This is a genomic window from Streptomyces sp. CC0208 (assembly GCF_003443735.1).
In the GTDB taxonomy this organism is placed as follows: Bacteria; Actinomycetota; Actinomycetes; order Streptomycetales; family Streptomycetaceae; genus Streptomyces; species Streptomyces sviceus.
On sequence record NZ_CP031969.1, the window covers coordinates 3595597 to 3652661 of the forward strand.

General features: G+C 69.4%; 52 protein-coding genes and 4 tRNA genes (1 of these 56 running past the window's edge). 17 read left to right on the top strand and 39 right to left on the bottom strand.

Annotated features, from left to right (window positions below; genetic code table 11):
* Positions 1–83 precede the first annotated feature (83 nt).
* The 4 genes from fusA to D1369_RS16260 form a co-directional block, all read right to left on the bottom strand.
* Positions 84–2210: an elongation factor G gene (fusA, locus tag D1369_RS16245; RefSeq protein WP_118082506.1), complete on the bottom strand. Its 2127-nt coding sequence runs from the start codon at positions 2208–2210 to the stop codon at positions 84–86.
* 39 nt (positions 2211–2249) lie between these two features.
* Complete coding sequence (gene rpsG, locus D1369_RS16250) at positions 2250–2720, bottom strand: 30S ribosomal protein S7 (RefSeq protein WP_007384059.1); 471 nt, start codon at positions 2718–2720, stop codon at positions 2250–2252.
* Positions 2721–2722: 2 nt separating this feature from the next.
* A complete protein-coding gene (rpsL, locus tag D1369_RS16255) occupies positions 2723–3094 on the bottom strand; it encodes a 30S ribosomal protein S12 (RefSeq protein WP_003948652.1) in 372 nt (123 codons plus the stop codon).
* 330 nt (positions 3095–3424) lie between these two features.
* The gene (locus D1369_RS16260) at positions 3425–3889 is read right to left on the bottom strand and encodes a DUF1707 and DUF4190 domain-containing protein (protein ID WP_037903592.1); all 465 of its coding nucleotides are present in this window, start codon (positions 3887–3889) and stop codon (positions 3425–3427) included.
* Between the two features lie 391 nt (positions 3890–4280).
* Between D1369_RS16260 and D1369_RS16265 the strand changes: the two genes are divergently transcribed.
* From D1369_RS16265 to D1369_RS16290, 6 genes are all read left to right on the top strand, one after another.
* A complete protein-coding gene (locus tag D1369_RS16265) occupies positions 4281–4997 on the top strand; it encodes a Crp/Fnr family transcriptional regulator (RefSeq protein ID WP_037901135.1) in 717 nt (238 codons plus the stop codon).
* 164 nt (positions 4998–5161) lie between these two features.
* Complete coding sequence (locus D1369_RS16270; protein WP_007384056.1) at positions 5162–5911, top strand: hypothetical protein; 750 nt, start codon at positions 5162–5164, stop codon at positions 5909–5911.
* Positions 5908–8064, top strand: coding sequence for a hypothetical protein (locus D1369_RS16275; protein ID WP_037901133.1), 2157 nt, complete (start codon positions 5908–5910; stop codon positions 8062–8064). The genes D1369_RS16270 and D1369_RS16275 overlap by 4 nt, the downstream gene beginning before the upstream one ends.
* A 17-nt stretch (positions 8065–8081) precedes the next feature.
* Positions 8082–9176, top strand: a complete 1095-nt coding sequence (locus D1369_RS16280) for a hypothetical protein (protein WP_007384054.1) — start codon at positions 8082–8084, stop codon at positions 9174–9176.
* Positions 9173–9682: a Pycsar system effector family protein gene (locus D1369_RS16285; protein ID WP_037901131.1), complete on the top strand. Its 510-nt coding sequence runs from the start codon at positions 9173–9175 to the stop codon at positions 9680–9682. Before D1369_RS16280 ends, D1369_RS16285 begins: the two co-directional genes overlap by 4 nt.
* A gap of 28 nt (positions 9683–9710) precedes the next feature.
* Positions 9711–10706 carry a M48 family metalloprotease gene (locus D1369_RS16290; RefSeq protein WP_007384052.1) on the top strand — a complete coding sequence of 332 codons (996 nt, stop codon included), beginning with the start codon at positions 9711–9713 and terminating at the stop codon, positions 10704–10706.
* 53 nt (positions 10707–10759) lie between these two features.
* Here D1369_RS16290 and D1369_RS16295 read toward each other — a convergent pair whose 3' ends face one another.
* From D1369_RS16295 to D1369_RS16350, 11 genes are all read right to left on the bottom strand, one after another.
* Positions 10760–14659 carry a DNA-directed RNA polymerase subunit beta' gene (locus D1369_RS16295; RefSeq protein WP_007384051.1) on the bottom strand — a complete coding sequence of 1300 codons (3900 nt, stop codon included), beginning with the start codon at positions 14657–14659 and terminating at the stop codon, positions 10760–10762.
* Between the two features lie 100 nt (positions 14660–14759).
* Positions 14760–18245 carry a DNA-directed RNA polymerase subunit beta gene (rpoB, locus tag D1369_RS16300; protein ID WP_007384050.1) on the bottom strand — a complete coding sequence of 1162 codons (3486 nt, stop codon included), beginning with the start codon at positions 18243–18245 and terminating at the stop codon, positions 14760–14762.
* Between the two features lie 561 nt (positions 18246–18806).
* The gene (gene rplL / locus D1369_RS16310; RefSeq protein ID WP_007384049.1) at positions 18807–19190 is read right to left on the bottom strand and encodes a 50S ribosomal protein L7/L12; all 384 of its coding nucleotides are present in this window, start codon (positions 19188–19190) and stop codon (positions 18807–18809) included.
* Between the two features lie 126 nt (positions 19191–19316).
* A complete protein-coding gene (gene rplJ, locus D1369_RS16315; RefSeq protein WP_007384048.1) occupies positions 19317–19847 on the bottom strand; it encodes a 50S ribosomal protein L10 in 531 nt (176 codons plus the stop codon).
* A gap of 286 nt (positions 19848–20133) precedes the next feature.
* Positions 20134–20985: an LppX_LprAFG lipoprotein gene (locus D1369_RS16320; protein ID WP_007384047.1), complete on the bottom strand. Its 852-nt coding sequence runs from the start codon at positions 20983–20985 to the stop codon at positions 20134–20136.
* A 90-nt stretch (positions 20986–21075) separates the two neighbouring features.
* Positions 21076–21918, bottom strand: coding sequence for an LppX_LprAFG lipoprotein (locus D1369_RS16325; protein ID WP_007384046.1), 843 nt, complete (start codon positions 21916–21918; stop codon positions 21076–21078).
* A 113-nt stretch (positions 21919–22031) separates the two neighbouring features.
* Entirely contained in the window at positions 22032–22757 is a 726-nt protein-coding gene (gene rplA, locus D1369_RS16330) for a 50S ribosomal protein L1 (RefSeq protein ID WP_007384045.1), read from the bottom strand.
* Between the two features lie 86 nt (positions 22758–22843).
* A complete protein-coding gene (rplK, locus tag D1369_RS16335) occupies positions 22844–23278 on the bottom strand; it encodes a 50S ribosomal protein L11 (protein ID WP_007384044.1) in 435 nt (144 codons plus the stop codon).
* A 166-nt stretch (positions 23279–23444) separates the two neighbouring features.
* The gene (nusG, locus tag D1369_RS16340) at positions 23445–24308 is read right to left on the bottom strand and encodes a transcription termination/antitermination protein NusG (protein WP_007384043.1); all 864 of its coding nucleotides are present in this window, start codon (positions 24306–24308) and stop codon (positions 23445–23447) included.
* A gap of 80 nt (positions 24309–24388) precedes the next feature.
* Complete coding sequence (gene secE / locus D1369_RS16345; protein WP_007384042.1) at positions 24389–24676, bottom strand: preprotein translocase subunit SecE; 288 nt, start codon at positions 24674–24676, stop codon at positions 24389–24391.
* A 108-nt stretch (positions 24677–24784) separates the two neighbouring features.
* Positions 24785–24857, bottom strand: a tRNA-Trp gene (locus D1369_RS16350).
* Between the two features lie 248 nt (positions 24858–25105).
* Between D1369_RS16350 and D1369_RS16355 the strand changes: the two genes are divergently transcribed.
* Together D1369_RS16355 and D1369_RS16360 are read left to right on the top strand one after the other, a co-directional pair.
* The gene (locus D1369_RS16355) at positions 25106–26332 is read left to right on the top strand and encodes a pyridoxal phosphate-dependent aminotransferase (RefSeq protein ID WP_007384041.1); all 1227 of its coding nucleotides are present in this window, start codon (positions 25106–25108) and stop codon (positions 26330–26332) included.
* Between the two features lie 116 nt (positions 26333–26448).
* Entirely contained in the window at positions 26449–27489 is a 1041-nt protein-coding gene (locus tag D1369_RS16360; protein WP_007384040.1) for an adenosine deaminase, read from the top strand.
* Between the two features lie 3 nt (positions 27490–27492).
* Here the strand turns inward: D1369_RS16360 and D1369_RS16365 are convergent, their stop codons facing one another.
* The 8 genes from D1369_RS16365 to D1369_RS16400 all read right to left on the bottom strand — a co-directional run bounded on the left by D1369_RS16365 (position 27493) and on the right by D1369_RS16400 (position 32702).
* Positions 27493–28548, bottom strand: coding sequence for a UDP-N-acetylmuramate dehydrogenase (locus D1369_RS16365; protein WP_007384039.1), 1056 nt, complete (start codon positions 28546–28548; stop codon positions 27493–27495).
* Between the two features lie 488 nt (positions 28549–29036).
* Positions 29037–30494 carry a DHA2 family efflux MFS transporter permease subunit gene (locus tag D1369_RS16370; RefSeq protein ID WP_007384038.1) on the bottom strand — a complete coding sequence of 486 codons (1458 nt, stop codon included), beginning with the start codon at positions 30492–30494 and terminating at the stop codon, positions 29037–29039.
* An 89-nt stretch (positions 30495–30583) separates the two neighbouring features.
* Positions 30584–31153, bottom strand: a complete 570-nt coding sequence (locus D1369_RS16375; protein WP_205574475.1) for a TetR/AcrR family transcriptional regulator — start codon at positions 31151–31153, stop codon at positions 30584–30586.
* A gap of 112 nt (positions 31154–31265) precedes the next feature.
* Positions 31266–31694 carry a MaoC family dehydratase gene (locus D1369_RS16380; RefSeq protein ID WP_007384036.1) on the bottom strand — a complete coding sequence of 143 codons (429 nt, stop codon included), beginning with the start codon at positions 31692–31694 and terminating at the stop codon, positions 31266–31268.
* An 8-nt stretch (positions 31695–31702) separates the two neighbouring features.
* On the bottom strand, positions 31703–32155 hold the full coding sequence (locus D1369_RS16385) for a MaoC family dehydratase N-terminal domain-containing protein (protein ID WP_007384035.1): 453 nt from the start codon (positions 32153–32155) through the stop codon (positions 31703–31705).
* 102 nt (positions 32156–32257) lie between these two features.
* Positions 32258–32422, bottom strand: coding sequence for a 50S ribosomal protein L33 (gene rpmG, locus D1369_RS16390; protein ID WP_003948671.1), 165 nt, complete (start codon positions 32420–32422; stop codon positions 32258–32260).
* Positions 32423–32510: 88 nt separating this feature from the next.
* A tRNA-Met gene (locus tag D1369_RS16395) sits at positions 32511–32583 on the bottom strand.
* Positions 32584–32629: 46 nt separating this feature from the next.
* Positions 32630–32702, bottom strand: a tRNA-Thr gene (locus D1369_RS16400).
* A 258-nt stretch (positions 32703–32960) separates the two neighbouring features.
* On the opposite strand from D1369_RS16400, the gene D1369_RS16405 reads away from it, so the two are divergent.
* From D1369_RS16405 to D1369_RS16415, 3 genes are all read left to right on the top strand, one after another.
* A complete protein-coding gene (locus tag D1369_RS16405; protein WP_118082508.1) occupies positions 32961–34232 on the top strand; it encodes an amidohydrolase family protein in 1272 nt (423 codons plus the stop codon).
* Between the two features lie 164 nt (positions 34233–34396).
* Positions 34397–35053, top strand: a complete 657-nt coding sequence (locus D1369_RS16410; protein WP_007384033.1) for an NAD(P)H-binding protein — start codon at positions 34397–34399, stop codon at positions 35051–35053.
* Positions 35054–35055: 2 nt separating this feature from the next.
* Positions 35056–35433 carry a nuclear transport factor 2 family protein gene (locus D1369_RS16415; RefSeq protein WP_007384032.1) on the top strand — a complete coding sequence of 126 codons (378 nt, stop codon included), beginning with the start codon at positions 35056–35058 and terminating at the stop codon, positions 35431–35433.
* A 77-nt stretch (positions 35434–35510) separates the two neighbouring features.
* On the opposite strand, the gene D1369_RS16420 is transcribed toward D1369_RS16415, so the two are convergent.
* Positions 35511–35723: a hypothetical protein gene (locus D1369_RS16420; protein WP_007384031.1), complete on the bottom strand. Its 213-nt coding sequence runs from the start codon at positions 35721–35723 to the stop codon at positions 35511–35513.
* Positions 35724–35976: 253 nt separating this feature from the next.
* On the opposite strand from D1369_RS16420, the gene D1369_RS16425 reads away from it, so the two are divergent.
* Positions 35977–36516 (top strand): hypothetical protein, encoded by a 540-nt coding sequence (locus tag D1369_RS16425; protein ID WP_007384030.1) that lies wholly within the window; start codon positions 35977–35979, stop codon positions 36514–36516.
* 133 nt (positions 36517–36649) lie between these two features.
* On the opposite strand, the gene D1369_RS16430 is transcribed toward D1369_RS16425, so the two are convergent.
* Positions 36650–36731 (bottom strand) — tRNA-Tyr (locus D1369_RS16430).
* Between the two features lie 235 nt (positions 36732–36966).
* Between D1369_RS16430 and D1369_RS16435 the strand changes: the two genes are divergently transcribed.
* Positions 36967–37455 (top strand): YajQ family cyclic di-GMP-binding protein, encoded by a 489-nt coding sequence (locus D1369_RS16435; protein WP_007384029.1) that lies wholly within the window; start codon positions 36967–36969, stop codon positions 37453–37455.
* Between the two features lie 91 nt (positions 37456–37546).
* On the opposite strand, the gene D1369_RS16440 is transcribed toward D1369_RS16435, so the two are convergent.
* The gene (locus D1369_RS16440; protein WP_007384028.1) at positions 37547–37813 is read right to left on the bottom strand and encodes a GlsB/YeaQ/YmgE family stress response membrane protein; all 267 of its coding nucleotides are present in this window, start codon (positions 37811–37813) and stop codon (positions 37547–37549) included.
* Positions 37814–38024: 211 nt separating this feature from the next.
* On the opposite strand from D1369_RS16440, the gene D1369_RS16445 reads away from it, so the two are divergent.
* Positions 38025–39269: an APC family permease gene (locus D1369_RS16445; RefSeq protein ID WP_037901129.1), complete on the top strand. Its 1245-nt coding sequence runs from the start codon at positions 38025–38027 to the stop codon at positions 39267–39269.
* Positions 39270–39299: 30 nt separating this feature from the next.
* On the opposite strand, the gene D1369_RS16450 is transcribed toward D1369_RS16445, so the two are convergent.
* The 13 genes from D1369_RS16450 to D1369_RS16515 all read right to left on the bottom strand — a co-directional run bounded on the left by D1369_RS16450 (position 39300) and on the right by D1369_RS16515 (position 52743).
* Positions 39300–39869, bottom strand: a complete 570-nt coding sequence (locus D1369_RS16450) for an SMI1/KNR4 family protein (RefSeq protein ID WP_037901127.1) — start codon at positions 39867–39869, stop codon at positions 39300–39302.
* Positions 39870–40431: 562 nt separating this feature from the next.
* A complete protein-coding gene (locus D1369_RS16460) occupies positions 40432–40824 on the bottom strand; it encodes a YccF domain-containing protein (RefSeq protein WP_007384025.1) in 393 nt (130 codons plus the stop codon).
* Positions 40821–41684 (bottom strand): zinc metalloprotease HtpX, encoded by an 864-nt coding sequence (htpX, locus tag D1369_RS16465; RefSeq protein WP_007384024.1) that lies wholly within the window; start codon positions 41682–41684, stop codon positions 40821–40823. The genes D1369_RS16460 and htpX overlap by 4 nt, the downstream gene beginning before the upstream one ends.
* Before the next feature lie 213 nt (positions 41685–41897).
* Positions 41898–43442 (bottom strand): NADH-quinone oxidoreductase subunit N, encoded by a 1545-nt coding sequence (locus tag D1369_RS16470; RefSeq protein ID WP_037903582.1) that lies wholly within the window; start codon positions 43440–43442, stop codon positions 41898–41900.
* Between the two features lie 14 nt (positions 43443–43456).
* On the bottom strand, positions 43457–45031 hold the full coding sequence (locus D1369_RS16475; protein WP_007384022.1) for an NADH-quinone oxidoreductase subunit M: 1575 nt from the start codon (positions 45029–45031) through the stop codon (positions 43457–43459).
* A 6-nt stretch (positions 45032–45037) separates the two neighbouring features.
* Positions 45038–47032, bottom strand: coding sequence for an NADH-quinone oxidoreductase subunit L (locus tag D1369_RS16480; RefSeq protein WP_007384021.1), 1995 nt, complete (start codon positions 47030–47032; stop codon positions 45038–45040).
* On the bottom strand, positions 47029–47445 hold the full coding sequence (gene nuoK, locus D1369_RS16485; RefSeq protein WP_007384020.1) for an NADH-quinone oxidoreductase subunit NuoK: 417 nt from the start codon (positions 47443–47445) through the stop codon (positions 47029–47031). Before nuoK ends, D1369_RS16480 begins: the two co-directional genes overlap by 4 nt.
* Entirely contained in the window at positions 47445–48191 is a 747-nt protein-coding gene (locus D1369_RS16490; protein WP_007384019.1) for an NADH-quinone oxidoreductase subunit J, read from the bottom strand. The genes nuoK and D1369_RS16490 overlap by 1 nt, the downstream gene beginning before the upstream one ends.
* Positions 48188–48757 carry an NADH-quinone oxidoreductase subunit I gene (locus D1369_RS16495; protein WP_007384018.1) on the bottom strand — a complete coding sequence of 190 codons (570 nt, stop codon included), beginning with the start codon at positions 48755–48757 and terminating at the stop codon, positions 48188–48190. The genes D1369_RS16490 and D1369_RS16495 overlap by 4 nt, the downstream gene beginning before the upstream one ends.
* Before the next feature lie 2 nt (positions 48758–48759).
* Positions 48760–49728 (bottom strand): complex I subunit 1 family protein, encoded by a 969-nt coding sequence (locus D1369_RS16500; protein WP_007384017.1) that lies wholly within the window; start codon positions 49726–49728, stop codon positions 48760–48762.
* On the bottom strand, positions 49725–51629 hold the full coding sequence (locus D1369_RS43855; protein WP_007384016.1) for an NADH-quinone oxidoreductase subunit C: 1905 nt from the start codon (positions 51627–51629) through the stop codon (positions 49725–49727). The genes D1369_RS16500 and D1369_RS43855 overlap by 4 nt, the downstream gene beginning before the upstream one ends.
* On the bottom strand, positions 51626–52330 hold the full coding sequence (locus D1369_RS16510; protein WP_007384015.1) for an NADH-quinone oxidoreductase subunit B: 705 nt from the start codon (positions 52328–52330) through the stop codon (positions 51626–51628). The genes D1369_RS43855 and D1369_RS16510 overlap by 4 nt, the downstream gene beginning before the upstream one ends.
* Positions 52321–52743 carry an NADH-quinone oxidoreductase subunit A gene (locus D1369_RS16515; protein ID WP_007384014.1) on the bottom strand — a complete coding sequence of 141 codons (423 nt, stop codon included), beginning with the start codon at positions 52741–52743 and terminating at the stop codon, positions 52321–52323. The genes D1369_RS16510 and D1369_RS16515 overlap by 10 nt, the downstream gene beginning before the upstream one ends.
* A gap of 282 nt (positions 52744–53025) precedes the next feature.
* Here D1369_RS16515 and D1369_RS16520 point away from each other — a divergent pair, with 282 nt between their 5' ends.
* The 3 genes from D1369_RS16520 to D1369_RS16535 form a co-directional block, all read left to right on the top strand.
* Positions 53026–54249 (top strand): sensor domain-containing protein, encoded by a 1224-nt coding sequence (locus tag D1369_RS16520; RefSeq protein ID WP_007384012.1) that lies wholly within the window; start codon positions 53026–53028, stop codon positions 54247–54249.
* 130 nt (positions 54250–54379) lie between these two features.
* Positions 54380–55723: a sensor histidine kinase gene (locus D1369_RS16525; protein ID WP_007384011.1), complete on the top strand. Its 1344-nt coding sequence runs from the start codon at positions 54380–54382 to the stop codon at positions 55721–55723.
* A 1116-nt stretch (positions 55724–56839) separates the two neighbouring features.
* A protein-coding gene (locus D1369_RS16535) for a response regulator transcription factor (protein WP_276147339.1) crosses the window boundary here: on the top strand, positions 56840–57065 show its beginning. It continues 434 nt past the right edge of the window; 226 of the gene's 660 nt are visible here — the first part of the coding sequence; the start codon lies at positions 56840–56842; its stop codon lies off the right edge, out of view.

Genomic DNA, 57065 nt, shown 5'->3' on the forward strand with positions numbered 1-57065 from the left:
GGCCCGGGGGCACTCCCCCACGAATGCGGGTGAATGCCCCTCCGGGCTCCGGAGTCAAGCCTAAAGCGTGCGAACGCGGTGCGTTACTCGCCCTTGGCCTTCGCGATGATCTCCTCGGCGACGTTCCGCGGAACCTCGGCGTAGGAGTCGAACTGCATCGAGTAGCTTGCGCGACCCGACGTCTTGCTGCGGAGGTCTCCGACGTAGCCGAACATCTCCGAGAGGGGCACGAGGCCCTTCACGACGCGGGCACCGGCCCGCTCCTCCATGGCCTGGATCTGACCACGGCGGGAGTTGATGTCGCCGATGACCTCACCCATGTAGTCCTCGGGCGTGGTGACCTCGACGGCCATCATCGGCTCGAGCAGCACGGGGCTGGCCTTGCGGGCGGCCTCCTTGAAGGCCTGCGAGCCGGCGATCTTGAACGCGAGCTCGGAGGAGTCGACCTCGTGGTAGGCACCGTCGAGAAGCGTGACGCGAACGCCCGTCATCTCGTACCCGGCGAGGATGCCGAACTGCATGGCCTCCTGCGCACCGGCGTCCACCGAAGGGATGTACTCCTTCGGGATACGGCCACCGGTCACCTTGTTCACGAACTCGTACGAGGCGTCGCCGCTCTCGATCGGCTCGATCGCGATCTGCACCTTGGCGAACTGGCCAGTACCACCAGTCTGCTTCTTGTGCGTGTAGTCGACGCGCTCGACGGCCTTGCGGATCGTCTCACGGTAGGCGACCTGCGGCTTGCCGACGTTGGCCTCGACCTTGAACTCACGGCGCATACGGTCGACCAGCACCTCGAGGTGCAGCTCGCCCATACCACCGATGATGGTCTGGCCGGTCTCCTCGTCCGAGTGGACCTGGAAGGAGGGGTCCTCCTCCGCGAGACGCTGGATGGCGACACCCAGCTTCTCCTGGTCACCCTTGGACTTGGGCTCGATGGCGACCTGGATCACCGGCGCCGGGAAGTCCATGGACTCCAGGATGACCGGGTTCTTGTCGTCGCTCAGCGTCTCACCGGTGGTGGTCTGCTTGAGGCCCATGACGGCGACGATGTCGCCGGCGCCCACCGACTCGATCTCCTCACGCTTGTTCGCGTGCATGCGGTAGATCTTGCCGATGCGCTCCTTCTTGCCCTTGACGGAGTTCAGCACCGCGGAGCCGGACTCCAGGCGACCGGAGTAGATCCGGACGAAGGTGAGCTTGCCCAGGTGCGGGTCGCTCATGATCTTGAACGCCAGCGCGGACAGCGGCTCGTCGTCGGACGGCTTGCGCTTGACGACGACCTCGGGGTCCTTGACGTCGTGGCCCTCGATGGCCTCGACGTCGAGCGGGGTCGGCAGGTAGCGCACGACCGCGTCGAGCAGGGGCTGGACGCCCTTGTTCTTGAACGCGGTGCCACAGAACACCGGGGTGACGGTGACGCCTTCGGACTTGCCGGACGCGATGGTGATACGACGGATCGCGGCGTACAGCTGCTCCTCGGTGGGCTCCTGGCCCTCCAGGAACAGCTCCATGATCTCGTCGTCGTTCTCCGCGACGGCCTCGACCAGCTTGCCGCGGTACTCCTCGGCAGCCTCGGTGTGCGTGGCCGGGATGTCGACGACGTCGTACATCTCGCCCTTCGCCGCCTCGGCGGACCACACGAGCGCCTTCATGCGGACCAGGTCCACAACGCCCTTGAAGTCCATCTCGGCGCCGATCGGCAGCTGCATGACGAGCGGGACGGCGCCCAGACGGTCCGAGATCATGTCCACACAGCGGTGGAACTCGGCGCCGGTACGGTCCAGCTTGTTCACGAAGCAGATGCGCGGCACGCCGTAACGGTCGGCCTGACGCCACACCGTCTCGGACTGCGGCTCGACACCCGCGACACCGTCGAACACCGTGACGGCACCGTCGAGGACGCGGAGCGAACGCTCCACCTCGACCGTGAAGTCGACGTGCCCGGGGGTGTCGATGATGTTGATCGTGTAGTCGTCGTCCTCGAGCGGCCAGTGACAGGTGGTGGCAGCAGAGGTGATCGTGATGCCACGCTCCTGCTCCTGCTCCATCCAGTCCATGGTGGCGGCGCCGTCGTGGACCTCACCGATCTTGTAGCTGACGCCGGTGTAGAAGAGGATCCGCTCAGTGGTGGTCGTCTTGCCCGCGTCGATGTGGGCCATGATCCCGATGTTGCGGACCTTGGCCAGGTCAAGTGAAGTGGTAGCCATAAGGCTTCGGTCTTCTCTCGGTCTCGATGGGGTCTGCGACTACCAGCGGTAGTGCGCGAAGGCCTTGTTGGACTCGGCCATCTTGTGGGTGTCCTCGCGCTTCTTGACGGCCGCACCGAGGCCGTTCGAAGCGTCGAGAAGCTCGTTGAGCAGACGCTCGGTCATGGTCTTCTCGCGACGGGCGCGGGAGTAACCGACCAGCCAGCGCAGCGCCAGCGTGTTGGCGCGGCCGGGCTTGACCTCGACCGGCACCTGGTAGGTGGCGCCACCGACACGGCGGGACTTGACCTCAAGCGTGGGCTTGATGTTCTCCAGCGCGCGCTTCAGCGTGATGACCGGGTCGTTGCTGGTCTTCTCGCGCAGGCCCTCCATGGCGCCGTACACGATGCGCTCGGCGGTGGAGCGCTTGCCGTTCAGCAGCACCTTGTTGATCAGGGAGGTGACAAGAGGAGAACCGTAGACCGGGTCGATGATGACCGGGCGCTTCGGGGCGGGGCCCTTACGAGGCATTCTTACTTCTCCTTCTTGGCGCCGTAGCGGCTGCGGGCCTGCTTGCGGTTCTTGACACCCTGGGTGTCAAGCGAACCGCGGATGATCTTGTAGCGAACACCGGGCAGGTCCTTCACACGGCCGCCGCGCACGAGCACGATGGAGTGCTCCTGCAGGTTGTGTCCCTCACCCGGAATGTAAGCAGTGACCTCGATCCCGCTGGTCAGACGCACACGCGCGACCTTACGCAGGGCCGAGTTCGGCTTCTTCGGGGTGGTCGTGAACACGCGCGTGCAGACGCCACGGCGCTGGGGCGAACCCTCGAGCGCGGGCGTCTTGTTCTTCTCGACCTTGTCCTGCCGGCCCTTCCGGACCAGCTGCTGGATCGTAGGCACTACTTCTCCGGTTTCTGTGTGCCGAGTGTGAAGCTAACCTGGAACATCGCCGACCCACGCGGTCGGGTGTGTCGAACCCGCAGACTTCCGCCGCAAAGCGAAAAGGGCGCGGATTACGGTGGCCGCTTACGACTCCCCCTATGCGGTTGAAGGCACGCACGGGAGCCAGGGCACACCCCAGGCACAAGGTCTGAGCGTACCCAGCTGATTCGCTGCGGTCAAAACAGATGGACGGCGGCACCCCCGCGGAGGGGTCGATGTCAAGCCCCTACGCCGTGGACGATCTTCGATTTCACCTGGCGCACACATAAGAGCGGCACCTTTGGGCGCTCACCCGGAGGCGAGCCCCACCGCGACCATCAGCGTCATGAGGATCGACCACGCGGCGATCGACAGCCAGCCGAACACGAGCCCGGTCAGCGCGAGCCCGTCGCCGCCCTCTCCTGTCCGCCCGATCTCCGCCCGCGCCGTGTGCCCGAGGATCACCGCCGGAATCCCGGTGAACCCGAAGGTCGGCACACACAGCAGCCCGCACACGGCGGCTCCGACCGCCTTCCCGTTCGCCCGCGGCCGCGGGGCCGGCAGAAACGTCCGCGGTACGGCGGTGACGGGCGCCGGCTGCGGTACGGGCCCGAGCGGCAGATCGGCGACGAGCAGCGCCAGCTCCCCCACGGTCCGCGCGCCGTAGGCCCGCTCCACCCGCTTGTCGAACTCGCCCTTCTCCAGCCGCCCCTCCCCGTACCCGGCCCGCAGGACATCGACGGCCCGCTCACGGTCGGCGTGCGAGGCGAGCATGGCGGAGGCGTTGGGCTGCGGGACGGCGTAGGGGGCGGCGTATCCGGGCCAGGGGCGCGCCACAGGGACGTGCGCGCCGGACCAGGACCCCGCTGCCGGGCCGTCCCTGCCCGGCCCTGACGGTGACTCGTCCTTGCCCTGCCACGGTTGCCACGACGGTTGCGACACAGGAGCACCCCCTGGGCGGTCGAATGCCTCCATGATGCTCCAACGCTCCGATACCGGGACAGGTTCCCGCATCTCTTACGGGAAACGCCCAGCCGGAACCGCCGACGGCGGCGCGTCGGCCATGGCGGCCGATTGTCGCCCGTTGCCCGACCCGCCACTTCAAGTACGTTGACTGGTTGCGGAATCAACGGCATCCGTGCAGGTGAACAAGGGGGCAGGGGATATGGCCGGGGGGCAGGCGCATGCGTGGGACGACGGCGGTTTCGACGACAAGGTGCCGTTCCTCGCCCGTCTGGAGAAGGAGGACCGGGTCGCCCTGCTCGCCATCGGCCGCCCGCTGAACTATCCGGCCCGCGGTGTCGTCATGCGTCAGCACGAACCGTCCACCCATGTGCTGCTCCTCCTGCACGGCTGGACCAAGGTCACGGTGAATGCCGTCAACGGCTACGAGGCCCTGCTGGCTCTGCGCGGTCCAGGAGACATAGTCGGCGAGGGCGCCGCCCTCAGCAGGCGCCTCCGCTCGGCGACAGTCACCGCCCTGGAGCCGGTCGAGGCGGTCGTCGTCGAAGAGAAGCGATTCACCGCCTTTCTCTCGGAGAATGCCCGGGTGGCTCTGAACCTGCTGAGCCTCACCACGGACCGACAGCGCTCCACGGACCGTCGTCGGCTGGAATGGGCCGCGCTGTCGGTGCGCGAGCGGTTGGCTGTCCTGCTGCTGGAACTCGTGCGCACCCACGGCAGACACACGGACGAGGGCATAGAACTCACCATCGGCCTCAGCCAACAAGAGTTCGCGGGCTCGGTCGGCTCCTCGCGCGAGGCGGTCGCCCGGCTCCTCAAGGACCTGCGCAGCCGCAAAGTAGTCATCACCGATCGCCGCCGCATCGTCGTGCTCCGTCCCGACGTGCTGCGCCGCATCGTCGGGGAGAGCGCCGGCTGACCGCATCTGGGCCGCCTGCCCGTATGAGCGGCTCCCGGCCGTACGGGCACGGGCGCGCGCTGTCTGTGCACACGGTCACAGTCGCTCCGTGTCATCGTCCCTCCGCCTAACGGCCCGGGGGCGGCCATCGTGCTGGGCACCGGTCCCACTCGCGAGAGGCAGCCATGACCCAGACCGACCCCGTGTACCGCACCATCCTGCTGTTCGACATCGAGCGGTTCGGCAGGCGCGACAACGTGGAGCAGGCGTATCTCCGCCGCATGCTCTACGACGTCGTCGACGCCACCCTCCTGGCCGCCGGCGTCGACGAGACCTCCCGGCTGCGCGCCGACCGCGGTGACTCCGTCATGGAGCTCATCGACACCCGGATCTCCGTGCCGGCGCTCACCAAGACCCTGCTGTCCGAGACGCCCGCGCTGCTGCACGGCAAGAACCGGCTGATCGCCGAAAGTACCCGGATGCGGCTGCGCATGGTGCTCTCCGCCGGTTACGTCGCCGTGGACGAGCTCGGCGGCTGGGTCGGCCGGGACCTCAACCACGCCGTGCGGCTGCTGGACTCCGACCCGCTGAAGGACGCCCTGAAGGCCCGCGGTGACGACTGCGTGCTGTGCGCGTCCGACGCCATCTATCAGGGAGTCGTGTCCGACGGCCCGCTGGGCGTGCGCCCGGAGGACTTCCACCGCATCACCCTTGACACGAAGGAGGGCCCCACGGTCGCGTGGCTCCACGGCTCGCCCGCGTCGGGTACGACGGACTCGGCCGCCGCGACCGGCACCGGCTCCCCCGCACAGGGTGCAGCCTCCTCCCAGCACAACGAGACCCACGTCGGCGGCGACCACTACGGCCCCAGTGGCGGGACCTCCCGCGACCTGAACTACGACTTCGGCTCCGCCCGGCGAGGCGAGGGCCGATGAACCGGGACGACACGGTCGCCAACCCTGCGGCCCCCACCGACGGAGCCGACCCGGACGCCAAGCAGAAGAAGCAGGACGAGTCCGCCGAACAGGAACAGCAGCGCCAGAAGGCCTGGGACGCCCGCCGGAACCTGATCGACCACGGCCCCGCGTTCGTCATGCCGCTGGCCCGCACCGGCGTCGAACGCGACCTGTTCGGCATCACCGGCGGCACCGTCAAGGGCGATGTGAACTACCACTTCGGCGCACGGCCGGAGCGTTCGGAACACCTCTCCGGAGAGATCCGCCGGGAGCAGATCGAGGAGTTGTCGTACGTCTTCCACACCTGCGCGAGCTTCGACGAGGCGCTGGCCCGGCTGCGCACCGACCGGGTGGTGATTCTGGCCGGCGGACGCGACACCGGCCGGCGTTCGGCGGCCCTCATGCTGCTGACCCGTCTGCGGGCCGAGCGGGTGCGCAACCTGGACCCGCCCGCCTCGCTCGCGGCCCTCCTGGAGCAGCTGGCCGACGGGGCCGGATACGTCCTGCTGAACCTGGCCACCAGTCGCAGCCATCCCCTCCGCGAGCCCCATCTGCTGGGCCTGCGCGAGCGCTTGGAGCGTACCGGCGGCTATCTGGTGATCACGGTCGAACCGTCGGCAGCTCTGGAGGACGTCCCGTTCGTGCGCTGGGAACCTCCCACCGCCGAGGACATGCTGCGCTCCCATGTCGTCCGACACACCGGGGCGGCCGCGTGGGCCGAGCTGTGCGAGCTCACGCCGGTAACCGAGTTCCTGGCGCGGCAGCAACAGCCGGGCGGGATTGAGGAGTTCGCGCGGCTGATCGTCGCCTTCCACCGCGACGAGATCGACGAGGAGAAACTCGCCGCCCACGGTGAGCGGGCCGCCACCACCCAGGTCTCCCGCTGGCTTGGCGACGACAACCGCCCGACCCCGCTGCACGAAAAGGCCTTCCTGATCGCCCTCGCCGTATTCGACAGAGCGCCGTACGCCGTGACCGCCGAACTCGCCGACCTGCTCTACATACGGCTCCAGCGGACGGCCAACCCCCACGAGCCGGCCGAGATCCCGGTCTTCGGCGGCTCGTGTGAGGAACGGCTGCGCCTCGCCCACGCCCGCGGCTACATCGACACCGAGGCCACCGAGTGGGGGCCGCTCGTGGGCCAGTACTTCGCCGCTTTCCGGGACGAGCGCACGGCCCCGCTCCTGTTGAAGGAGGTGTGGAACTTCCACCCGTCCGCCCGGCCGGCACTCGTCAGGTGGATCCAGGAGCTCGCTGGCGACGGCCGCCCCCTGGTCAGGACCCGGGCGGCCTCGGCCACCGCCCTGCTCGCGAACGCCGACCTGTCCTCGGCGATGGCCCTGCTCATCGAACCCTGGGCGGACGAGGAGGAGTTCAACTCCTGGCTGACCGCGGCCAACGCCCTCACCATGGCCCAGCTCCTGGGCGTTCCCGCCGTCTCCCGCATCCTGCACGACTGGTGCACCGGCGACTACGACGGCTTGGAGGGCCGCCGCTGGACGGCCGTGCGCGCCTACGGCCTGCTCGGCCCCGTGTACTACGAACACGCCCTGAACGCCCTGCTGGAGGCCATCCGGGGGCAACGCAGGCAACAGGACCTGGAGGGCGACGAGGACGAGGCCGATGCCTACGCGGAGTTCGTGAAGGAGGAGGCCATCCAGTTCGCGGACGCCCTCGAACTGCTGCTCCTCGCGGTGCGCCGGCCGGTCCTGAGGGCACTCGCCGAACATCTCACCGGCGACCGCGCGGTCCGTGAGTACGCGCTGCTCGCCTTCCTCCATGCCTGCGAGCAGTCCGAAGAGCACAACGACCGCCCCCTGGTCCTTGACTGGTACGCCCAGGCCGCGGCGGCGATCGACGACACCGACGCCCAGCACCTGATCGCGTTCTGGCAGGAGGCGCTGGCCGATCGGGCCCGCACCACGAAGGCGCTGCGCATCCTGCGCGGCTGGGTCCGGGCAGCCGACCGCGACCCGGAGTCCGAGGCGGCCCTCACTTCGCTGCTCCCCGCACTCGTCACGACGCCCGCCAACCACAGCCGCGTCAGCCACCTGCTGCGCACCATCCGCGACGCCGACAAGAGCGGCTCCCCGGCGGCCGAGCGGCTGCTGGCACGCATCTCCGCTCCCTGAGCCCGAGGAGACCGATCATGGAACACGCCGACCCCCCGCCCGATCTGCTGCGGTCGTCGACACCAGGTGAGCAACCGGAGAACACCGAGCCGAAGTCGCGCCCCGGACAGAGCGTCGGCCGGACCCAGCCACCGGAGGACCGGCTCGACTGGTTCCAGCAGCCCGAGCGCCCCCACGAGGACGCGGACCCCGTCCGCACCGTCTGGCAGCTGTCCCGCTTCCGCCTCGGCAGCCGCCGCTTCGCCGGGGACCTCCAGCACGCCCTGGTCCTGGTAACCCGCCAAGGGGCGTACCGGACATTCATGCCGCCGAAGCGCCCCACATCCGTCTGGGGCTACGTCGCCCTGTACGAGGTGGACACCGACCCGCACGCCTTCCGGCTGACCGAGCCGCTGCCCAGCCAGGTCGATAGCTTCGAGTTCGAGGCCGTCGCCGACATCACCTGGCGGGTCGTCGACCCGGAGCGGTTCGTCCGCAGCCAGGAGCGCGATGTGCCCGGCCTCGTCACCCGCCGGCTCCGGCCCGTGCTGCGGGCGGCCGGCCGCGGGCATCGCATCGAGGCGAGCGCGGAGGCGGAGAAGGCCGTACAGCTGGCGGTGGACGCCTCTCCGCAGCTCGCGGCCATGGAGGGGTTGGAAGTCACCTGCTCGGTGCGGCTGCGCCGGGACGCCGTAGAGCGGATCCACCAGAACCGGCTCCGCACCGCCCGGCACGAGCAAGAGGCCGCCCGGCCGGAGCACGAGGCGACACGGCTCCGTGAGCAGTACGCCGCCGAACGGACCGCGGAGAAGCTCACGTTCTACCAGTGCCACCTGGACCGGGGTGGCACGGCCGCGGTCGCCCTGCACCTGGCGGTGCACCCGGAGGACACCGCCCTGGTCCTTGACCGGCTGCATACCGAGCAGGCGGAGGCGGTGAAGACCCAGCTGCAGCTGATCGACCGGGCCCTCGACAACAAATGGCTGGAGGGCTACCAGCTCGAGAAGCCCACCGACCTCGTCGTCGAACGGATGACCGCGATACTACGGGCGACCGGAACCACCACTGGTACCGAACTGCCCCCGCCCTACCCGGAGTTGCCGCTCCAGAAGCGCCTGGACGACGGGCCGTGACCCGGGGTCCGCGCACCCCTCGGCCCCGGGCCGACGTCCAGTTGCTCGCCGACCTCCGCGGTGAGATAGCCCGCGCGGACGCCAAGGCCACGGTCCTGGTCGGCGTGCTCGGTCTGACCACGGGGGTGCTGAGCACACTGGTGATCAACCTCCACTGGAGTCCCGCCCGGCTCTCCGTGGTCGCCGCCCTGCTGTGGTGGTCCGGATCGGCCCTGTTGGTCGGCTCACTCTTCGCACTGCTGCTTGCAGTCACTCCCCGCTATGGCAGGAGCCGCTGGGCCCCGGGTCTCCCCCTCACCTACTTCGACGACATCCGTCGCGCCGCCCGCGCGGGTCAGCTCGGCTCGGCACTCGTGGACACCGAACGCGCCCCTGCTCGGGCGCTGCGCACCGCGCTCACCGAGAACAGCCGCATCGCCGCCCGCAAGCACTTCTGGATCCGGATCGGCCTGATCGCCTGCGGCGGCTCGGCCCTCCTGCTCCCGCTGTCCCTGCTCGTCGCCTGAACCCGTCGCCATCCGGAAAGGAAGCGCCATGCCCCGGTTCTACGACCCCGAGGAACCCGGCGATCCACCCGTGCCGGAGAAACTGCGAAAGCCGGCAGAGCCACAGGAGGAGCTGCCGCTCCGCACCGGACGCGTCCACATACCGGCCCGCCAGCGCGGCATGGACCTCACGGCTCTCGGCCATCTGGCGCTCCATCTTCCCCATGGGCTCGCCAGTACGGCCGTGGTGTTCGCACTGTCGTGTCTCGTAGGCGCCGTGACCGGACTGGCGTGGTGGGTCCCGTTGGGCTGCTGGGCGCTGAGCGGTGCCCTGGTCTTCAGCCGACCCTGCGAACGGCTGCTGGCCCGTTGGCTGCTGCGGCTGAGGTATCCAGCGCCGGAGGAGGAGCGCAAGCTGCGGCCGGTCTGGCGGGAGGTGGCCGGCCGTGCCGGAGTCGACGCCAACGGGTACCAGCTGTGGGTGGAGGAGAGCGAGGAGATCAACGCCCTGGCGGCGGCCGGTCACATCGTCAGCGTGACCAGCCACTCGTTGGCGTCACTCGCCCCGGCTCAGCTCGGCGGCGTGCTCGCACATGAACTGGGCCACCACACCCGGGGACACGCCTGGGCGTCGCTGCTCTCGCTGTGGTACGCACTGCCCGCGCGGTTGACCCGGCGGCTGGTGCTCCGGTTGGCCTCGCGTGTGGAGCGCCCGTCGGGGAACGCGGCGGTCCTCTCCGCCGTCGTGGTCGCTGTCGTGCTCCTCGTGCTGGCGACCGCGACGTACGGTCTGATCTTCCTGCCCCTGGCCACCCCGTACCTGGTGGCCGCGGTCTCCCGACGAGCCGAACTGCGCGCGGACGAGCATGCGGCGGGCCTCGGTTTCGCCGCGCATCTGCTGGCGGTGCTGAATGCCGAGCACGACCGCCAACAGACTCGGCGAACCACCCCGGACGCGGTCATGGTGCGGCTGCTGGACTCGCGTCCCGACGTCCACACCCGCATGCACCGTCTCCAGGCACATCTGGACCGCGGGCGACGCTAAAACGCCGAAGGGCGGTCACCCCGAAAGGTGACCGCCCTCAGTGGACGTAAGGCCTACTGGTTGTACGGCCCGTAGTCGTAGTCCTCCAGCGGAACAGCCTGGCCGGACCCCGTGCCGAACGGCGAGTAGTCGATGTCGTCGTAGCCGACGGCCGAGTACATCGCGGCCTTGGCCTCCTCGGTCGGCTCGACCCGGATGTTGCGGTAGCGGGACAGACCCGTACCGGCCGGGATGAGCTTACCGATGATGACGTTCTCCTTGAGGCCGATGAGGCTGTCGGACTTGGCGTTGATCGCCGCGTCCGTCAGGACTCGGGTCGTCTCCTGGAAGGAGGCGGCCGACAGCCAGGATTCCGTCGCCAGCGAGGCCTTGGTGATACCCATCAGCTGCGGACGACCGGAGGCCGGGTGACCGCCCTCCTGGACCACACGACGGTTCTCGGTCTCGAACTTCGAGCGCTCGACCAGCTCGCCGGGCAGCAGCTCGGCGTCGCCGGACTCGATGATCGTCACGCGGCGCAGCATCTGCCGGATGATGATCTCGATGTGCTTGTCGTGGATCGACACACCCTGCGAGTTGTAGACCTTCTGGACCTCGCCGACCAGGTGGACCTGGACGGCACGCTGGCCCAGGATGCGCAGCACGTCGTGCGGGTTGGTGGCACCCACGGTGAGCTTCTGGCCCACCTCGACGTGCTCGCCCTCGCTGACCAGGAGTCGGGCGCGCTTCGAGATCGGGAACGCCGTCTCGTCGCTGCCGTCGTCCGGCGTGATGACGATCTTCTTGGTCTTCTCGGTCTCCTCGATCCGCACGCGGCCCTGGGCCTCGGAGATCGGGGCGACACCCTTCGGGGTACGGGCCTCGAAGAGCTCGACGACACGCGGCAGACCCTGGGTGATGTCGTCACCGGCCACACCACCGGTGTGGAAGGTACGCATCGTCAGCTGGGTACCGGGCTCACCGATGGACTGGGCGGCGATGATGCCGACCGCCTCACCGATGTCGACCAGCTTGCCGGTGGCCAGCGAGCGGCCGTAGCACATGGCGCAGGTGCCGACGGCGGACTCGCAGGTCAGGACCGAGCGGGTCTTGACCGTGGAGACGCCGTGCCGGACGAGCTCGTCGATGAGGACGTCGCCGAGGTCGGTGTTGGCCGGGGCCAGCACCTTGCCGTCGACCGTGATGTCCTCGGCCAGCGCACGGGCGTACACGCTGGTCTCGACGTCGTCCGCCTTGCGCAGCACGCCGTCCGCGCCGACCTCCGCGATCTGGAGCTTGAGGCCACGGTCGGTGCCGCAGTCCTCCTCGCGGATGATGACGTCCTGCGAGACGTCCACCAGACGACGGGTCAGGTAACCCGAGTCGGCGGTACGCAGGGCGGTGTCCGCCAGACCCTTACGGGCACCGTGCGTGGAGATGAAGTACTCCAGCACGGACAGGCCCTCACGGAAGGACGCCTTGATCGGACGCGGGATGGTCTCGTTCTTCGCGTTCGACACCAGACCACGCATACCGGCGATCTGCCGCATCTGCATCATGTTTCCTCGGGCACCCGAGTCAACCATCATGAAGATGGGGTTCGTCTTGGGGAAGTTCGCGTTCATCGCCTCGGCGACCTCGTTGGTCGCCTTGGTCCAGATCGCGATGAGCTCCTGCGTGCGCTCTTCCTTGGTGATCAGACCGCGCTCGTACTGCTTCTGGACCTTCTCGTCCTGCGCCTCGTAGCCCTTGACGATCTCCTTCTTCGCCTCGGGAACGACGACGTCGGAGATGGCCACGGTGACACCGGAACGGGTCGCCCAGTAGAAGCCGGCCGCCTTCAGGTTGTCGAGCGTCGCCGCCACGATGACCTTGGGGTAGCGCTCGGCCAGGTCGTTGACGATCTCGGAGAGCTGCTTCTTGCCCACCGAGTAGTCGACGAACGGGTAGTCCTCGGGCAGCAGCTCGTTGAAGAGCGCGCGGCCCAGGGTGGTGCGCAGCCGGAAGCTGTCACCGGCCTGGTACTCCGGCTCGCCCTCCTCGACCGCCGGCGGCGTCCAGCCACGCGGCGGGATGGTGCCCACCGGGAAGCGGATGTCGATCGGCGACTGCAGCGCCAGCTCGCCGGCGTCGAACGCCATGATCGCCTCGGCCGTGGAGCCGAACGCGCGGCCCTCGCCCTTGGTGTCACGCAGCTCGCCGTCGGTGGTGAGGAAGAACAGACCGAGGACCATGTCCTGGGTCGGCATCGTCACCGGACGGCCGTCGGCGGGCTTGAGGATGTTGTTCGAGGACAGCATCAGGATGCGGGCCTCGGCCTGCGCCTCCGCGGACAGCGGAAGGTGCACGGCCATCTGGTCACCGTCGAAGTCCGCGTTGAACGCGGTGCAGACGAGCGGGTGGATCTGGATGGCCTTGCCCTCGACCAGCTGCGGCTCGAAGGCCTGGATGCCGAGGCGGTGCAGGGTGGGAGCACGGTTCAGGAGAACCGGGTGCTCGGCGATGACCTCTTCGAGGACGTCGTACACGACCGTGCGGCCGCGCTCCACCATGCGCTTGGCGCTCTTGATGTTCTGCGCGTGGTTCAGGTCGACCAGGCGCTTCATCACGAACGGCTTGAAGAGCTCCAGCGCCATCGCCTTCGGCAGACCGCACTGGTGCAGCTTCAGCTGCGGACCGACGACGATCACGGAACGCGCGGAGTAGTCCACACGCTTGCCGAGCAGGTTCTGACGGAATCGACCCTGCTTGCCCTTCAGCATGTCGCTGAGGGACTTCAGCGGGCGGTTACCGGGACCGGTGACCGGGCGACCACGACGACCGTTGTCGAAGAGGGCGTCAACAGCCTCCTGAAGCATGCGCTTCTCGTTGTTGACGATGATCTCGGGCGCGCCGAGGTCGAGGAGCCTCTTCAGACGGTTGTTGCGGTTGATCACACGGCGGTACAGGTCGTTCAGGTCGGAGGTCGCGAAGCGGCCACCGTCCAGCTGCACCATCGGGCGAAGGTCCGGCGGGATGACCGGGACGCAGTCGAGGACCATGCCCTTGGGGCTGTTGGAGGTCTGCAGGAAGGCAGACACGACCTTCAGCCGCTTCAGCGCACGGGTCTTCTTCTGGCCCTTGCCGGTACGGATGATCTCGCGGAGGCGCTCGGCCTCCTCGTCGAGGTCGAAGGACTCCAGGCGCTTCTGCAGCGCCGCGGCACCCATCGAACCGTCGAAGTACGTGCCGAAGCGGTCACGCAGCTCGCGGTAGAGCAGCTCGTCACCTTCGAGGTCCTGGACCTTGAGGTTCTTGAAGCGGGTCCACACCTCGTCGAGACGGTCGATCTCGCGCTGCGCGCGGTCGCGCAGCTGCTTCATCTCACGCTCGGCACCCTCGCGCACCTTGCGGCGCACGTCGGCCTTGGCGCCCTCGGCCTCCAGCTCGGCCAGGTCGCTTTCCAGCTTCTTGGCGCGGGCCTCGAGGTCGGCGTCACGACGGTTCTCGACCTGCTGACGCTCCACGGAGACGTGCGCCTCCAGGGAGGGCAGGTCACGCGTACGGCGCTCCTCGTCGACGTACGTGATCATGTACGCCGCGAAGTAGATGACCTTCTCGAGGTCCTTGGGAGCCAGGTCGAGCAGGTAGCCCAGACGCGACGGGACGCCCTTGAAGTACCAGATGTGCGTGACGGGGGCGGCCAGTTCGATGTGGCCCATCCGCTCACGGCGCACCTTGGCGCGAGTCACCTCGACGCCGCAGCGCTCACAGATGATGCCCTTGAAGCGGACACGCTTGTACTTGCCGCAGTAGCACTCCCAGTCCCGGGTCGGACCGAAGATCTTCTCGCAGAAGAGTCCGTCCTTTTCGGGCTTGAGGGTGCGGTAGTTGATGGTCTCGGGCTTCTTGACCTCGCCGTGGCTCCACTGACGGATGTCGTCAGCGGTGGCCAGACCGATCCGGAGCTCATCGAAGAAGTTGACGTCGAGCACTATGCGTCAATCCCTCTCAGGGTTGTAAGTCTTGGGGTCTGAAACGGGGGTCCAGGGGCCGGCCGGAGAATCCTCACCAGGTCCTCCGGCCGGACTCCCGTCAGACCTCTTCGACGCTGCTCGGCTCGCGCCGGGACAGGTCGATGCCGAGCTCTTCCGCCGCGCGGAAGACGTCCTCGTCGGTGTCGCGCATCTCGATGGACATGCCGTCCGAGGACAGCACCTCCACGTTGAGGCACAGGGACTGCATCTCCTTGATGAGCACCTTGAAGGACTCGGGGATGCCGGGCTCGGGAATGTTCTCGCCCTTGACGATGGCCTCGTAGACCTTCACGCGGCCGGTGACATCGTCGGACTTGATGGTCAGCAGCTCCTGGAGGGCGTACGCGGCGCCGTATGCCTCCAGCGCCCACACCTCCATCTCACCGAAGCGCTGGCCACCGAACTGGGCCTTACCACCCAGCGGCTGCTGGGTGATCATCGAGTACGGACCGGTCGAGCGGGCGTGGAGCTTGTCGTCGACCAGGTGGTGGAGCTTGAGGATGTACATGTAGCCGACCGAGATCGGCTCCGGGAACGGCTCGCCGGAGCGGCCGTCGAACAGCCTCGCCTTACCGGTCGGCTGCACCATGCGCTCGCCGTCGCGGTTCGGGATGGTGTGCTGGAGCAGACCCGCGAGCTCGTCCTCACGGGCACCGTCGAAGACCGGGGTCGCGACGTTGGTGCCGGGGGCGACGGCGTCGGCGCCGATGACCTGGAGGCGCTGCGCCCAGTCCTCGGCGAGGCCGGAGACGTCCCAGCCGCGGCTGGCGAGCCAGCCGAGGTGGATCTCCAGGACCTGTCCCGGGTTCATTCGGGACGGCACACCCAGCGGGTTGAGGATGATGTCGACCGGGGTCCCGTCCTCGAGGAACGGCATGTCCTCGATGGGCAGGATCTTGGAGATGACACCCTTGTTGCCGTGTCGGCCGGCGAGCTTGTCACCGTCCGTGATCTTGCGCTTCTGCGCCACGTAGACACGGACCAGCTGGTTCACGCCCGGCGGCAGCTCGTCGCCCTCTTCACGGTCGAAGACGCGGACGCCGATGACCTTGCCGATCTCGCCGTGCGGCACCTTCAGCGAGGTGTCACGGACCTCACGGGCCTTCTCGCCGAAGATCGCACGGAGCAGGCGCTCCTCCGGCGTCAGCTCGGTCTCACCCTTGGGCGTGACCTTGCCGACGAGGATGTCACCGGCGACGACCTCGGCACCGATACGGATGATGCCGCGCTCGTCGAGGTCGGCGAGGACCTCCTCGGAGACGTTCGGGATGTCCCGGGTGATCTCCTCGGGGCCGAGCTTGGTGTCACGGGCGTCGACCTCGTGCTCCTCGATGTGGATCGAGGAGAGGACGTCGTCCTGCACGAGGCGCTGCGACAGGATGATCGCGTCCTCGTAGTTGTGACCCTCCCACGGCATGAACGCCACGAGCAGGTTCTTGCCCAGCGCCATCTCGCCGTTCTCGGTGGCCGGACCGTCGGCCAGGACCTGGCCCTCGATGATCCGGTCGCCCTCGTTGACGATGACCTTCTGGTTGACCGAGGTGCCCTGGTTGGAGCGGGCGAACTTGGCCAGGCGGTACGTGATGTACGTGCCGTCGTCGTTGGCGGTGGTGATGTAGTCCGCGGAGACCTCCTGGACCACACCCGCCTTCTCGGCCTTGACCACGTCGCCGGCGTCGACGGCGGAGCGGTACTCCATGCCGGTGCCGACGAGCGGGGACTCGCTCTTGATGAGCGGCACGGCCTGACGCATCATGTTCGCGCCCATGAGGGCACGGTTGGCGTCGTCGTGCTCGAGGAACGGGATCATGGCGGTCGCGACCGACACCATCTGGCGCGGCGAGACGTCCATGTAGTCGACGTCGTCCCCGGGGACGTAGTCGACCTCGCCGCCACGACGGCGGACCAGGACCCGGGACTCCTCGAACCGCATGTCGTCGTTGAGCGTGGCGTTGGCCTGCGCGATGACGAAGCGGTCCTCCTCGTCGGCCGTCAGGTAGTCGACCTCGTCGGTGACGACACCGCCGGTGACCTTGCGGTACGGCGTCTCCACGAAACCGAACGCGTTGACGCGGCCGTAGGAGGCGAGCGAACCGATCAGACCGATGTTCGGGCCTTCGGGCGTCTCGATCGGGCACATGCGGCCGTAGTGCGAGGGGTGCACGTCACGGACCTCGAAGCCGGCCCGCTCACGGGAGAGACCACCCGGGCCAAGAGCCGACAGACGGCGCTTGTGGGTGAGACCCGACAGCGGGTTGTTCTGGTCCATGAACTGCGACAGCTGGCTGGTGCCGAAGAACTCCTTGATGGAGGCGACGACCGGCCGGATGTTGATCAGGGTCTGCGGCGTGATCGCCTCGACGTCCTGGGTCGTCATGCGCTCACGGACGACGCGCTCCATACGAGCCAGACCCGTGCGGACCTGGTTCTGGATGAGCTCGCCGACGCTGCGCAGACGACGGTTGCCGAAGTGGTCGATGTCGTCGGTCTCGACGACGATCGAGGTGCCGCTGTCACCGGTGGTCTCGGTCTCGCCCGCGTGCAGCTTCACCAGGTACTTGATCGTCGAGATGATGTCCTCGACGGTCAGGATGCCCGCGTCCAGCGGAGCGTCCGCACCCAGCTTCTTGTTGACCTTGTAGCGGCCGACCTTGGCGAGGTCGTAGCGCTTCGGGTTGAAGTAGAGGTTCTCCAGAAGAGTCTGGGCGGCCTCACGCGTCGGGGGCTCGCCCGGACGCAGCTTGCGGTAGATGTCGAGCAGCGCGTCGTCCTGGCCCTGGGTGTGGTCCTTCTCCAGGGTGGCGCGCATCGACTCGTACTCGCCGAACTCCTCCAGGATCTGCTCGGTGGTCCAGCCGAGAGCCTTCAGGAGCACGGTGACGGACTGCTTGCGCTTGCGGTCGATGCGGACACCGACCATGTCGCGCTTGTCGATCTCCATCTCCAGCCAGGCACCCCGGGACGGGATGATCTTGGCCGAGAAGATGTCCTTGTCGGACGTCTTGTCGATGGAGGAGTCGAAGTAGACACCCGGCGAGCGGACCAGCTGCGACACCACGACACGCTCGGTGCCGTTGATGACGAAGGTGCCCTTGTTGGTCATGAGCGGGAAGTCGCCCATGAAGACCGTCTGGGACTTGATCTCGCCGGTCTCGTTGTTGGTGAACTCCGCCGTAACGAAGAGCGGGGCGGCGTACGTGAAGTCGCGCTCCTTGCACTCGTCGATGCTGTTCTTCGGCGGCTCGAAACGGTGGTCGCGGAACGTCAGCGACATCGACCCGGAGAAGTCCTCGATCGGGGAGATCTCCTCGAAGATCTCCTCCAGACCGGACTTGGTGGGGACGTCCTGACCGGACTCAAGAGCCTCCTCGACCCGACTCTGCCAGGCGGTGTTCCCGAGCAGCCAGTCAAAGCTCTCGGTCTGCAGCGCGAGCAGGTTGGGAACCTCGAGAGGCTCCTTGATCTTTGCAAAAGAGATGCGCAGCGGGGCGGTGCTGGCGGCGTTGTTCGTATTCGCGGTCGAGGCAGTGCGCGAGGCGGCCAAGAGGGGGTCCTTCCGAGGGCTCGGACTCACTACGCGCTCCCCGGGCCCTCTCCGCGGCACAGAGACAGGTCTCTCCGATGTGGCCAGAAGGCCAGCTCGGAGATGGTCCGGTCGTCGATGCTGAGGCGAGGGCAGACCCCTGGTGACGGGCAGGGGACAGCTAACAGGCAGCGCAAAGGGTCAGTGTAGCCACTTGGCGCACTGATGTCCAGCCCTGCTTTTCTGCCCGGTCTTCAAAAACTCTCGCTGCCCTCAACGTCCTCGGCATGGTGCCCTCAACGCACGTTGATACTGCCCTCTTCGTCGCCGATCCATGCCTCGGATTCGGACCGTTCTGGCGACGCGTCCTGAGAATTGCGCGCTGCGTGCGGTTCGTCAAGGCCCCCCTGCCGGAACCTGAGGTTCCGGGAGACACGACGAAGATCACCATACCCCTCGCCCACGAGGCTGCAAGGCAACCGTGACCGCGCCTCCACGAACGCCGAAGAGCGACCACCCGGATGGATGATCGCTCTTCGGTGCTTGCGCGTTACAGGCCGATCGAAAAGGCCTGCAGAGGTGTTACTTGACCTCGACGGAGGCGCCGGCGCCCTTGAGGGACTCGGCAGCCTTCTCGGCGGCCTCCTTGGCGACCTTCTCGAGGACGGGCTTCGGGGCGCCGTCCACGAGGTCCTTGGCCTCCTTCAGACCCAGGGAGGTCAGCTCACGCACGACCTTGATGACCTGGATCTTCTTGTCGCCGGCACCCGTGAGGATGACGTCGAACTCGTCCTGCTCCTCGGCAACCTCGGCGGCGGCGGCCGGACCGGCCGGACCGGCGACGGCGACGGCCGCGGCGGCGGTGACGTCGAACTTCTCCTCGAAGGCCTTCACGAACTCGGAGAGCTCGATGAGGGTCATCTCCTCGAACTGCGCGAGCAGGTCTTCCTGGCTGAGCTTCGCCATGATGGGCGATCCTTCCACTAATTCGGCTGGTGCCGGTATGTACATGTCTGGCGGGCGTACGTTCGGCCCGCTACGACCGCTTCCTGGGGCGGGCTGCCTCAGACCGCGGTCATGAAGCGAGCCGAGTTACTCGGCACCGCCCTGCTCGTCCTGCTTGGCACGAAGCGCGTCCACGGTGCGGACGAGCTTCGACGGAAGCGCCTGGAAGACCTGAGCAGCCTGAGTCTGCTTGCCCTTGAAGGCGCCCGCCAGCTTGGCGAGCAGAACCTCGCGGGACTCGAGGTCCGCAAGCTTCTTGATCTCGTCGGCGGACAGCGCCTTGCCGTCAAGGACACCGCCCTTGATGACGAGGTTCGGGTTGTCCTTGGCGAAGTCACGAAGACCCTTCGCCGACGTCACCGGGTCACCGGTGATGAAGGCAACCGCCGTCGGACCGTTGAACAGGTCGTCGAGCGTCGAGATCCCGGCCTCGTTGGCCGCGATCTTGGTCAGCGTGTTCTTCACCACGGCGTACTGGGCGTCTTCACCGAGCGAACGACGCAGCGTCTTGAGCTGCGCCACGGTGAGACCCCGGTACTCGGTCAGCACGGCGGCGTTCGAGCTGCGGAACTGCTCCGTCAGCTCGGCTACCGCGGCAGCCTTGTCGGGCCTTGCCATAGAGCGTCGGCCTCCTTCCGGGTGATGAGGACCGCTCAGAAGGGGCTGCACAAAACGAAACGCCCCGGCGCAGGCGCACGGGGCGTAGCTCGACCGCGATCACATACGCAAGGCACGTGTTCCCGGGAGCACATCCACAGTCACCTGCGCGGGTCGTCCGCAGTTTTCAGCGGATCCTTCGGCCACCGCCCCCTCTTGCGAGGACACGGCAACGACCAGCGGTCTTTGGCTTCTGTAGGAGCGTACGGGACCGGATCCCTGTCAAGCAAATCCGGCCCTACGGCGCTCAGCTCTTCTGGAGTTCCTTCATCATCTCGGCCAGGTCAGCGGTGTCCTTCGCGGGCGGCGCCTCGACGGTCACGGGCTTGTTGTAGTCCAGGAAGGTGAAGGTCATGTCGAACTTGCCCTTGTCGGCGTCGCCCCGCATGCGGAACTGCTTGGCGTGGTTCTCGCCGTCGACCCACATGTCCATCGTGAACTTGTCCAGGCCCAGCTTCTCGAGCTGCTCGGTGCTCTTCTCGCGCTGCTCACGGACCGACTTGTCGGCGTCCTTGAAGGAGGCCTTGAGCTCGGCGAGGGTGACGTCGCCCGCGTAGTGGGTCGTCTTGACCCCGTCGACGGTCTCGGTGCCGACCTTCTTCACGTTCTTGGCGCCGTTGAGGAAGGACGACATGGAGGCCGGGTTCTGGTCGGCCTGGCCGGCGCCGGGCGCGGTGGCACCGAGGCCACCGTCCTTGCCGAGCGAGGACAGGTCGAACTTCATCCACTTCTTGCCGTCCATCTCCTTGGCCAGTTCGGCGTTGCCGCCGATGTACATGGCCTTGTCGACGAGACGGATCTCCGCGGAGCCCTGCCCGGCCGCGGTCATCTTCATGCTCATCGCGATGTCGGGCTTGGTCCGCATGGCGGCCTCGGCCTGGACCTGGCCCTGCTCGGGCATCTCGCCCTTCATGCGGTAGTGGAAGGAGGTGATGTCCTCCGTGTTCTTCGCCGCCTTGGCGACCGCAGCCGCGGGCGTCATCTCGGGCGACTCGTCACCCCCCTTGGAACAGCTCACCGCACCCGCGGCGAGAGCCACGGCGGCGAGCCCGGCGCCGATGGTCCGACCGCGCACGGAACGTCGTACAGAAGTAGCCATTGATTCCCCCCAAGGAACACATGGTCGATTCACAGCAAGACCGCGAGCTTATCCGAGAGGCTCGCGAGGGGTCCGGGAATTCCCTGCGGTTCAGGTGGGGTTGGTGCTCGACTGTGACAGGAGGGACTTGAAGTCCTCGGTGTCGGCGGCCGGCGGCTTCTGTACGGCGACCTTGACGCCGTAGTCGCTGTAGTGGGCGGTCTGGGTCACCCTGCCGTTCGCCGTGCTGGTCTTCTCGACCTTCTTGACCAGCAGGTTCCTGTCGTTGATCCAGATGTCGAGAGTCTCGGCGGTGACGTCGGCGTTCTGGAGGCGCTGCCGGAGCTCGGTGTCGGTGACGTCCTCGACGTCGACGGTGCCGGTGTAGTGCGTGGTGGCCTGGCCGTCCACGGTCTCCCGGCCGAGCTGGCGCACGTCGTCGGAGTCCAGCAGCAGCCGCACCGACTGGTTCGGGGTGGTGGAGCGCATCTGGTCGGCGAGGTCGGCGCCCCCGCCCAGGTTCTTCAGGTCGTCGTAGGCGTACCTGAGCCAGTGCTTGCCGCCCGTCTTGGCGGCGAAGGTGTCGCCCATGCGCGCGTAGTAGGCGTCGGCGAGGTAGCGGGCCTCCATGGACGTGACGCCGAGAGCGCGCATCGTCTCGGCCGCGGTGCCGCCGGTGTACTCGATGGTGAGGGACCCGGAGAGGCCGTCGCGCCAGGCGAGGGCGCCGTCGGCGGTGAGGGACAGCTGGGTGCCCATCACGGTGGTGGACCTCACCCGGGCGGTCCGGGCCCGCTCGGTGGAGCGTTCCGCGGTGCGCAGGGCCGGGAGGGAGGCGGGGGCCGAGGCCGTCCGCTTGCGCTCCGCGGGCCGGTCGGAGGAGCCGGAGGGCGTACAGGCGGCGAGTCCCGCCAGTGCGGCGGCCGTCGTGAGCCAGACCGTCGACCTCTTCATACGTCCCCCTGGTGCAAGTGCCCTGCTCGCACGCTAACTCAGAGCACAGCCCTCGCACATGGGAACGGGCCCCGCACCTCGGAAGGTGCGGGGCCCGTGAACCTGGCGGGGTCTCAGACCGCGGCCGGGTCCTCCTCGACGAGGAGGTTGCGGGTGCGGTTGGAGTCCAGCGGAATGCCGGGGCCCATCGTGGTGCTGATGGCGGCCTTCTTGATGTAGCGACCCTTGGCGGCGGACGGCTTCAGACGGAGGATCTCCTCCAGCGCCGCGCCGTAGTTCTCCACCAGCTTGGTGTCGTCGAACGACGTCTTGCCGATGATGAAGTGCAGGTTCGAGTGCTTGTCGACGCGGAACTCGATCTTGCCGCCCTTGATGTCGTTGACAGCCTTGGTGACATCGGGGGTGACGGTGCCGGTCTTGGGGTTCGGCATGAGACCACGGGGACCGAGCACGCGGCCGAGGCGGCCGACCTTGCCCATGAGGTCCGGGGTGGCGACGACGGCGTCGAAGTCCAGACGGCCCTTCGACACCTCGTCGATGAGCTCGTCGGCGCCGACGATGTCGGCGCCCGCGGCACGAGCGGCCTCGGCACGGTCACCGGTCGCGAAGACCAGGACCCGGGCGGTCTTACCGGTGCCGTGCGGGAGGTTCACGGTGCCACGGACCATCTGGTCGGCCTTGCGCGGGTCTACACCCAGACGGAAGGCGACCTCGACGGTGCCGTCGAACTTCGACGTGGAGGTCTCCTTGGCGAGACGGACGGCCTCGAGCGGGGCGTACAGCTTCTCCCGGTCGATCTTCTCGTCCGCAGCGCGAAGGGCCTTGCTGCGCTTGCTCACAACTGCTCCTGTGTGTTCTGAAAGGAGTCGTGGTACGGGCCGAGCAGGCCCTGCCACTTCTGCTTGAGGTGTACGGGGGGTGGGGCTCAGCCCTCGACCGTGACGCCCATGGAACGCGCGGTACCGGCGATGATCTTCGCGGCGGCGTCCAGGTCGTTGGCGTTGAGGTCGGGCATCTTGGTGGTGGCGATCTCGCGGACCTGCGCCTGGGTGATCTTGGCGACCTTGGTCTTGTGCGGCTCGCCGGAGCCCTTCTCCACGCCCGCGGCCTTGAGGATCATCTTCGCGGCCGGCGGGGTCTTGGTGATGAAGGTGAAGGAGCGGTCCTCGTAGACCGTGATCTCCACCGGGATCACCCAGCCACGCTGCGACTCGGTCGCGGCGTTGTAGGCCTTGCAGAACTCCATGATGTTGACGCCGTGCTGACCCAGCGCGGGGCCGACCGGCGGAGCCGGGTTGGCGGCACCGGCCTGGATCTGGAGCTTGATGAGCCCCGTGACCTTCTTCTTCTTGGGAGGCATAGCTCTCCGGGTCCTTTCGATTCGGGTCCTGCCTGTGTACGGGGACCACCCGGACGCAGGCATACCGCACAACGATAGCGGGTATAGATGCGCGGCCAAAAACCGAGCAGGTCAGACGAGCTGTGACAGCCCGCCTGACCTGGTCGGAAGCTCTGTCCGGAAGACGTCAGTTCTTCTGGATCTGGTCGAAGCTCAGCTCGACCGGGGTCTCGCGGCCGAAGATCTCGACGAGGCCCTTGACCTTCTTCGAGTCGGCGTTGATCTCGTTGATCGTGGCCTGCAGCGTGGCGAACGGGCCGTCGGTGACGGTGACCGAGTCGCCCACTTCGAAGTCCAGGACCTGGACCTCGACCTTGCGCTGCGGAGCGGGCTTGCCCTCGGCCTCGGCGGCCTCGCGGGCGGCCTTCTCCTCGGCCTCCGGGGCGAGCATCTTGACGATCTCGTCCAGGGTCAGCGGGTACGGGTCGTAGGCGTTGCCCACGAAGCCGGTGACGCCGGGGGTGTTACGGACGACGCCCCAGGACTCGTTCGTCAGGTCCATGCGCACCAGCACGTAGCCGGGGAGCTTGTTCTGACGGATCGTCTTGCGCTCGCCGTTCTTGATCTGCGCGACCTCTTCCTGCGGCACCTCGGCCTGGAAGATGAAGTCCTCGACGTTCAGCGAGACGGCACGCTGCTCGAGGTTGGTCTTCACGCGGTTCTCGTAACCGGCGTACGTGTGGATGACGTACCACTCGCCGGGGAGGGTCCGCAGTTCCTCGCGGAGGGCGGCGACGGGGTCGACCGGCTCGGCCGGCTCCTCCTCGACGAGCTCTTCCTCGTCCTCGTCCTCGACGGCCTCGACGTCGCCGCCGGACTCGGTCTCGGACTCGTCCTCAGCGTGGAGCGCGGCTTCCTCGGCAGGCTCGCCCGCTTCGGCGTCGGCAGCCTCGACCTCGTCCAGGTCCTCGTCCGCGCCCTCGACGATGTCGAGCTCGTCGTCGACAGACTCGTCGGGCTCGATGGCGTCGTTCAGGTTCTGGTCAGACACGGTGGCTGCTTCTTCCTGGATACAAGGGGTGGAACATGCGAAAAGGGGCGCCGGTAACCTCGGCGCCCTTCGCTCTGTGCTCAGCCGAATACGTACTTGGCGGCGTGGTTGAGTCCATAGTCAATCACGGTCACCAGGCCGATCATGACGAGGACGAAGACGATCACCACGGTCGTGTACGTCGTCAGCTGATTCCGCGACGGCCAGACGACCTTGCGGAGTTCTGCGACGATCTGCCGGTAGAAGGTCGCCAGACGCTTCAGCGGGCCCTTCTTGGCACGCTTACCGCCCTTGCGGGTCTTCTTCTTGGTCTCCGGCACTTCGTCCTGGGCGCCAGGCGTGTCGATGGAGCCCACGGCATCCGCCATTCGTCCTCACCTGTTCCCGGGTCGTGGCCGTGCCGCGCCCGGTTGGAGCCGCACGGCGGTGCATTGCTGTACGTACATGCGCACACATCCTGGCGAAGGTGTGTGTAGCAGGGCCGGAGGGACTTGAACCCCCAACCGCCGGTTTTGGAGACCGGTGCTCTACCAATTGAGCTACGACCCTTTGTGTGCCCCCCAACGTACCGCATCCGACCGAGTGCTCGGTGTGCACCTGGACGCGCGGCTGCTGAAGGCCAACGAGGTGAGAGTGTACGTGGTCCGCGGCCCCTCGTCGAACAGAAAGCGCCCGTACGGGCCTTGGGGGCGGAAGATCGTCCAGCGTGCGGGGCGAATCCGGACGGTTGTTCAGTCGTTGTTCAGTCTGTGAAACCCGTGTGCCGGAGAAGTTTCCGGTCTGGAACGATGGGCCCCATGAGCGCTGCAACCCCTCCCACCGAGCGCCGGGTCTCCGCCCGAGTCGGCGCGATCTCCGAATCCGCCACCCTCGCCGTGGACGCCAAGGCCAAGGCCCTCAAGGCCGCCGGGCGGCCGGTGATCGGCTTCGGCGCCGGTGAACCGGACTTCCCGACCCCGGACTACATCGTCCAGGCCGCGATCGAGGCCTGCTCGAACCCGAAGTACCACCGCTACACGCCGGCGGGAGGCCTCCCCGAGCTGAAGTCCGCGATCGCCGCGAAGACGCTGCGCGACTCCGGCTACGAGGTCGACCCGTCCCAGATCCTGGTGACCAACGGCGGCAAGCAGGCGATCTACGAGGCCTTCGCCGCGATCCTCGACCCGGGCGACGAGGTCATCGTGCCGGCGCCGTACTGGACGACCTACCCGGAGTCGATCCGGCTGGCCGGCGGTGTCCCGGTGGAGGTCGTCGCCGACGAGACGACCGGCTACCGGGTCTCCGTCGAGCAGCTGGAGGCGGCCCGCACCGAGAAGACGAAGGTCGTCCTCTTCGTCTCCCCGTCCAACCCGACCGGCGCCGTCTACAGCCAGGCCGACGCCGAGGCGATCGGCCGCTGGGCCGTCGAGCACGGCCTGTGGGTGCTGACCGACGAGATCTACGAGCACCTCGTCTACGGCGACGCGAAGTTCACCTCGCTGCCCGCGCTCCTGCCCGAGCTGCGCGACAAGTGCGTCGTCGTCAACGGTGTCGCGAAGACGTACGCCATGACCGGCTGGCGGGTGGGCTGGATCATCGGCCCGAAGGACGTCGTCAAGGCCGCGACCAACCTCCAGTCGCACGCCACGTCCAACGTGTCGAACGTCGCCCAGGTCGCGGCCCTCGCCGCAGTCTCCGGCAACCTCGACGCGGTCGCGGAGATGCGCACGGCCTTCGACCGCCGCCGCAAGACGATCGTCCGCATGCTCAACGAGATCGACGGCGTGCTCTGCCCGGAGCCCGAGGGCGCCTTCTACGCCTACCCGTCGGTCAAGGACCTGCTCGGCAAGGAGATCCGCGGCAAGCGCCCGCAGGACACCGTCGAGCTGGCCGCGCTGATCCTGGAGGAAGCCGAGGTCGCGGTCGTCCCGGGCGAGGCCTTCGGCACGCCGGGCTATCTGCGGCTGTCGTACGCGCTGGGTGACGAGGATCTCGTCGAGGGCGTCTCGCGGATCCAGAAGCTGCTGGCGGAGGCTCGGGACTGAGATCGCCGTACCCATGGGCCTCCCTCACATGAGGGGGGCCCATTTTTTTGTGCGAGCAAGACCACTAAAGAGGAAAGCGGTACCGGGACGGTGGTGACGTACGGCAGGATCCTGGAATGGAGCGTGTACGTGATGTCTCTGAGCTGCCGAAAGCCCATCTGCATCTGCACTTCACCGGTTCGATGCGGCCCGCCACCGTCCTGGAGCTGGCCGACAAGTACGGTGTACGGCTGCCCGAGACGCTGACCGAAGCACTGACCAGCGGGGAACCGCCGAAGCTGCGGGCGACGGACGAGCGGGGCTGGTTCCGTTTCCAGCGCCTGTACGACGCCGCCCGGTCCTGTCTGCGCGAGCCCGACGACATCCGGCGGCTGGTGCGGGAGGCCGCGGAGGAGGATGTGCGCGACGGCTCGGGGTGGCTGGAGATCCAGGTCGACCCGACGTCGTACGCGCCCATGCTCGGCGGACTGATCCCCGCGCTGGAGATCATCCTGGACGCGGTCGAGACGACCTCGCGGGAGACCGGGCTCGGGATGCGGGTGCTGGTCGCCGCGAACCGGATGAAGCATCCGCTGGACGCGCGCACGCTCGCCCGGCTCGCGGTGCGGTACGCCGACAAGGGCGTGGTGGGCTTCGGGTTGTCGAACGACGAACGCCGTGGCATGGCACGGGACTTCGACCGGGCCTTCCACATCGCGCGCGAGGGCGGGCTGCTGTCGGTGCCCCACGGTGGCGAGCTGAGCGGTCCGGCCTCGGTACGGGACTGCCTGGACGACCTGAGCGCCACGCGGATCGGGCACGGGGTGCGCGCGGCGGAGGACCCTCGGCTGCTGAAGCGGCTCGCCGACCGGCAGGTGACGTGCGAGGTGTGCCCGGCGTCGAATGTGGCTCTCGGCGTGTACGAGAAGCCCGAGGACGTGCCGCTGCGGAAGCTGTTCGAGGCGGGGGTGCCGATGGCACTGGGTGCGGACGACCCGCTCCTGTTCGGGTCCCGGCTGGCCGCCCAGTACGAGATCGCCCGGCACTGGCACGGGTTCTCGGACGCGGAACTGGCGGAACTGGCACGGCAGTCGGTACGGGCCTCGGCAGCCCCGGAGGACGTGAAGACCAAGCTGCTGTCGGGGGTGGACGACTGGCTCAGCGGCCCGGTCTCCTGAACGTCACAGGCTTACGCCCACCGTCACCGGCTCGTTGACCAGGGTGATGCCGAAGGTGTCCCGTACGCCCGTCACGACCTCCCGGGCCAGGGCGAGGAGGTCCTCCGTGGTGGCGGCGCCCCGGTTGGTGAGGGCCAGGGTGTGCTTGGTGGAGATACGGGCGGGGCCGGTGCCGTAGCCCTTGGTGAAGCCGGCCTTGTCGATGAGCCAGGCCGCGGAGGTCTTGGTGTGGCCGTCGCCCGCGGGGTAGGCGGGGGGTACGGCGTCCTCGCCGAGGTGCTGCTTCACGCGCGCGTGGAACTCCGCGAACTGGGCGGCCGTGAGGATGGGGTTGGTGAAGAAGGAGCCCGCCGACCAGGTGTCGTGGTCGTCGGGGTCCAGGACCATGCCCTTGCCGGCGCGCAGCTTCAGGACGGTCTCGCGGGCCTGGGTGAGGGGGACGCGGTCGCCGGGTTCCACGCCCAGGGTGCGGGCGGTCTCGGCGTACTTGACCGGCGCGGAGAGGCCGTTGGCGTCCTCCAGGTCGAAGCGGACGCGCAGGACGACGTAGCGGGCGGGGTCTTCCTTGAAGCGGCTGTGGCGGTAGGAGAAGGCGCAGTCGTCGTTGGTGAGGGTGACGGTCGCGCCGCTGTGGCGGTCGTAGGCGATGACCTCGGTGATGGTGGAGGACACCTCCTGGCCGTAGGCGCCGACGTTCTGGATCGGGGTCGCGCCCGCGGAGCCGGGGATGCCGGCCAGACACTCGATCCCGGCGAGTCCGGCGCGCACAGTGCGTGCGACGGCGTCGGTCCACACTTCGCCGGCGGCGAGCTCCAGGTGGGTGCCGGTGAGCTCGAAGCCCTTGGTGGCGATGACGAGTGCGGTGCCGTCGAAGCCCTTGTCCCCGATGACGAGGTTGGACCCGCCGCCGATGACGAGGAGGGGGGTGCCGGTGGCGTCAGCCTCGCGGACGACCTCGATCACCTCGGCGTCGGTCGTCGCGGTGACGAGCCGGGTGGCGGGGCCACCGAGGCGGAAGGTGGTCAGGGGGGCGAGGGGGGCGTCGTGTCGTTCCTGCACGGGGTACAGCGTACGGGGGCCGCGCCCGTCGGGGGTCTGGGCGGGTGCGGGTCCGGTGGGGGCGGGTGTTTGTGCGCAGTTCCCCGCGCCCCTGGGTGCCTGCGGCGCAGCTGCGGGTTCGGTGGGGGCTTGTGTAGCGCGTGCGGTGTGGTTTGGGTCGGGGCCGGGGTGGGGGGTATCCGTCCTCGGTCCGGCGGCTCGGTCACTTGAGCAGTGCTCTGTAACGGACGCCGGCCGCTGCGGGCGGACACCCCCCACCCCGTCCCCTTCCCGCCGTACGCGGCCAACGGCCCGCCGTGGCGCGCGGTCCGGCGAACGGTTCGTCGTGGCGCGGGTGACTGCAACCCCTAGGGGCGCGGGGAACTGCGCGACCAGCCACAACGCACCTGCACCCGCCTGACAACCTGACCCGGCACCCCCACAGGCGCCCCGCCCACGCCCAGCACCGCAGAAACGGCCCGCCCTCTCGGGCGGACCGTTCCAACAGGTCAGGCGCCCACCGTCTCCAGCGCTCGCGCCTCGTCGGGCGCCTCTGCCGTCACGACCCGCTTCCGGGAGGGAATCAGCAGAGCCGCAACCCCGGCGAGCGCCACCACGGCCGCTCCGGTGACCAGTGCCGGCCGCAGGCCGTCCACGAAGGACTGCCCGCTGTCGTATCCGCCCTGCGAGGAGAAGATCGACGCCATGACGGCGATTCCCAGCGCCCCGCCCACTTCACGCAGCGCGTTGTTGGCCCCGGACGCGATGCCCTGCTCCTTCGGCAGCACGCTCGACATGACCAGGTTGGACGCGGGGGCGAAGAACAGCGCCATGCCGATGCCGCTGAGGATGAGACCGGGAAGCTGTGCGGCGTAGGACGCGTCGACGGTGACCACGGACGCCATGTACGCGAGACCCGCCGCCTGGAAGAAGAGACCCGTGGCCACCACCGGCCGGCCCCCGATGCGGTCGGAGAGGATCCCGGCGATCGGCGCGACGAGCATCGGCATGCCGGTCCAGGGCAGCATCCGCAGACCCGCCTCGGTGGGCGAGTAGCCGAGGACGCCCTGCATGTACTGGCTGAGCAGGAAGATCGAGCCGAACATGCCGAGGAACATCAGGAGGCTGGCGGCGTTGATGCCGGAGAAGGCGCGGGAGCGGAACAGCCGCATGGGGAGCATGGGGTTCTTGGCCCGCGTGCTGTAGAGGACGAAGGCGGCGAGCAGCGCGGCCCCCGTGAACAGGGCCAGCAGGACCACGGAGTCGGTCCAGCCGTCGGACGGGCCGCGGACCAGGCCGTACACGATGCCGAAGAGTCCGCCGCTGGCGAGCAGCGTGCCGGGGATGTCGAGGCGCGCGCCGGTGCCGTGGGACTCGGCCAGGCGCAGGCGGGCGAGGGGCAGCAGGGCGACGCCGAGCGGGACGTTCAGCCAGAAGATCCACTGCCAGGAGATGTGTTCGGTGAGGCTGCCGCCGATGAGGGGTCCGGAGGCCACCGCGAGTCCGTTGACGGCGCCCCAGATGCCGTAGGCCAGCCCGCGCCTGGCGGCGGGGACCGCTGCCGTGAGGAGGGTGAGCGTGAGGGGCATCATGATCGCCGCGCCCACGCCCTGGACCGCTCGGGCGGCGATGAGGGAGTCGATGCCGGGTGCCAGAGCCGCGGCCGCCGAAGCGCCGGTGAAGATCGTGAGGCCGGTCAGGAAGAGCCGGCGGCGGCCGAAGCGGTCGCCGAGTGCCGCGCCGGTCATCAGCAGGACCGCGAAGGTGAGCGTGTAGGCGCTGACGGTCCATTCGAGGTCGTGCAGCGCTCCGCCGAGGTCGTCGCGGATGGAGGGCAGGGCGGTGGTGACGACGAGGTTGTCGAGGGCCGCCATGAATCCGGCGACGCTGGTGATGACGAGGGCCCAGACGGCTCCCCCACGACGTGCGGTCGGTGCTGCTTGCGGTTGGTGCGCTTGCTGTGACATCGCTCCCCCAGCTGATTGGTGATTAGTTATTGATTACTAAGTTTCTCGATCATGAAAAGGCGCCGGTGACGCCTCGTCCGCCGCGGGCCTCAGTGCTCCGGCCGGTCTTTGTCCCCTGCCGACGGGCCCATGCCCGCCCAGACCCGGTGCCCGGGCGGGAAGCCCATCGCCACCAGGCAGTTGATGAGCATTCCGTGAGCCAGGAAGGTCGTGGTCTCGTTCGCGTCGGCGCCGAGCGGCAGATGGACGGTATCCCACAGCCGCATCCAGCCGGCCCGCACCGTCTCCCCGAACTCGCTGTCGCCCTCCTGCTCGGCGGCGGCCACGGCGACGTACATCTGCATCTGCATCAGCAGCCACTCGGGCCGCTCCACGATGACCCGGGTGTACGCCTCCGCCATGGCATGCAGGGCCTCTTCGCCCTTCAGCCCCTTGGATGCCTCCTCGAAGGTGCGGATGGTGTCCTCCACGCAGCGCTCCGCCGTCGCCAGGAAGATCGCCCTCTTGCCCGGGAAGAGCCGGAAGAGATACGGCTGAGACACCCCGACCCGCTTGGCGATCGCCTCGGTCGACGTGCCGTGGTAGCCACCGCGGGCGAACTCGGCGGCCGCCGCACGGATGACGCTCTCGCGCCTCTCTTCTGCACTCATCCTGGCCATGCCAGTAAGTTAGTACTCAATCACTAACTTTGCAAGGGGAGGAGCTCCCTGACGTCGGTAAGGGGCGCCCCACCATGGAGAGCGCCCCTTACCCCGAGACCGTGTCCGGCTCTCAGGCCAGCCGTACGACCGCCCGCGACATCCCCAGCACCTTCTGCCCCGCACTGGTCACCGTGAGGTCCACGCGGACCGTGTTGTCGTCGAGCTTGGCGGCGACCTTGGCACTGACCTCGATCGTGGCGCCCTGGTCGTCGTTCGGGACGACGACGGGCTTGGTGAAGCGGACGCCGTACTCGAGGACCGCCCCCGGGTCGCCGGTCCAGTCGGTGACCACACGGATCGCCTCGGCCATGGTGAACATGCCGTGCGCGATGACGTCCGGCAGCCCGACCTCCTTGGCGAACTTCTCGTTCCAGTGGATGGGGTTGAAGTCGCCGGAGGCGCCCGCGTACTGGACGAGGGTGGCGCGGGTCACGGGGAAGGTCCGGGCCGGAAGCTCGGTGCCGACCTCGACGTCGGAGTAGGAGATCTTCGCCGTCATCTGCTGCTTCACGCCTCCTCTGCCGCGCGGGCGACGAGCTTCGTCCAGGCGGTCACGACGTGCTCTCCGGCCTCGTCGTGGACCTCGCCGCGGATGTCCAGGATGTCGTTGCCGGCCATGGACTTGATGGCCTCGATGGTGGAGGTGACGGTCAGTCGGTCACCGGCGCGCACAGGGCGGACGTAGGCGAACTTCTGGTCGCCGTGCACCACGCGGCTGTAGTCCAGGCCGAGCTGCGGGTCCTGCACGACCTGTCCCGCGGCCCTGAACGTGATCGAGAACACGAAAGTCGGCGGGGCGATCACGTCAGGGTGACCGAGTGCCTTGGCGGCCTCCGGGTCCGTGTACACGGGGTTGATGTCCCCCACCGCCTCGGCGAACTCGCGGATCTTCTCCCGGCCCACCTCGTAGGGGTCGGTGGGCGGGTAGGTCCGCCCCACGAAGGACTGGTCGAGCGCCATGGGCTCGGCACCTCCTGGTTGCTCTACTGACCGGTACGGGGTCGCTCAACGACGCGAGGCCGCCCCCGATCTCTCGGGGACGGCCTCGTGTACGAGCCTGATTTATCGCGTTTCGCGGTGCGCGGTGTGCGCGTTGCAACGCGGGCAGTGCTTCTTCATCTCCAGTCGGTCCGGGTTGTTACGCCGGTTCTTCTTGGTGATGTAGTTCCGCTCCTTGCACTCCACGCAGGCCAGCGTGATCTTCGGGCGGACGTCGGTGGCAGCCACAGGAGTGCTCCTTGACGAACGGATGGGACGATTAACGCATAGAAGAGTAGCCGATCGAAGGACCGACCCCACAATCGGCTACTGTCTGTAGCGGTGACCGGACTTGAACCGGTGACACAGCGATTATGAGCCGCTTGCTCTACCGACTGAGCTACACCGCTGAGATGCGATCCGTTCCCGTCTCACGACGGGAACCTCACACACCAGAGCCCCAATACGGAATCGAACCGTAGACCTTCTCCTTACCATGGAGACGCTCTGCCGACTGAGCTATTGGGGCGAGCGATGAAGACATTACACGCTCCGCCGCCGTTCGCCCAAATCCGTTTCGCGCAGCCCTGAGGGCCTTGATCCACGGGGTTCCCGCAGGCCTCGACAGCCCCTCCGGTACGGCGGACCACACCGGTACGACTATTGCGCTCCTCCCCGTCGCGGGCGCACCGCCACCCTAGGCTCGACTCACTCTGCGTGATCTTGCGTCCTCTTGCGCGGTTCCGGTGGCTCCGGGCTTGCGCAGCCCCCGAGCCCCTGGAGCGCGATGCCCGACAGCCAGCCGCAGCCGCCCCACTCCTCGTCCTCGTCGGGTGCCGCGTCGTCGTGCCGGTCCGAGGGGGCCGGCCTGCTGTTGTGCGGGGCACGGCTCACCGACGGCAGGACCGTGGACGTACGGCTGGGCGGCGGCCGCATCGAGGCGGTCGGTACGGCCGGGAGCCTGGCCGGAAGCGGCACGCACGCGTGCGGCGCGCGTGTGGATCTCAGCGGCTATCTGCTCCTGCCTGCCCCGGCCGAGCCGCACGCCCACGGCGACACCGCGCTGTCGGCCGACGCCGAGGGCCCGGTCTCCCCCGATCCCCAGGACGTCCAGCGCAGGGCCACGGAGGCCACTCTGCTGCAGCTCGGGCACGGGGCGACCGCGCTCCGGGCACACGTACGCGTGGGCGACGTCCAGGGGCTGGGCGCCCTGGCCGCCGTACTCCAGGCGCGGCGGTCGCTGCGCGGGCTCGCCGAGTTGACGGCCGTGGCGATGCCCCGGGTGCTGACCGGGGTGGCGGGGGCGGAGGGGCTCGCCATGTTGCGGGACGCGCTGAAAATGGGTGCCTCGGTGGTGGGCGGCTGTCCGGATCTCGACCCCGATCCGACCGGTTACGCGGAGGCGGTCCTGGAGGTCGCATCGGAACACGGCTGCCCCGTGGACCTGCACACCGACGCCACCGACCCGGCCCGGCTCGCCCGCCTCGGCGCCATGGCCGGTGGGCTGCGGCCCGGCGTGACCCTCGGCCCCTGCGCGGGCCTCGACCGGCTCCCCGCGGACGTGGTCTCCCGCACCGCCGACCAGCTCGCGGCGGCCGGAGTCGCCGTGGTGTGCCTCCCGCAGGGCGGCTGCGCGGGCGTGGACGGGCGGGGCACGGCTCCGGTACGGCTGCTGCGCGCGGCCGGGGTCCGGGTGGCGGCCGGCAGCGGCGCACTGCGGGACGCCTGCAACCCCGTGGGCCGCGGTGACCCCCTGGAGGCCGCGTACCTGCTCGCCTCCCGGTACGGCCTGCGGCCGGAGGACGCCTACGACACGGTGAGCACCTCGGCGCGAGCCGTACTCGGGTTGCCCGAGGTCCGCGTGGAGGCCGGCTTCCCGGCCGAGCTGCTCGCGGTACGCGGCGACCGCCTGGCCGGCGCGCTCTCCCTGGCGTACAGCCGGATCGTGGTGCACAGGGGGCGCGTGGTGGCACGGACGAGCGCGGTACGGGAGTACTGCAACTCGGCGGCGGCCGCGGAGTTGGGGCTGCCGCGGCAGGGGCGCGGGGACGTGTCGTAGGCGGAGGGGACGTGTCGTAGGCGCAAGCGCGTCGTAGGAGGCCCGGGGCAAGGAGGCGGCGGGGCAAGGAGGCGGCGGCACTGTGTCCCGTGTGCGCCCCCTCAGCCCCACCCCTCACTCCCCTGACGCGGCGTTCGCGGGTGTTCCGGCGTACGGTCGAAGGCATGCGCATTGTCATCGCTGGTGGTCATGGTCAGATCGCGCTGCGGCTGGAGCGGCTGCTCGCCGCGCGCGGGGACGAGGTCGCGGGGATCATCCGCCGCCCGGAACAGGGCGACGACCTGCGGGACGCCGGTGCCGAACCGGTCGTCCTCGACCTGGAGTCGGCCTCGGTCGAGGAGGTCGTGGCGGCTCTGCGGGGCGCGGACGCGGCCGTCTTCGCCGCGGGCGCGGGCCCCGGCAGCGGCGCATCCCGCAAGGACACCGTGGACAAGGCCGCCGCGGTGCTGTTCGCGGACGCGGCGGTCCGGGCGGGCGTGCGGCGCTTCGTGATCGTGTCCTCCATGGGCGCGGACCCCCGGCACGAGGGCGACGAGATCTTCGACGTGTATTTGCGCGCCAAGGGCGAGGCCGACGCCTATGTGAGTGGCCTGGACGACCTGGACTGGACGATTCTGCGCCCCGGCGCGCTCACGGACGACGCCGGCAAGGGCCTCGTCCGACTGGAGGCGCACACCGGCCGTGGCCCGATCCCGCGCGACGACGTGGCCGCCGTACTGGCGGAGTTGCTGGACACGCCCGCGACGGCCGGGCTGACGCTGGAACTGGTGAGCGGTTCCACGCCGGTGTCGGTGGCGGTGAAGTCGGTGGCGGGCAACTGAGGATGGCCGCCGAGGGGGTGCCGGCCGCGCGGGAGGCCCTGCTGCGGCGGATGTACGAGGTCTTCGCGACGGACGAGCGTGACGCCTTCGTACCGCGCTGTCTGGCTCCGGACGTGGACTGGCCGAACATGCTGGACGGCGGCCGGCTGCATGGCCATGAGGCGGTACGGGCGTACTGGGCACGGCAGTTCACGGCGGGGCATCCGCTCGTACGGCTGGAGGGGCTGCGGCCGGGCGGGGCGGCCGAGACGGTGGTGGTCACCGTACGGCTCGGGACGCGCGACGCGGCGGGCGCCGAGCGGTGGGCCGAGGAGACCGTGGAGCACGTGTACGGGTTCGGGGAGGACGGACTGGTCGCGCGGATGGACGTGCGGGCGTAGTCGCTCGGCACGTGACGGCACGTCACGTGCCGTCCCGTCCCGTCAGCGGACGGCCACTCGGCCGGGTACGGCGGACGTCAGAACAGGGGCAGCTGGCCGGGTACGACGGGCACTGCGTACCCGTCCAACGACGGCTGTGCGGCTCCGAGTTCCGCCTGCCTGCGGGAGCCAGGGCACGAGACGAGCTGGCCCCTCTCACGCGCGCCGGGCGGGTCGTGCCGGGCGAAGCGGCCGGCGACGACGGCGATCTCGCGGCGGCACTCGGGGCAGAGCCTGCGACGACTGGACATGCAGTCAGTGTGCCCCGGGCGCGCGGGGTATGTGCGTCTGGAGTGTGGCGTTGGGTCGATCGGGGTTAGGGGGACGGGGTGGGGCGGACGCCGAGGCGGAGGGCGAGAAACGGCGGCGGGGTGACGGGCGGACGGCCCTCGGGCCTTGCCGCACACAGGAGCTGACTGCTTGTCGGCCTGTTGCCCATAGGCGGCTGCCGAAAGGGCATTCGGAAACGACAGGGTTCTTGTCGATTCCGAGGAGGTACGCGCCATGCGCTCCTTCAAGCGCTGGCTCGACCGCAGTCTGGCCGCACAGGCGGTCCTGATCTTCCTGTTAGGCGTGGGTGTCAGCGCCCTGTTCCGCCGGGGTGACCATCCGGTCCTCTGGGTGGTCCAGGGGTTCTTCTACGCCGCCATCGGCATCACGTTCACGGCCGTACACCGTCGTCGGGCCATCCGCGCGGCAGGCACGGACCCACGCGGTCTCGTCGAGCTCGGCCGCAGGATCCGGCATCGCGAGGTGCCGAGCGAGCCCGAGCAACGCGAATCGATGCGGCGGCTGGTCGACGACCAACTGAGCCTGCTGGAACGCAACCGCCGGTGGCTGCCGTACTGGCTGGGCTTCATGGGCCTGATCACCGTCGCCCTGCTCGCCCTCGGGGTGGCCACCGGATCACTGGCCCTCCCGCTCGTTTTCGCGGTCGCCGTGACCGGTTTCTGCTGCTGGGTCGCCTGGATGCGGCGCCGGTCCTTGGACCGCCTCCACCACATGCGCGCGGCACTGCGGGAGGACCACGAACACGTGTCCTGACACCGCCGGACCGACCGGTGCAGTGCACATCACCGTCCTGCGCCAGGCAACCCGGCGCCGGGAACTTCCCACACACGAAGAGACCCCCTCCGCTCTGCGTTTCCGCAGTTCGGAAGGGGTCTCTTTCTCAGCGTGGCGGCGCCAGGATTCGAACCTGGGAAGGCTGAGCCGGCAGATTTACAGTCTGCTCCCTTTGGCCGCTCGGGCACACCGCCGGGGTTGCTGCCCTTCGAACCGTCTTGCGGCGGTGCTCCGTGGCAACGACGTAAACAATACCTGATACCGAGGGGTGCTTCGCCACCCGATTGATCTGCGCCCGGAGGGCATGGGGTGACTAGGCTTGGGCGGATGCGGCCCGGGTTCACACCGGGCTCGGCGCCCGCCTCCACGTACGCCGATACGCATCCGTACGCAGGTTGACACGCACCCCGATACAAGGAGCCACAGGACATGGCCGACTCCAGTTTCGACATCGTCTCGAAGGTCGAGCGGCAGGAGGTCGACAACGCCCTCAACCAGGCCGCCAAGGAGATCTCCCAGCGCTACGACTTCAAGGGCGTGGGTGCCTCGATCTCGTGGTCCGGCGACAAGATCCTGATGGAGGCGAACTCCGAGGACCGGGTAAACGCCGTTCTCGACGTCTTCCAGTCCAAGCTGATCAAGCGTGGGATCTCGCTGAAGGCGCTCGACGCGGGTGAGCCGCAGCTCTCCGGCAAGGAGTACAAGATCTTCGCGTCGATCGAGGAGGGCATCTCCCAGGACAACGCCAAGAAGGTCGCGAAGATCATCCGTGACGAGGGCCCGAAGGGCGTGAAGGCCCAGGTCCAGGGCGACGAGCTGCGGGTCAGCTCGAAGAGCCGTGACGACCTGCAGTCCGTCATCGCCCTGTTGAAGGGCAAGGACTTCGACTTCGCGATCCAGTTCGTGAACTACCGGTGAGCCGCTGATTCACCGATCGGCACCGATCCACGAGGAAGGGTGGGCACCTGGTCGGTGCCCACCCTTCTCGCCTGCTGGCTGCGGTTCGGGGTCAGTCGCGCGAGTTGCCGAACAGGAGACGGTAGGCGATCAGGAGCACGAGGGAGCCGCCGATCGCGGCGGCCCAGGTGGGACCGTCGTAGAAGCTCTTGCTGACCGGGTGGTCCAGCCAGCGGGCCGATATCCAGCCGCCGATGAACGCGCCCGCGACGCCGATGAGAGTCGTCCCGATCAAGCCGCCCGGGTCACGGCCCGGCAGCAGGAACTTGGCGATGGCTCCGGCCAACAGCCCCAGGATGATCCAGCCGATGATGCTCATGCCCTGAACCTGCCCTTCCGCGCTGTGCCCGCACTGTCCGCGGACAGTGATCTCCGTCCGGGCGGACCGGGCGAGCGCTCCTGTGCATAGGTCGTACGCCGTACGCGTCCGGCCTGTGTGCGGTGTCTTCGAGCGGGCGTTCGCCTCTCGTTGCCGGAGAGGACGTCAGGGCCGTGTCCTGCGGTTGCACGGGATCAGTAGGGTGCGGCTCATGACGCATTCCGGGGCCGAACTGCGGCGCACGCTGGGAGTGGGGGACGCCGTCGTCATCGGGCTCGGCTCGATGATCGGCGCCGGGATCTTCGCCGCCCTCGGGCCGGCAGCGGGCGCGGCCGGATCGGGGCTGCTGCTCGGGCTCGGCGTCGCCGCCGTGGTCGCCTACTGCAACGCCACGTCCTCGGCGCGGCTGGCCGCCCTCTATCCGGCCTCAGGCGGCACCTATGTGTACGGGCGGGAGCGGCTCGGGCCGTTCTGGGGTTATCTTGCGGGCTGGTCGTTCGTGGTCGGAAAGACGGCCTCCTGTGCGGCGATGGCGCTGACGGTGGGTGCGTACGTCTGGCCGGGGCAGGCCCATGCCGTGGCTGTCGCGGCCGTGGTGGCTCTGACCGCGGTGAACTACGGCGGGATCCAGAAGTCCGCCTGGCTGACCCGGGCGATCGTGGCGGTGGTCCTCGCTGTCCTCGCTTCCGTGGTGGTCGTGTGTCTGGGGTCCGGGGCCTCGGAGGCCGGACGGCTGGATGCCGGGGTCTCCGGCGGTGTGGGCGGAGTGCTGCAGGCGGCCGGTCTGCTGTTCTTCGCGTTCGCGGGGTATGCGCGCATCGCGACCCTCGGTGAGGAGGTGCGGGACCCCGCGCGCACCATCCCCCGCGCGATCCCCCTGGCGCTGGGCATCACGCTGGTGGTGTACGCGGGTGTGGCGGTGGCTGTCCTTTCCGTGCTGGGCGCCGCTGCTCTGGGCCGTGCGGACGCGCCGCTGGCCGAGGCGGTGCGGGCAGCCGGGGCGCCGGGGCTCGTGCCGGTGGTGCGGGTGGGTGCCGCCGTGGCCGCGCTCGGCTCGCTGCTCGCCCTGATTCTCGGCGTCTCACGGACGACGCTGGCCATGGCCCGGGACCGGCATCTGCCGGGCGCGCTGTCCGCCGTGCATCCCTGTTTTCAGGTGCCGCACCGGGCCGAGCTGGCCGTGGGTGCGGTGGTCGCGGTCCTCGCCGCCACGGTGGACGTACGGGGCGCGATCGGTTTCTCCTCCTTCGGTGTGCTCGTGTACTACGCGGTGGCCAACACGTCGGCCTGGACGCTCGGTTCGGCTCCGGCGGCCAGGGTGGTGCCGGTGGTGGGGCTGCTCGGGTGTGTGGTGCTGGCGTTCGCGCTGCCCGGGATTTCCGTGGTCGTGGGCGCGGGGGTGCTGGCGGTCGGGGTGGTGGCGTACGGGGTACGACAGTGGTGGGCGGGGCGGTAGGTCAGCGGGCGGGTGCCTCTGAGGGGCTCGTCAGGTCGCGGGGGTCGGCGGTGTCGTGCGTATCGGGAACTCCGCCCAAGGGGGCATCTCCAGTTCTTCGTTCATCTCCTCGTACCAGCCCGTGCCGTCGACCCAGGCCCGCAGCCAGTCCGTGAGGGTGGGGGCGTCCACGAACCAGGAGTGGTCGCGGTCGCCGGCGTTCGGTTCGAAGAGGAGGACCGGAGCTTTTCGGCTGCGGCAGTCCACGCACGCGTACATCGCGCAGCCCCAGTGGGATATCGGCAGGACGCCCTCGGGCCAGGGCCAGTCGGGGTCCTTACGTCCGCTCTTGCGATTGGTCAGGTATTGCACGACGGCCGCGGGTTCACCGGCCGGTGCGCTGTCGAGCAGGGGCAACAGGCCGTACTCCGGGCCGAATCCACCGTCTCCTATCCGCAGGTAGAGGTCGGCGAGCAGCGCGGGCAGGTGGAAGCCCAGTGCGGCCTCGGCGCGGGCCAGGGTGTCCGCCTCCACCGGCTCAGGGAGGGAAGTCCATCCCCACGGTCGGGTGTTGCGGGCCTTGTCCGCCACCCGTGCCAGCAACTGCTCGCTCTCGGTCATGCATTCATGATGCAGGGCGGGACTGACAGCCGGGCAGGCCTGTGGACAACCTCCGGATTGTGGAAAACTCTGGCCGCCCTCGGCTCAGGCGAGGTCACGGCAGGTGCCATGTGGTTCGCCGTGCGGGCCCAGCAGGCGGTAGCCGTGGGACAGGGGCGGTCGGCGCGGATGGTCGAAGGGGTTGTGGTCGGGTGCGGTTCCCTCGATCGTGACGTCCCGCAGTGTCAGGTCGCGGGCGCAGGGGCGGTCGTCGAGGAGGCGCGTTTCTTCCAGATGGCCTCGGCGACCGCCGCGCCGGTCTTGTCGAGGATCTCCAGGGTCGGTGACCCGAGGGCGCCGGTCCTTCGGCACTCGCGCGGGTGAGGGCTTCTCTCAACTGCCCCTCGGGAGCGCAGCCGAGAAGGTCGTATGCCTCCCGGAGGGGAGGAGGCGGGTCGGCGAAGAGATCTTCGGCGTCCTCGCACCAGGCCCACGTCTCCTCGTGGCCCTCCTCGCCCTCGAACTCGGCCTGCCGGTCGTACGACAGCAGGACGTATTCGGCGCCCCCTCCCGCGGCCGTCCGTCAGCGGGCCGCGAACGGCTCGTCCGTGGGGACGATTTCGCGGCCCAGTGGGAACAGGGACACGGGGATCAGCTTGAAGTTGGCGATGCCGAACGGGATACCGATGATCGTGAGGCAGAGGACGAGGCCCGTGGCGATGTGGCCCAGCGCCAGCCACCAGCCGGCGAGGACCAGCCACAGGACGTTGCCGACGAAGGAGGGTGAGCCCGCGTCACGGCGCTCGACCGTGGTGTACCCGAAGGGCCAGAGGGCGTAGACGCCGATACGGAAGGCCGCTATGCCGAACGGGATGCCGATGATGGTGATGCACAGCACCGCGCCCGCGGCCAGGTAGGCGAGGAACAGCCAGAAGCCGCTCAGGACGAGCCAAATGACGTTCAGGATGGTTTTCACTGGGGGCGACCTGCCATCTTCTCGAGCCGGGCGATGCGTTGCGCCATCGGCGGGTGTGTCGAGAACATCTTGGACAGTCCCTGGCCAGGGCGGAAAGGATTCGCGATCATCATGTGGCTCGCGGTCTCGATGCGCGGCTCGGGGGGCAACGGCAGCTGCTTGGTGCCCATGTCGAGCTTGCGCAGGGCGCTGGCGAGCGCGAGGGGGTCGCCGGTGAGCTGGGCGCCGGACGCGTCCGCCTCGTACTCCCTGGAGCGGCTGATGGCCATCTGGATGAGGCCGGCCGCCAGCGGTCCGAGGATCATGATCATCAGCATGCCGAGAAGGCCCGGGCCGTCGTCGTCGTCGGAGCGGCCGATCGGGATCAGCCAGGCGAAGTTGACCAGGAACATGATCACGGAGGCGAGGGCGCCGGCGACCGAGGAGATCAGGATGTCCCGGTTGTAGACATGGCTGAGTTCGTGGCCGATGACGCCGCGCAGTTCGCGCTCGTCCAGCATGCGCAGGATGCCGTCGGTGCAGCACACGGCGGCGTTGCGCGGGTTGCGGCCGGTCGCGAAGGCGTTGGGTGCCTCGGTCGGCGAGATGTACAGCCGCGGCATGGGCTGACGGGCCTGGGTGGAGAGTTCGCGGACCATGCGGTACAGAGCCGGTGCCTCGAACTCGCTCACCGGGCGGGCACGCATCGCGCGTAGAGCCAGCTTGTCGCTGTTCCAGTACGCGTACGCGTTGGTGCCCAGCGCGATCAGGACGGCCACCACCAACCCCATACGGCCGAAGAAGCTGCCGATGACGATGATGAGTGCGGACAGTCCCCCGAGGAGGACTGCGGTCCTGAGCCCGTTGTGCCGGCGGTGCACGGTACGCCCTCCAAGTGGTGCCGCAGGGGAACCCTTTGCTTACTGGTCTCCGATGTCTTCCGATGCCACAGTCCGTGGTGTCACGTCCAGTGGACCTTCCCGTCTTGCTCAACGCCAGGCGAGGGCCACTAGTTCCCTTGTGCGCACGCAGGCCCAGGTGGGCCGTCCGGGTGACGGTCCGGGAGGGGCGGTTCAGGTTCGGGAAGGGCCGGTTCAGAAGAGGCCGGTGTCGGCGAAGCGCAGCACCAGTTGGGGCGCGCCCGAGAGCGCGACGCCGAGGACGCCGGTCAGGGCGAGCGCGGCTGTGAGGGGGGCGGGGACACGGTGTGTGGCGGGTTCGCCCTCCGGGGCCCGGAACAGCAGCGTCGTCCACTGGAGGTAGTAGAACAGCGCGATCACGACATTGACGGCCATGACCACGGCGAGCCAGCCGAGGCCCGCGTCCACGGCCGCCGAGAAGACGGTGACCTTGGCGAACAGGCCGATGATGCCCGGCGGCAGCCCGGCCAGGCAGAGCAGGAAGAAGGCCAGCAGAAGGGCGGCGAACGGGTTGGTCGCGTAGAGGCCCCGGTAGTCGGTGAGGCGGTTCGCGGCCTTCGTACGACCCACCAGCGCGGCGACCGCGAAGGCGCCGAGGTTCACGGCGGCGTACATGAGGGCGTAGGCGACGGTGGAGCCTACGGACCGCTCGGCGTCGTCGGAGTACGCGGCGGCGGCGATCGGGACGAGGAGGTAGCCGGCCTGGCCGACGGAGGACCAGGCGAGCAGCCGTACGGCGCTGTACGCGCGCGTGGCCTGCTGTCGCAGGGCGCCGACGTTGCCGACGGTCATGGTGAGGGCGGCGAGTGCGGCGAGTGCCGGGCCCCAGACGTCGGCATACGACGGCAGGGCGACCACGGTGATCAGGATCAGGCCGGAGAAGCCGACCGCCTTGCCGACGACCGACAGGTAGGCGGCGATCGGGAGGGGCGCGCCCACGTACGTGTCGGGCACCCAGAAGTGGAAGGGCACGGCGGCCGTCTTGAAGGCGAAGCCGACGAGGGTGAGGACGACGCCGGTCTGGGCGAGGGTGTGGAGTTGTCCGTCGACGTGCTGGATGCGGTCGGCGACCTGGCTCAGGTAGAGGGTTCCCGTGGAGGCGTACACGAAGCTGATGCCCATGAGGCTGACCGCGGTGGCGGTGACCGAGGACAGGAAGAACTTCAGTGCTGCTTCGGAGGACCTCCTGTCGCCGGGCCGGATTCCGACCAGGGCGAAGGCGGGCAGGGAGGCGACTTCCAGGGCGACGATCAGGGTCGCCAGGTCGCGGGAGGCCGGCAGGAGGGCGGCGCCGGCGGCTGAGGAGAGCAGCAGGAACCAGTACTCCCCTTCGGGGAGTCTCTTGTCGGCGTCCTTGAGGGTGGTGACCGACAGGAGGGCGGCGAGGAGGGCGCCGCCGAGGACGACGAACTGGATGACGAGCGTGAAGCGGTCGGCCGTGTAGCTGCAGACGCCGCCGTCGCCGGTCAGGCAGAAGGTGCTGCGGTCGCCGTCCAGGAGGGGCAGCAGCAGGAGCGCGGAGGCGGCCAGGCCCGCGACCGAGACCCACCCGAGCAGGGCTTTCCTCTGTTCGCCGACGAACAGGTCGGCGACGAGGACGGCGAGAGCGACGACCGCCGCGACGGTCGGCGGCGCGATCGCGAGCCAGTCGACGGACTGGACGAGGTTCGCGGCCGTCGCGGTCAGCGGCTGGGCCGACGAAGCCAGTGGCTGGGCCATGGCGGCCAGGGTGCTCATCGGTTGCCTCCTGCGAGGAGCTGCTGGACGGCCGGGTCGGTGAGGCCGAGGAGGGCCTTCGGCCACAGGCCCGCCACGACGGTGAGGGCGACGAGCGGCGTCCAGGCCGCGAACTCGTACGTGTGGACGTCGGCGAGCTGGGGGGCGTCCTGGGGTACGGCGCCCATGCAGACGCGGCGGACCACGACGAGCATGTAGGCGGCCGTCAGGAGGGTGCCGAACGCTCCGATCGCCATGAAGGTGAGGAAGGCGGGGCGGCTGAGGTCGTCGGCGGGCTTGAAGGCTCCGAAGAGCGCCAGCATCTCGCCCCAGAATCCGGCGAGGCCGGGCAGGCCGAGCGAGGCGACCGCGCCGAAGGCCAGCAGGCCGCCCAGGCGGGGGGCCTTGCCGTACAGGGCAGCCCCGGTCTCCTCGGCCAGGGTGTCGAGGTCAGTGGTGCCGGTGCGGTCCTTCAGGGCGCCGACCAGGAAGAACAGGAGGCCGGTGATGAGGCCGTGGGCAATGTTGGCGAACAGGGCGCCGTTCACGCCGGTCGGGGTCATGGTGGCGATGCCGAGCAGGACGAAGCCCATGTGGCCGACGGAGGAGTAGGCGATAAGGCGTTTGAGATCGCCCTTCGCGCCCCGCTTGGCGAGGGCGAGACAGACCAGTGATCCGTAGATGATCCCGACCACGGCGAAGGCGGCGAGGTAGGGCGCGAAGTCACGGAAGCCGTCGGGCGCGATCGGCAGCAGAATGCGGACGAACCCGTACGTACCCATCTTCAGCAGGACACCGGCCAGCAGCACCGAGCCGACGGTCGGCGCGGCAGTGTGGGCGTCGGGCAGCCAGCTGTGCAGCGGCCACATCGGGGTCTTGACCGCGAGTCCGATCCCGATCGCCAGGACGGCGATGACCTGCACGGATGTGGTCAGCGACCGGCCGTTGTCAGTGGCGAGTGCCACCATGTCGAATGTGCCCGCCTTGATCCCGATCAGGAGCAGGCCGAGCAGCATCACGACCGAGCCGAGCAGTGTGTAGAGGATGAAGCGCCAGGCGGCGGCCTGGCGGTCCGCGCCGCCCCAGCGGGCGATGAGGAAGTACATCGGGATGAGCACCGTCTCGAACGCGAGGAAGAACAGCAGCAGATCGAGGACGGCGAAGGTCGCGAGGGTGCCGGACTCGAGGACGAGCAGCAGCGCGACGAAGGCCTTCGGGGTCGGCCCCGACGGCATCTTGAAGTAGGAGTAGAGCGCGCAGAGGAAGGTCAGCAGCGCGGTCAGGACCAGAAGGGGGAGGGAGATGCCGTCGATGCCGAGGTGGATGCGCACGTCGAGTGCGGGGATCCAGCTGATGTCGGTCGTGGCCTGCATCTTCGACGGGTGGTCGTGGTCGAAGCCGAGCGCGAGGACGATCGCGGCGATGAGGATCACGCCGGTGACGGTCACCCCGTGCCGCAGTACGGCCTGGTCGGGCGACTTCCCCTTCAGTCCGGGCGGGGCAGGGAGCAGAGCCGTGACGGCACCGAGGAGCGGGCCGGCCACGACGAACGCCAGAAGGAACTGCATCACGGACTCGTTGATATCGATCACGCCTGCTCACGCTCCCGTGGCGACGAGGACGACGGCGACCGCGAGGACGACGGTGCCGGCGAGCAGCGCGCTCACATAGGTCTGCAGATTGCCGGTCTGGGCCCGCCGTACGGCGGTGCCGAGCCAACGGGGCAGTGTTCCCGCGCCGCGTACGTAGGTCTCGACGACCTCGCGGTCCAGGAACCGGACGAGGGTGGCTCCGGCCTGGACCGGGCGGACGAAGAGGGCCGTGTACAGGGCGTCCAGGTGGAAGCCGACGGCCGCGTGGCGGTGCAGCGGGCCGAGCAGCAGCCGTCCGGGGTCAGCGGGGTCGGGCGCGTAGGCCACGTCTCCGTAGGCGGGCTCGTGGGTGGCGATGGCCTCGGCCTCGACCAGTCCGGCGTCGCCCTCGGGGTGGGCGGCGACGGCTCCGAGCGGGACGCAAGTCGTGATCGCGCTGGTGTGCCGCCAGGCCGCGTAGGTGACGATGCCGCCGATCAGAGCCACGCCGGTACCGGCGACGGACGTGGTGAGGGTCGGGGTGAGGTCGCGGCCGTCGAACCAGTCGGGCAGCACGCGGTAGGCGAACGCGCCGAGGGCGAGGGAGGGGGCCGCGAGGACCCACAGGACCACGTTCATCGTCAGTGGCTGACGGCCGTGGTCGGGAGCCTCGGTGCCCCGCCCGTGGAAGGCCAGCAGCCACAGGCGGGTCGCGTACGCGGCGGTGAGCAGGGCCGTGAGGAGGCCGGCGACCAGGGTGATCCAGCCCGCGGCGCCGGGAGCGTGCTCGGTGTGGCCGGTGGCGACGTGCTCGGCGGCGCCGAGGACGGACTCCTTGGAGAAGAAGCCGCTGAAGGGCGGGATCGCGGCGAGCGCGAGGAGCGCCACGGTCATCGTCCAGAAGGCGTCGGGGACGCGGGCACGCAGGTCCTTCATGCGGGACATGGCCGCCAGCGAGTTGGTGCCTGCGGCGTGGATGATCACGCCGGCCGCGAGGAACAGCAGCGCCTTGAAGGCGCCGTGGGACAGGAGGTGGAAGACGGCGGCACCGCGGTCGCCGACGGCGAGGGCGCCGGTCATGTAGCCGAGCTGGCCGATCGTCGAGTAGGCGAGGACGCGCTTGATGTCGTCCTGGGCGAGCGCGGCGAGACCGGAACCGACCATCGTGACGGCGGCCATGCCGGCGAGGACCAGCATCGCGGCCTGCGAGGCCTCGAAGACCGGGAGGAGACGGGCGATGAAGTAGACACCGGCGGCGACCATCGTCGCGGCGTGGATCAGCGCGGACACGGGCGTGGGGCCCGCCATCGCGTCGGGGAGCCAGGTGTGCAGCGGAAACTGCGCCGACTTGCCGGCCACACCCGCGAGAAGGAGCAGGGCGATCAGGGTCGGGTGGTCGAGTCCGCCGTGGGCGACGGCGTCGAGGACCTTCGTGATCCGGAAGGAGCCGGCGTCGGTGGCCAGCGCGAACAGGCCGATCAGGAAGGGGACGTCACCGAGCTTGGTCACCAGGAAGGCCTTGAGGGAGGCGGCGCGGGCCTCCGGGGTCTCCCAGTAGTGGCCGACCAGGAAGTACGAGCAGATGCCCATGATCTCCCAGCCGACCAACAGCACGATCAGGTCGCCGGAGTAGACGACGAGCAGCATCGCGGAGGTGAAGAGGGAGACGAGAGCGGCGTAGGAGGGGTAGCGCGGGTCGTCGCGCAGATAGCCGGTCGAGTAGATCTGCACGCAGGTGGCGACGAATGCGACCAGGACGGCGACGAGGGCGGCGAAGCCGTCGATGTACAGGGCGAGTTCGATCGGGACCGAGCCGGTCGGGGTGAGTTCGGTGGCGGCGTTCACCGTCTGGTCGCCACCCTGGCGTACGGCGACCACCGCGGCGAGCGCGAGGGCGACCAGGGGCGGCAGGACGGCGAGCGGGCGGACGAAGCCGGGGGCGGTGCGGCCCAGGAGCAGGCCGGCCGCGGCGCCCAGGAAGGGAAGGAGGGGGACGAGGACGGCGAGGGTGGTCGTGGTCACGCGGTGGCCTCAGCCTTCCCGGTCCGCCCGGATCCTGCGGCCTGCTCGGCCGGACGGACTTCGCTGTCGGTGTCGTCGCGGTCGTCGGGCTCGTGGCCCTCGGCCGTGTCGCGGAGTTTGTCGATGTCGGCGGTGCCGCGGTTGCGGTGGACGGCGAGGACGATCGCGAGGCCGATGCCGATCTCGGCGGCGGCGATGGCGATGGTGAACAGGGTGAGGGCCTGGCCTGAGTGGAGGGTCTCCTCGGCGGCCTCGCTGAGCCAGACGTCGAAGGCGACCAGGTTCAGGTTGACGGCGTTGAGCATCAGCTCGACCGACATCAGGACGAGGATCGCGTTGCGACGGGCGAGGACGCCGTAGAGGCCGGTGCAGAAGAGGAGGGCGGAGAGTACGGCGGGATAGGCGAGGTGCATCAGCGGGCGCCTTCCTGCTCGGCGGACTCGGTTCCCTTGGCCGTCGCGGTTCCCTCGGCCGTCGCGGTTTCTCTGGTCGACGCGGGTTCCTTGGCCGACTTGGTTCCCGCGACCGGCCCATTTCGCCCGATGGGGTGATTACGGGAATCCGGGACGGATGGGGAACCACCGGTCACCGCTCGGGAGTTCACAGGGGGAGAGCTCGACTCCGCCTTCGCCTTGCGGGACAGGACGATCGCGCCGACCAGTGCCGCGAGGAGCAGGACGGAGAGGGCCTCGAAGGGGAGGACCCAGTTCTGGAAGAGGCTCGCGCCGGTGGCCTCGGTGGAGCCGGCGGCGGGGCCGTCCAGGTCGATCCAGGTGGTGCGGAAGGCGTCGGCGACCACCCAGACCAGAGCGGCCGCCGCGGCGAGGGCCACGACGAGGGCGGCCCAGCGGTTGCCGGAGTCGGCGTCCGGGGAGCGGCCGATGGGGGCCCTGGTGAGCATCAGACCGAACAGAAGGAGGACAACGACGGAACCCACATAGATGAGGACCTGCACCCAGGCGATGAACTCGGCGGTGAGCAGGAGGTATTCGACGGCGAGGCCACCGAGGGCCACCACCAGCCACAGGGCGGCGTGCACCAGCTGCTTGGTGGTGACGGTGACGATCGCGGCGCCGAAGGTGACCAGGCCGACGAGGAGGAAGGCGATCTCGACGCCGGTCGGGGAGAGGAAGCCGTGCGCCTCCTGAGCGAGGGTCACGACTCTTCCCCCTGGGGGTCGGCCGGCGCCGTCGGCTCGGCCTGGGCCGCCGCCAGCTTCTCGGCGGTCTTGCGGGCGGTGCCGATCTCCTTCGGTTCCTCGGCTCCGGGGTCGAGGGCCGGTGGGGCCGGGACGGTCCACATCCACTCGCGGAGCTTGTCCCGCTCGTGGGTGAGCTCGCGGATGTCGGTCTCGGCGTACTCGAACTCCGGGGACCAGAACAGGGCGTCGAAAGGACACACCTCGATGCAGATACCGCAGTACATGCAGAGGGAGAAGTCGATGGCGAAGCGGTCGAGGACGTTACGGCTGCGTTCGCGGCCACCGGGGGCCGCCGCCGGGACCGTCTCCTTGTGGGAGTCGATGTAGATGCACCAGTCGGGGCACTCACGGGCGCACAGCATGCAGACCGTGCAGTTCTCCTCGAACAGGCCGATGACGCCGCGGGTGCGGGGCGGGAGGTCGGGCTGGGCGTCGGGGTACTGCTCGGTGACGGTCTTCTTCGTCATCGTGCGCAGGGTGACGGCCAGGCCCTTGGCCAGACCCGAGCCAGGAATGGGGGCCATGGTTACTGGATCACCACCTTGACGATGCCGGTGAGGGCGATCTGGGCGAGGGAGAGGGGGACGAGGAGGGTCCAGGAGAGTTTCTGGAGCTGGTCCTCGCGCAGGCGGGGGTAGGTCACGCGGAGCCAGATGACGACGAAGGCGAGCACGGCCGTCTTGAGGAGGGTCCAGACCCAGCCGAGACCGTCGGCGCCCCAGGGCCCGTGCCAGCCGCCCAGGAAGAGGACGGTGGTCAGGCCGCACAGGACGACGATTCCGGCGTACTCGGCGAGGAGGAACAGGGCGAAGCGCAGTCCGGTGTACTCGGTGTAGGCGCCGAAGATGATCTCCGAGTCGGCGACCGGCATGTCGAAGGGAGGGCGCTGGAGTTCGGCGAGGCCGGCGACGAAGAAGACGATCGCGCCGACGATCTGCCAGGGCAGCCACCACCACTCGAAGGCGTCGAGGATGCCGGGCAGGGAGACGGTGCCGGCCGCCATCGCCACCGAGGCGGCGGTGAGGAGCATGGGGAGCTCGTAGGCGAGGAGCTGTGCGGCGGTGCGCAGACCGCCGAGGAGGGAGAACTTGTTGGCGGAGGCCCAGCCGGCCATGAGGGAGCCGAGGACGCCCACGCCCATCACGGCGAGCACGAAGAACACGCCGGCGTCGACGACCTGGCCGACGGCGCCCTCGCCGGGGCCGATCGGGATGGCGAGGAGGACGAGGAGGTAGGGCAGGAGGGCGACGGCGGGGGCGAGTTGGAAGACGCGGCGGTCCGCGCCCGCGGGCACGATGTCTTCCTTCTGAGCGAACTTCACGCCGTCCGCGACAAGTTGGGCCCAGCCGTGGAAGCCGCCGGCGTACATCGGGCCCAGGCGGCCCTGCATGTGGGCCATCACCTTGTGCTCGGTCTGACCGATGATCAGGGGGAAGGTGAGGAAGACGACGAAGACGATCAGGAGTCGCAGGGCGACGTCGAGAGCGTCGTTCACTGCGGGCCTCCTGCGGGCTTGTCGGGGGTGGGGGGTTCGGGGGTGGAGGGCTTGTCCGGGGCCGGAGACTTGGGAGCCGGGTTCTTGGAGGCCGGGGCGGTGGGATCGGGGTTCGGGCCGGTGTCTTCGGGGCGGTCGGAGGACTGGGCATCCTCGGGAGCCTCAGGAACGTCGGAAGGCCGGGACCTCTCGGGAGTCCCGGGCCGTTCGGGGGCCTTGGGCTTCTCTGAGGTCGTGGCTTCCTCGGAGCTCGTGGGCTCCTCCGAGTGCGTGGACTCTTCGGAGGTCGGCTCCCCGGAAGGCGTCTGCTCCTCCCGTAGCTCGGGGCCTTCGGAAGCCGTGGGTTCTTCGGCAGCCGCAGCGCCTTCTGGGGCCGCGGCTGTTGATGCCCGGGGCTTCTCGGTGGTCTTGCGCACCTCGGGCTTCTCAGGGCGCTCAGAGGGTTCGGACAGTTCGGTGTCCTCAGGTGTGGGGGGCCGCTTCGGTTCCGGGACGTCGAAGGCCGGGCGGGCGTGGTGCCATGGTGCGTCCGGGCTGCGAGGAGTCGCGGGAGGCTTCGGCGGGGCGACGCTCGGGCTCGCGTCGTCGCTCGACGGCTCGGAGCCGGTCGCGGCGGGCCTCTGACTCGCGGAACCGCCCGAGGCAGTACGGGCCCGACGAGGCCCGGTCGGGGCACCGCCCGCCGCCGCTCCCGGAGGCTGCGCTGCGGGCACATCGGGCGCAGAGGCATTGGAGGCAGGTGTGGGTGCACCGGACGCCCGGGTCTCCGACTCGGGTGCAGGTGATCCCTTTACCGGGGCATCCGCTGAGGACGCAGGCAAGCCCGTTGCCGGAGCCTCTGACTCGGGCGCGCCGCCGGCCGGGGTCGCCGAACCGGCACCGGCCCCGGCACCGGTGCCCTCGGATCCTGGTGCCGTCTGGCTGGCGGAGCCCTGTGCAGCGGTACGAGTACGCCGAGGCACGGCCGTCGGCAAGGTTGCGGCAGCGTCCTCCGTCGCCTCCGGCGGGGTCTGGCTCGCCGAGCCCTCGGCCGCCGTGCGCGCACGACGTGGGCCGGCCCCCGCAGCCCCAGCCGCACCCGACGCCGCACGGGCCTCCGCCTGACTGGCAGAGCTCTCGGCAGCCGTACCCGCACGACGCGGACCAGCCCCCGCCGCATCCGCCGCAGCCGCGCTCCCAGACGCCTCCGCCTGACTCGCCGAGCCCTCCGCAGCCGAACGTGCCCGGCGGACCGGGCGGTCGGCTGTGGGTGGGCGTTCGGCCGGGGTGCGGGTGGGGCGTTCTCCGGGGGTGCGGGCTGGGCCGCGGGACGGGCGGGTGGGGGCCGGGGGGAGTTGGCCCTTCAGGGGGCCCCATTCGTTCGGGTCGGGGACTCCTGGGGGGAGCATCTGGCGGCGTTTGGGGCCGCCGTGTTCGGACTCGCCCGGTTCCTTGGCGCCGGGCCAGGCCTTGGCGACGCGAGCGGCCAGGACGAAGTCCTTGCGGAGGGGGTGGCCCTCGAAGGTCTCCGGCAGCAGGAGGTGGTCCAGGGAGGGATGGCCCTCGAAGGTGACGCCGAACATTTCGTGGGTCTCGCGCTCGTGCCAGGCGGCGCCCGCGTAGATGTCGACGGCGGTGGGCAGCACCGGGGTGTCGTGGGAGATCGTCGTGCGCAGGAGCAGGCGTCGTACCGGCGCGAGGGCTGCCACGTGCGCGGCCACGCGGAAGCCGGTGCCGGGTTCGTCGACGGCGCTGAGCCAGTCGAAGTAGGTGCAGCCCAGTTCGTCGCGGGCGACGCGCAGTGCGGTGAGCCAGGTCGTGGGCGGGACGTCCACGGTGAGGATCTCGTAGGACTCCTCGGCGGTGGCCTCGGGGCCGAAGAGTTCCTCGGCGGGGGCGGGGAGCCAGCCGACGGCGGTCACTGTGCGTCCCCCTCACCCGGAGTCGAAGACCCACCCGGAGTCGGTGACCCACCCGGAGTCGGTGACCCACCCGGAGCCGGCGCCGGCGGCCTGACCAGCCCGCTCTGCAGCGCAGCCGTCGACGGGCCGGTCGCGGCCGTCCCGTACCGCTCCCCCAGCGACTCCCTGGCGATCTTCTCCTGGAGCTTCAGGATTCCCTGGAGCAGGGCCTCGGGGCGGGGCGGGCAGCCGGGGACGTAGACGTCGACGGGGATGATCTGGTCGACGCCCTTGGTGACGGAGTAGGAGTCCCAGTAGGGGCCCCCGCAGTTGCTGCACGCGCCGAAGGAGATGACGTACTTCGGCTCCGGCATCTGCTCGTACAGGCGCTTCACCGCGGGCGCCATCTTGTCCGTGACCGTGCCGGAGACGACCATCAGGTCGGCCTGGCGTGGGCCCGGGGCGAAGGGGATGACGCCGAGGCGGATGAAGTCGTGGCGGGCCATGGACGCGGCGATGAACTCGATGGCGCAGCAGGCGAGACCGAAGTTGAACACCCACAGGGAGTACCGGCGGCCCCAGTTGAGGATCACCTTCATCGGCTCGGGGGCGAGGCGGGCGAGGGCGCCCAGCCGCTTCGGCTCCGGGAGCAGAACGGGCTCCGTGGCGCCGGAGTCGGCCGGTGAGCCGGCAACCGTGTGGGCCGCGGGGTTCACGTCCATGCCAGGACACCCTTCTTGTACGCGTAGAGCAACCCCACGGCGAGGAAGCCGAGGAAAATGAACATCTCGACGAGGGTGGTCGCGCCGTAGCCGGGGGCCGCGAAGATCGTGGCCCAGGGGAACAGGAAGATCGAGTCGACGGCGAAGATGACGTAGAGGAAGGCGTAGACGTAGTAGCGGACCTGGGTGTGGGCCCAGCCCTCGCCGACGGGGTCGACTCCGCACTCGTAGGTCAGGAGCTTCTCGGGGGTCGGGACCACGGGTCGCAGCAGCCGTCCGGCGCCGAAGGCGACCGCGACGAACAGCACGCCGACGACGGCGAGCAGTCCGACGACCGAGTACGACTGGAAGTAGTCCGCCGCGACGACGGTCGGATCGACGACGGCTGCATCGACGACGGTCGGTTCCGGCACGTCCGCCCCTCGCTCCCTTGTGAACACCCTGAACACGCTTAACACGCTTAACCACTGCTCACGCCGAGCACGTCGAACACGCTGAGCAGGCTGAACACGCTGAACAACGGACGACACTGTTCGACGATCTGTACGCACGGGAGTCTAGGCCCTGATAAAGGGACGGTAAGCAGCCCGTCACCCATCGAAAGCCGACGGAAAGCCGGAGGTGGGGTTTTCCCCAGCAAGCCGCGGCGGTCCGCCTCATGGCGCGCGGCCGTCTCGCGCGGCACGCTAGCCCATATGACCGAACGCCACACGTCCCTGAGCCGTGCCGTGACCACCGGCAGAGACGGCGGAACCGACGACGGCCGGCCGCCGCCGGCCCGTTTCGCCTTCGACGCGCACACCTGGAAGGAGATCGCGCATCTCCTGGCGAACCTCCCGGTGTCGATCCTCGGCTTCACCTACGTCGTGACCGTGCTCTTCACCGGCTTCTGGCTGACGGTCACGGTGATCGGGCTCCCGCTGCTCGCGGCGGGCCTGCTGGGGGCGCGGCAGCTGGGCAAGCTGGAGCGGGCGCGGGCCCGGGCGCTGCTCGGGGTGCGGGTGGACGAGCCGAGCCGCCTGCCGTGGCGCGCCAGGAACGGCGGCAACGGCTTCTTCGCCCAGCTGTGGATGGCGGTGAAGGACCCCGTGGGCTGGCGGACGGTGCTGTACGACTTCATCCGGCTGCCGTGGGGGGTGCTCACCTTCACCATCACGTTGACGTCGCTGTTCGTGCTGTGGCCGGTGCTGCCGTTCATCGCGCGGGGCCTCGCCAACGTCGACCGGGCGATGGTGCGCGGTCTGCTGTCGCCCTCCGACGAGCTGGAACGGCGTATCGCGGAGCTGGAGTCGGACCGGGGGGTCGTGGTGGACGCGGCCGCGTCCGACCTGCGGCGCATCGAGCGCGATCTGCACGACGGGGCGCAGGCCCGGCTGGTCAACCTGGCCATGGGGCTCGGTCTCGCGAAGGAGAAGCTCCTGGAGGACCCGGAGTACGCGCAGGCGATGGTCGCGGAGGCGCACGGCGAGGTGAAGCTGGCACTCCAGGAGCTGCGGGATCTGGCGCGGGGCATCCATCCCGCCGTACTGACGGACCGCGGACTCGACGCCGCCCTCTCGTCGGTCGCCTCGCGCTGCACGGTCCCGGTGAAGGTGACCGCCGACCTCGACGCGCGGCCGGTCCAGGCCATCGAGGGGATCGCCTACTTCACCGTCTCGGAGCTGCTCCAGAACATCAGCAAGCACAGTGGCGCGCGGTCGGCGTCGGTCGACGTGTGGCGGGCGGAGGACCGGCTGCTCATCCAGGTGTGGGACGACGGCCGCGGCGGCGCCCGGCTCGACGGCGGCACCGGTATGCGCGGGCTCGCGGAGCGCCTCGACGCGGTGGACGGACTGTTCGTCGTCGACTCCCCGCCGGGCGGCCCGACGGTCGTCACGGCGGAGCTGCCGTGGCGGGACCGGGTCCGGGAGCGGCCGTAGCACCAGGGGAAGGGGTGGGGAAAACCCCCCTTCCAAGACGCCGACGGCCTCCATGGTCCGTTGAGCCGCGGCCCAGCAGGGTGGAGGTACGACACCACAGGCGCGGGACGAGAGAAGAAGGACGACGTCGATGGCCACGGACTACGGGTACGACAGTGGGCTCGGGTTCTCCGAGACAGTACGGCGGCACCGGGTGCCGGCCGGGCTGCGGGCGCCGTTCGAGGGGCGGACCTGGCGGGAGTTCGGCTATGTGCTGCTGAGCCTGCCGATCAGCATCGTGATGTTCACGTACGCCGTCACGATGATCTCGCTCGGCGCGGGCCTGCTCGTGACCTTCCTCGGGATTCCGGTCTTCGCGGCCGGGCTCGCCGGATGCCGTGGGCTCGGGGCGCTGGAGCGGGCGCGGGCGCGGGGTCTGCTGGGTCTTGAGGTCGGCGATCCGGAGCCGCTCGGGATGCGGAAGCCCGGGTTCATGGCCTGGATCGGGGCGGTGCTCAAGAGCGGGACGTCGTGGCGAACGCTGCTGTACTCCGTGGTGCACCTGCCGTGGGCGATCTTCTCGTTCGCCGTGGCGGTGAACTTCTGGGTGTACGGCTGGGCGTTGCTGACGTATCCGCTGTGGTTCTGGGTCTTCCCGGCGTACGTCGGTCAGGACGGGCTTCAGCTCTACGGCGACGAGACCCACCACATCTATCTGAACAACCCGTTCGAGATCGGCGTGACCGCGCTGGTGGGGCTGTTGTTCACGCTGGCCACGCCGTGGATCGTGCGGGCGCTGACGACGGTGGACCGGGTGATGGTGCACGGGCTGCTGGGGCCGACCCGGCTGTCGGCGCGGGTGGTGGAGCTGGAGTCGGACCGGGGGGTCGTGGTCGACACGGCCGCGGCCGATCTGCGGCGGATCGAGCGGGATCTGCACGACGGGGCGCAGGCCCGGCTGGTGGCTCTGGCCATGGATCTGGGGCTGGCCAAGGAGAAGCTCACGGAGGATCCCGCGGCGGCGGCGCGGATGGTGGACGAGGCGCACGGCGAGGTGAAGACGGCGCTCCAGGAGCTGCGGGATCTGGCGCGGGGGATCCATCCGGCGGTGCTGACCGACCGGGGTCTTGACGCGGCGCTGTCGGCGGTGGCCTCTCGGTGCACGGTGCCGGTGCAGGTGGAGGTGGATCTGCCGGCCCGGCCGGCGCCGGCGATCGAGGGGATCGCGTACTTCACGGTGTCCGAGCTGCTGCAGAACATCAGCAAGCACTCCCGGGCGACGTTCGCCGCGGTGGATGTGTGGCGGGTGGAGAACCGGCTCATGCTGCAGGTCGTGGACAACGGGGTGGGCGGAGCCGACGTGTCCTCCGGGTCCGGCCTCACGGGGCTCGCGGAACGCCTGGACGCGGTGGACGGGATCCTGGTCGTCGACTCACCGGTCGGGGGACCGACCCGGGTGACGGCGGAGCTGCCTTGGCGGAGCGAGCGGGTGTGACGGGGGTTGTGTGAGGGGTGAAGGGTGAGGGGTGAGGGGGCCGTGGGGTGTCTTCGCCCCGCCGCCCTTACTCATGCCTCTCCCCCCCCCCCCCCCCCCCCCCCCGGGGCTGCCGCCGGGCGCGGAGGATTCGGTTGGTGGTGCCGGCCGCTGCCGCCCGGCGCGGGGGATTCGGTGAGTGGTGCCGGCCGTGGAGGCGGGGCTGGCGCTGCGCCGGGCGGGGGCCGCGCTGGGCCGGGACTGCGGCCGCGCGGGGCTGCGCCGCGCAGGAGCCGGGCCGTTGGGACTGCGCCGCGCGGGGCTGCGCCACGCAAGAGCCAGGCCGCACGAGACTGCGCCACGCAAGAGCCAGGCCGCACGAGACTGCGCCACGCAAGAGCCAGGCCGCGTGGGGCCGGGCCCCGTGGGACTGCGCCGCGTGGGGCCGGGCCACGCAAGAGCCAGGCCACACGGGGCCGGGCCGCCTGGGCTGCGCCGCGCAGGAGCCCCGGCCGCGCAGGAGCCGGGACGCGTGGGGCCAGGCCGCGCAGGAGCCGAGCCGCGCGGAGCCAAGCCGCGCGGAGCCAAGCCGCGCGGAGCCAAGCCGCGTGAAGCCAGGCCCCGTGAAGCCAGGCCCCGTGAAGCCAGGCCGCGTGAAGCCAGGCCCCCTGGAGCCAGGCCGCGCGGAGCCAGGCCGCGCGGAGCCAGGCCCCGTGAAGCCAAGCCGCGCGGAGCCAGGCCCCGTGAAGCCAGCCCCCTGGAGCCAAGCCGCGTGAAGCCAGGCCGCGTGGAGCCAGGCCGCGTGGAGCCGGGTCAGGGCTGCGGCCGGCCAGACCGCAGCCCCGGCTCTCCGCGCCACCCCGGCTCCCCGCGCAGCCCCGGCTCCCCGCCCTTCAAACGGTCGCCCTCCACGCAAGGCCACCCACCCCGCCCCAGGAACAGCCATGCCCCCGCCACCTCCCCACCGCAAAACATGGCCGGATTCCGTGCATCACCCCCCGTTCTCGGCTCTTTGTTCGGATTCCCGGGCCCTATTCCCGTTGCCCGCGCCCGCCCGCATCCGAATGCTGGAATGCTGGACTTGTCCAGCAGGTGGGCAGGCAGTGGGCTGGGGGGCCGAGAGTCGTGGAGGACAGGGTGCGGGTGGTCATCGCCGAGGATTCAGTGCTGCTGAGGGAGGGCCTGACCCGGTTGCTGACCGACCGCGGGCACGACGTCGTGGCCGGTGTGGGCGACGGGGAGGCGCTGATCAAGACCATCGGCGAGCTGGACGACCAGGGCGAGCTGCCCGATGTCGTCGTCGCCGATGTGCGGATGCCTCCGACCCATACGGACGAGGGCGTGCGAGCCGCCGTACAACTGC

Bases quoted from the DNA above. Each gene is read 5' to 3' on its own strand.
- fusA (WP_118082506.1), bottom strand. From the start codon at position 2,210: ATGGCTACCACTTCACTTGACCTGGCCAAGGTCCGCAACATCGGGATC.
- rpsG (WP_007384059.1), bottom strand. From the start codon at position 2,720: ATGCCTCGTAAGGGCCCCGCCCCGAAGCGCCCGGTCATCATCGACCCG.
- D1369_RS16260 (WP_037903592.1), bottom strand. From the start codon at position 3,889: ATGCTCGCCTCGCACGCCGACCGTGAGCGGGCCGTCGATGTCCTGCGG.
- D1369_RS16265 (WP_037901135.1), top strand. From the start codon at position 4,281: ATGGCCGGGGGGCAGGCGCATGCGTGGGACGACGGCGGTTTCGACGAC.
- D1369_RS16270 (WP_007384056.1), top strand. From the start codon at position 5,162: ATGACCCAGACCGACCCCGTGTACCGCACCATCCTGCTGTTCGACATC.
- D1369_RS16275 (WP_037901133.1), top strand. From the start codon at position 5,908: ATGAACCGGGACGACACGGTCGCCAACCCTGCGGCCCCCACCGACGGA.
- D1369_RS16280 (WP_007384054.1), top strand. From the start codon at position 8,082: ATGGAACACGCCGACCCCCCGCCCGATCTGCTGCGGTCGTCGACACCA.
- D1369_RS16290 (WP_007384052.1), top strand. From the start codon at position 9,711: ATGCCCCGGTTCTACGACCCCGAGGAACCCGGCGATCCACCCGTGCCG.
- rplL (WP_007384049.1), bottom strand. From the start codon at position 19,190: ATGGCGAAGCTCAGCCAGGAAGACCTGCTCGCGCAGTTCGAGGAGATG.
- rplJ (WP_007384048.1), bottom strand. From the start codon at position 19,847: ATGGCAAGGCCCGACAAGGCTGCCGCGGTAGCCGAGCTGACGGAGCAG.
- D1369_RS16320 (WP_007384047.1), bottom strand. From the start codon at position 20,985: ATGGCTACTTCTGTACGACGTTCCGTGCGCGGTCGGACCATCGGCGCC.
- D1369_RS16325 (WP_007384046.1), bottom strand. From the start codon at position 21,918: ATGAAGAGGTCGACGGTCTGGCTCACGACGGCCGCCGCACTGGCGGGA.
- rplK (WP_007384044.1), bottom strand. From the start codon at position 23,278: ATGCCTCCCAAGAAGAAGAAGGTCACGGGGCTCATCAAGCTCCAGATC.
- secE (WP_007384042.1), bottom strand. From the start codon at position 24,676: ATGGCGGATGCCGTGGGCTCCATCGACACGCCTGGCGCCCAGGACGAA.
- D1369_RS16355 (WP_007384041.1), top strand. From the start codon at position 25,106: ATGAGCGCTGCAACCCCTCCCACCGAGCGCCGGGTCTCCGCCCGAGTC.
- D1369_RS16360 (WP_007384040.1), top strand. From the start codon at position 26,449: ATGGAGCGTGTACGTGATGTCTCTGAGCTGCCGAAAGCCCATCTGCAT.
- D1369_RS16370 (WP_007384038.1), bottom strand. From the start codon at position 30,494: ATGTCACAGCAAGCGCACCAACCGCAAGCAGCACCGACCGCACGTCGT.
- D1369_RS16375 (WP_205574475.1), bottom strand. From the start codon at position 31,153: ATGGCCAGGATGAGTGCAGAAGAGAGGCGCGAGAGCGTCATCCGTGCG.
- D1369_RS16380 (WP_007384036.1), bottom strand. From the start codon at position 31,694: ATGACGGCGAAGATCTCCTACTCCGACGTCGAGGTCGGCACCGAGCTT.
- D1369_RS16385 (WP_007384035.1), bottom strand. From the start codon at position 32,155: ATGGCGCTCGACCAGTCCTTCGTGGGGCGGACCTACCCGCCCACCGAC.
- D1369_RS16405 (WP_118082508.1), top strand. From the start codon at position 32,961: ATGCCCGACAGCCAGCCGCAGCCGCCCCACTCCTCGTCCTCGTCGGGT.
- D1369_RS16410 (WP_007384033.1), top strand. From the start codon at position 34,397: ATGCGCATTGTCATCGCTGGTGGTCATGGTCAGATCGCGCTGCGGCTG.
- D1369_RS16415 (WP_007384032.1), top strand. From the start codon at position 35,056: ATGGCCGCCGAGGGGGTGCCGGCCGCGCGGGAGGCCCTGCTGCGGCGG.
- D1369_RS16420 (WP_007384031.1), bottom strand. From the start codon at position 35,723: ATGTCCAGTCGTCGCAGGCTCTGCCCCGAGTGCCGCCGCGAGATCGCC.
- D1369_RS16425 (WP_007384030.1), top strand. From the start codon at position 35,977: ATGCGCTCCTTCAAGCGCTGGCTCGACCGCAGTCTGGCCGCACAGGCG.
- D1369_RS16435 (WP_007384029.1), top strand. From the start codon at position 36,967: ATGGCCGACTCCAGTTTCGACATCGTCTCGAAGGTCGAGCGGCAGGAG.
- D1369_RS16440 (WP_007384028.1), bottom strand. From the start codon at position 37,813: ATGAGCATCATCGGCTGGATCATCCTGGGGCTGTTGGCCGGAGCCATC.
- D1369_RS16445 (WP_037901129.1), top strand. From the start codon at position 38,025: ATGACGCATTCCGGGGCCGAACTGCGGCGCACGCTGGGAGTGGGGGAC.
- D1369_RS16450 (WP_037901127.1), bottom strand. From the start codon at position 39,869: ATGACCGAGAGCGAGCAGTTGCTGGCACGGGTGGCGGACAAGGCCCGC.
- D1369_RS16470 (WP_037903582.1), bottom strand. From the start codon at position 43,442: ATGGCCCAGCCACTGGCTTCGTCGGCCCAGCCGCTGACCGCGACGGCC.
- nuoK (WP_007384020.1), bottom strand. From the start codon at position 47,445: ATGCACCTCGCCTATCCCGCCGTACTCTCCGCCCTCCTCTTCTGCACC.
- D1369_RS16495 (WP_007384018.1), bottom strand. From the start codon at position 48,757: ATGGCCCCCATTCCTGGCTCGGGTCTGGCCAAGGGCCTGGCCGTCACC.
- D1369_RS16510 (WP_007384015.1), bottom strand. From the start codon at position 52,330: ATGGACGTGAACCCCGCGGCCCACACGGTTGCCGGCTCACCGGCCGAC.
- D1369_RS16520 (WP_007384012.1), top strand. From the start codon at position 53,026: ATGACCGAACGCCACACGTCCCTGAGCCGTGCCGTGACCACCGGCAGA.
- D1369_RS16525 (WP_007384011.1), top strand. From the start codon at position 54,380: ATGGCCACGGACTACGGGTACGACAGTGGGCTCGGGTTCTCCGAGACA.